General features: G+C 64.7%; 61 protein-coding genes, 1 pseudogene and 1 riboswitch (1 of these 63 cut by a window edge). Of the genes and pseudogenes, 22 read left to right on the plus strand and 40 right to left on the minus strand.

All coding sequences use genetic code 11. The features are described 5' to 3' along the window. Both ileS and ABIC03_RS23745 read right to left on the minus strand, forming a co-directional pair. Positions 1-2,638, minus strand: the 5' portion of a protein-coding gene (gene ileS / locus ABIC03_RS23740; protein ID WP_354061522.1) for an isoleucine--tRNA ligase. 362 nt of this gene lie to the left of the window's left edge; 2,638 of the gene's 3,000 nt are visible here — the first part of the coding sequence; its start codon is at positions 2,636-2,638; the stop codon falls past the left edge of the window. 201 nt (positions 2,639-2,839) lie between these two features. Next, positions 2,840-3,811, minus strand: a complete 972-nt coding sequence (locus ABIC03_RS23745; protein WP_275172428.1) for a bifunctional riboflavin kinase/FAD synthetase — start codon at positions 3,809-3,811, stop codon at positions 2,840-2,842. Between the two features lie 230 nt (positions 3,812-4,041). Between ABIC03_RS23745 and ABIC03_RS23750 the strand changes: the two genes are divergently transcribed. Next, complete coding sequence (locus ABIC03_RS23750) at positions 4,042-4,437, plus strand: response regulator (protein WP_354061525.1); 396 nt, start codon at positions 4,042-4,044, stop codon at positions 4,435-4,437. Positions 4,438-4,649: 212 nt separating this feature from the next. Here the strand turns inward: ABIC03_RS23750 and ABIC03_RS23755 are convergent, their stop codons facing one another. From ABIC03_RS23755 to uvrC, 9 genes are all read right to left on the minus strand, one after another. Next, positions 4,650-5,504: a TIGR01459 family HAD-type hydrolase gene (locus tag ABIC03_RS23755; protein ID WP_354061527.1), complete on the minus strand. Its 855-nt coding sequence runs from the start codon at positions 5,502-5,504 to the stop codon at positions 4,650-4,652. A 15-nt stretch (positions 5,505-5,519) separates the two neighbouring features. Further along, complete coding sequence (locus ABIC03_RS23760; RefSeq protein WP_354061529.1) at positions 5,520-6,998, minus strand: EAL domain-containing protein; 1,479 nt, start codon at positions 6,996-6,998, stop codon at positions 5,520-5,522. 142 nt (positions 6,999-7,140) lie between these two features. Beyond that, positions 7,141-8,271 carry a YihY/virulence factor BrkB family protein gene (locus ABIC03_RS23765; protein WP_354061531.1) on the minus strand — a complete coding sequence of 377 codons (1,131 nt, stop codon included), beginning with the start codon at positions 8,269-8,271 and terminating at the stop codon, positions 7,141-7,143. Between the two features lies 1 nt (position 8,272). Next, complete coding sequence (locus ABIC03_RS23770) at positions 8,273-8,872, minus strand: phage holin family protein (RefSeq protein WP_354061533.1); 600 nt, start codon at positions 8,870-8,872, stop codon at positions 8,273-8,275. Positions 8,873-8,963: 91 nt separating this feature from the next. After that, positions 8,964-9,923: a 50S ribosomal protein L3 N(5)-glutamine methyltransferase gene (prmB, locus tag ABIC03_RS23775; RefSeq protein ID WP_354061535.1), complete on the minus strand. Its 960-nt coding sequence runs from the start codon at positions 9,921-9,923 to the stop codon at positions 8,964-8,966. Further along, positions 9,923-10,399 carry a molybdenum cofactor biosynthesis protein MoaE gene (locus ABIC03_RS23780; RefSeq protein ID WP_354061537.1) on the minus strand — a complete coding sequence of 159 codons (477 nt, stop codon included), beginning with the start codon at positions 10,397-10,399 and terminating at the stop codon, positions 9,923-9,925. Before ABIC03_RS23780 ends, prmB begins: the two co-directional genes overlap by 1 nt. Before the next feature lie 3 nt (positions 10,400-10,402). Further along, complete coding sequence (gene moaD, locus ABIC03_RS23785) at positions 10,403-10,654, minus strand: molybdopterin converting factor subunit 1 (protein WP_354061539.1); 252 nt, start codon at positions 10,652-10,654, stop codon at positions 10,403-10,405. Next, entirely contained in the window at positions 10,651-11,268 is a 618-nt protein-coding gene (gene pgsA, locus ABIC03_RS23790; protein WP_007596859.1) for a CDP-diacylglycerol--glycerol-3-phosphate 3-phosphatidyltransferase, read from the minus strand. Before pgsA ends, moaD begins: the two co-directional genes overlap by 4 nt. 98 nt (positions 11,269-11,366) lie before the next feature. After that, positions 11,367-13,436, minus strand: a complete 2,070-nt coding sequence (gene uvrC, locus ABIC03_RS23795) for an excinuclease ABC subunit UvrC (protein WP_354061541.1) — start codon at positions 13,434-13,436, stop codon at positions 11,367-11,369. 250 nt (positions 13,437-13,686) lie between these two features. Here uvrC and ABIC03_RS23800 point away from each other — a divergent pair, with 250 nt between their 5' ends. Beyond that, the gene (locus ABIC03_RS23800) at positions 13,687-14,310 is read left to right on the plus strand and encodes an outer membrane protein (protein ID WP_275172436.1); all 624 of its coding nucleotides are present in this window, start codon (positions 13,687-13,689) and stop codon (positions 14,308-14,310) included. Between the two features lie 86 nt (positions 14,311-14,396). Here the strand turns inward: ABIC03_RS23800 and ABIC03_RS23805 are convergent, their stop codons facing one another. The 4 genes from ABIC03_RS23805 to ABIC03_RS23820 all read right to left on the minus strand — a co-directional run bounded on the left by ABIC03_RS23805 (position 14,397) and on the right by ABIC03_RS23820 (position 17,052). After that, positions 14,397-14,612, minus strand: coding sequence for a cold-shock protein (locus tag ABIC03_RS23805; RefSeq protein WP_092029496.1), 216 nt, complete (start codon positions 14,610-14,612; stop codon positions 14,397-14,399). 249 nt (positions 14,613-14,861) lie between these two features. Then, a complete protein-coding gene (locus ABIC03_RS23810; protein WP_354061544.1) occupies positions 14,862-15,722 on the minus strand; it encodes a 23S rRNA (adenine(2030)-N(6))-methyltransferase RlmJ in 861 nt (286 codons plus the stop codon). A 52-nt stretch (positions 15,723-15,774) separates the two neighbouring features. Continuing rightward, entirely contained in the window at positions 15,775-16,467 is a 693-nt protein-coding gene (locus tag ABIC03_RS23815) for a ribonuclease T2 family protein (protein WP_247284454.1), read from the minus strand. 120 nt (positions 16,468-16,587) lie between these two features. Continuing rightward, entirely contained in the window at positions 16,588-17,052 is a 465-nt protein-coding gene (locus ABIC03_RS23820; RefSeq protein ID WP_027565385.1) for a hypothetical protein, read from the minus strand. Positions 17,053-17,234: 182 nt separating this feature from the next. On the opposite strand from ABIC03_RS23820, the gene ABIC03_RS23825 reads away from it, so the two are divergent. After that, positions 17,235-17,528 carry a hypothetical protein gene (locus tag ABIC03_RS23825; protein ID WP_354061547.1) on the plus strand — a complete coding sequence of 98 codons (294 nt, stop codon included), beginning with the start codon at positions 17,235-17,237 and terminating at the stop codon, positions 17,526-17,528. A 44-nt stretch (positions 17,529-17,572) separates the two neighbouring features. Continuing rightward, positions 17,573-18,103 (plus strand): DUF3617 domain-containing protein, encoded by a 531-nt coding sequence (locus ABIC03_RS23830; protein WP_354061549.1) that lies wholly within the window; start codon positions 17,573-17,575, stop codon positions 18,101-18,103. Positions 18,104-18,271: 168 nt separating this feature from the next. On the opposite strand, the gene ABIC03_RS23835 is transcribed toward ABIC03_RS23830, so the two are convergent. The 3 genes from ABIC03_RS23835 to ABIC03_RS23845 are packed head-to-tail and all read right to left on the minus strand — an operon-like array spanning position 18,272 to position 20,945. Next, positions 18,272-19,660 carry an ATP-binding protein gene (locus ABIC03_RS23835; RefSeq protein ID WP_275172441.1) on the minus strand — a complete coding sequence of 463 codons (1,389 nt, stop codon included), beginning with the start codon at positions 19,658-19,660 and terminating at the stop codon, positions 18,272-18,274. Between the two features lie 17 nt (positions 19,661-19,677). Further along, on the minus strand, positions 19,678-20,409 hold the full coding sequence (locus ABIC03_RS23840; protein WP_275172442.1) for a response regulator: 732 nt from the start codon (positions 20,407-20,409) through the stop codon (positions 19,678-19,680). Further along, positions 20,406-20,945: a MarR family winged helix-turn-helix transcriptional regulator gene (locus ABIC03_RS23845; RefSeq protein ID WP_007596846.1), complete on the minus strand. Its 540-nt coding sequence runs from the start codon at positions 20,943-20,945 to the stop codon at positions 20,406-20,408. The genes ABIC03_RS23840 and ABIC03_RS23845 overlap by 4 nt, the downstream gene beginning before the upstream one ends. A gap of 341 nt (positions 20,946-21,286) precedes the next feature. Here ABIC03_RS23845 and ABIC03_RS23850 point away from each other — a divergent pair, with 341 nt between their 5' ends. The 5 genes from ABIC03_RS23850 (at position 21,287) to ABIC03_RS23870 (ending at position 25,453) form a co-directional block, all read left to right on the plus strand. Next, positions 21,287-22,369, plus strand: coding sequence for a branched-chain amino acid aminotransferase (locus tag ABIC03_RS23850; RefSeq protein WP_354061552.1), 1,083 nt, complete (start codon positions 21,287-21,289; stop codon positions 22,367-22,369). 108 nt (positions 22,370-22,477) lie between these two features. Next, positions 22,478-23,002 (plus strand): YegJ family protein, encoded by a 525-nt coding sequence (locus tag ABIC03_RS23855; RefSeq protein ID WP_275172444.1) that lies wholly within the window; start codon positions 22,478-22,480, stop codon positions 23,000-23,002. A 50-nt stretch (positions 23,003-23,052) separates the two neighbouring features. After that, positions 23,053-24,573 carry a histidine--tRNA ligase gene (gene hisS, locus ABIC03_RS23860; RefSeq protein ID WP_354061554.1) on the plus strand — a complete coding sequence of 507 codons (1,521 nt, stop codon included), beginning with the start codon at positions 23,053-23,055 and terminating at the stop codon, positions 24,571-24,573. 55 nt (positions 24,574-24,628) lie between these two features. Then, positions 24,629-24,877, plus strand: coding sequence for a tautomerase family protein (locus tag ABIC03_RS23865; protein WP_354062018.1), 249 nt, complete (start codon positions 24,629-24,631; stop codon positions 24,875-24,877). Positions 24,878-25,057: 180 nt separating this feature from the next. Beyond that, entirely contained in the window at positions 25,058-25,453 is a 396-nt protein-coding gene (locus ABIC03_RS23870; protein ID WP_354061556.1) for a thioesterase family protein, read from the plus strand. Between the two features lie 13 nt (positions 25,454-25,466). On the opposite strand, the gene proC is transcribed toward ABIC03_RS23870, so the two are convergent. Together proC and ABIC03_RS23880 are read right to left on the minus strand one after the other, a co-directional pair. Beyond that, the gene (gene proC, locus ABIC03_RS23875) at positions 25,467-26,294 is read right to left on the minus strand and encodes a pyrroline-5-carboxylate reductase (RefSeq protein ID WP_354061558.1); all 828 of its coding nucleotides are present in this window, start codon (positions 26,292-26,294) and stop codon (positions 25,467-25,469) included. A 183-nt stretch (positions 26,295-26,477) separates the two neighbouring features. Beyond that, the gene (locus ABIC03_RS23880) at positions 26,478-26,978 is read right to left on the minus strand and encodes a type III secretion system chaperone family protein (protein ID WP_018453509.1); all 501 of its coding nucleotides are present in this window, start codon (positions 26,976-26,978) and stop codon (positions 26,478-26,480) included. A 408-nt stretch (positions 26,979-27,386) separates the two neighbouring features. Beyond that, a riboswitch (FMN riboswitch) is annotated at positions 27,387-27,544 on the plus strand. A gap of 75 nt (positions 27,545-27,619) precedes the next feature. Here ABIC03_RS23880 and ABIC03_RS23885 point away from each other — a divergent pair. Continuing rightward, the gene (locus ABIC03_RS23885) at positions 27,620-28,198 is read left to right on the plus strand and encodes a 6,7-dimethyl-8-ribityllumazine synthase (protein WP_275172448.1); all 579 of its coding nucleotides are present in this window, start codon (positions 27,620-27,622) and stop codon (positions 28,196-28,198) included. A gap of 82 nt (positions 28,199-28,280) precedes the next feature. Here the strand turns inward: ABIC03_RS23885 and ABIC03_RS23890 are convergent, their stop codons facing one another. The 8 genes from ABIC03_RS23890 to ABIC03_RS23925 form a co-directional block, all read right to left on the minus strand. Continuing rightward, the gene (locus ABIC03_RS23890; RefSeq protein ID WP_354061561.1) at positions 28,281-29,315 is read right to left on the minus strand and encodes a D-alanine--D-alanine ligase family protein; all 1,035 of its coding nucleotides are present in this window, start codon (positions 29,313-29,315) and stop codon (positions 28,281-28,283) included. Then, entirely contained in the window at positions 29,312-30,340 is a 1,029-nt protein-coding gene (locus ABIC03_RS23895; RefSeq protein ID WP_354061563.1) for a putative zinc-binding metallopeptidase, read from the minus strand. Before ABIC03_RS23895 ends, ABIC03_RS23890 begins: the two co-directional genes overlap by 4 nt. Before the next feature lie 136 nt (positions 30,341-30,476). Beyond that, positions 30,477-31,430, minus strand: a complete 954-nt coding sequence (locus tag ABIC03_RS23900; RefSeq protein ID WP_007596822.1) for a ribose-phosphate pyrophosphokinase — start codon at positions 31,428-31,430, stop codon at positions 30,477-30,479. A 193-nt stretch (positions 31,431-31,623) separates the two neighbouring features. Next, positions 31,624-32,238, minus strand: a complete 615-nt coding sequence (locus ABIC03_RS23905) for a hypothetical protein (protein WP_275172451.1) — start codon at positions 32,236-32,238, stop codon at positions 31,624-31,626. Between the two features lie 113 nt (positions 32,239-32,351). Beyond that, a complete protein-coding gene (gene pgeF, locus ABIC03_RS23910) occupies positions 32,352-33,119 on the minus strand; it encodes a peptidoglycan editing factor PgeF (protein WP_354061566.1) in 768 nt (255 codons plus the stop codon). Beyond that, on the minus strand, positions 33,116-34,234 hold the full coding sequence (locus ABIC03_RS23915) for a class I SAM-dependent methyltransferase (RefSeq protein WP_354061568.1): 1,119 nt from the start codon (positions 34,232-34,234) through the stop codon (positions 33,116-33,118). The genes pgeF and ABIC03_RS23915 overlap by 4 nt, the downstream gene beginning before the upstream one ends. 21 nt (positions 34,235-34,255) lie before the next feature. Next, positions 34,256-35,101: a prolipoprotein diacylglyceryl transferase gene (lgt, locus tag ABIC03_RS23920; RefSeq protein ID WP_275172454.1), complete on the minus strand. Its 846-nt coding sequence runs from the start codon at positions 35,099-35,101 to the stop codon at positions 34,256-34,258. A gap of 14 nt (positions 35,102-35,115) precedes the next feature. Beyond that, positions 35,116-35,847: a dienelactone hydrolase family protein gene (locus ABIC03_RS23925; RefSeq protein ID WP_275172455.1), complete on the minus strand. Its 732-nt coding sequence runs from the start codon at positions 35,845-35,847 to the stop codon at positions 35,116-35,118. 168 nt (positions 35,848-36,015) lie between these two features. Here ABIC03_RS23925 and ABIC03_RS23930 point away from each other — a divergent pair, with 168 nt between their 5' ends. The 4 genes from ABIC03_RS23930 to ychF all read left to right on the plus strand — a co-directional run bounded on the left by ABIC03_RS23930 (position 36,016) and on the right by ychF (position 39,148). Beyond that, on the plus strand, positions 36,016-36,267 hold the full coding sequence (locus ABIC03_RS23930; RefSeq protein ID WP_007596812.1) for an accessory factor UbiK family protein: 252 nt from the start codon (positions 36,016-36,018) through the stop codon (positions 36,265-36,267). 284 nt (positions 36,268-36,551) lie between these two features. Continuing rightward, positions 36,552-37,271 carry a 50S ribosomal protein L25/general stress protein Ctc gene (locus ABIC03_RS23935; RefSeq protein ID WP_275172456.1) on the plus strand — a complete coding sequence of 240 codons (720 nt, stop codon included), beginning with the start codon at positions 36,552-36,554 and terminating at the stop codon, positions 37,269-37,271. Positions 37,272-37,329: 58 nt separating this feature from the next. Beyond that, a complete protein-coding gene (gene pth, locus ABIC03_RS23940; RefSeq protein ID WP_354061572.1) occupies positions 37,330-37,935 on the plus strand; it encodes an aminoacyl-tRNA hydrolase in 606 nt (201 codons plus the stop codon). Positions 37,936-38,050: 115 nt separating this feature from the next. Continuing rightward, the gene (gene ychF / locus ABIC03_RS23945; RefSeq protein WP_007614830.1) at positions 38,051-39,148 is read left to right on the plus strand and encodes a redox-regulated ATPase YchF; all 1,098 of its coding nucleotides are present in this window, start codon (positions 38,051-38,053) and stop codon (positions 39,146-39,148) included. A 120-nt stretch (positions 39,149-39,268) separates the two neighbouring features. Here ychF and ABIC03_RS23950 read toward each other — a convergent pair whose 3' ends face one another. Beyond that, positions 39,269-39,565, minus strand: coding sequence for a DUF4282 domain-containing protein (locus ABIC03_RS23950; RefSeq protein WP_275172458.1), 297 nt, complete (start codon positions 39,563-39,565; stop codon positions 39,269-39,271). Positions 39,566-39,743: 178 nt separating this feature from the next. Between ABIC03_RS23950 and ABIC03_RS23955 the strand changes: the two genes are divergently transcribed. The 3 genes from ABIC03_RS23955 to ABIC03_RS23965 all read left to right on the plus strand — a co-directional run bounded on the left by ABIC03_RS23955 (position 39,744) and on the right by ABIC03_RS23965 (position 41,023). Continuing rightward, positions 39,744-40,196, plus strand: a complete 453-nt coding sequence (locus tag ABIC03_RS23955; RefSeq protein WP_354061575.1) for a MaoC family dehydratase — start codon at positions 39,744-39,746, stop codon at positions 40,194-40,196. Next, entirely contained in the window at positions 40,196-40,678 is a 483-nt protein-coding gene (locus ABIC03_RS23960) for a MaoC family dehydratase (RefSeq protein ID WP_354061577.1), read from the plus strand. Before ABIC03_RS23955 ends, ABIC03_RS23960 begins: the two co-directional genes overlap by 1 nt. A 198-nt stretch (positions 40,679-40,876) precedes the next feature. After that, positions 40,877-41,023 (plus strand): hypothetical protein, encoded by a 147-nt coding sequence (locus ABIC03_RS23965; RefSeq protein WP_354061579.1) that lies wholly within the window; start codon positions 40,877-40,879, stop codon positions 41,021-41,023. 41 nt (positions 41,024-41,064) lie between these two features. Here the strand turns inward: ABIC03_RS23965 and ABIC03_RS23970 are convergent, their stop codons facing one another. The 5 genes from ABIC03_RS23970 to ABIC03_RS23990 all read right to left on the minus strand — a co-directional run bounded on the left by ABIC03_RS23970 (position 41,065) and on the right by ABIC03_RS23990 (position 44,393). Further along, positions 41,065-41,202 carry a hypothetical protein gene (locus tag ABIC03_RS23970; protein ID WP_007614812.1) on the minus strand — a complete coding sequence of 46 codons (138 nt, stop codon included), beginning with the start codon at positions 41,200-41,202 and terminating at the stop codon, positions 41,065-41,067. 280 nt (positions 41,203-41,482) lie between these two features. Further along, positions 41,483-41,905 carry a hypothetical protein gene (locus ABIC03_RS23975; protein ID WP_275172461.1) on the minus strand — a complete coding sequence of 141 codons (423 nt, stop codon included), beginning with the start codon at positions 41,903-41,905 and terminating at the stop codon, positions 41,483-41,485. A 244-nt stretch (positions 41,906-42,149) separates the two neighbouring features. After that, on the minus strand, positions 42,150-43,067 hold the full coding sequence (locus ABIC03_RS23980; protein ID WP_354061581.1) for a hypothetical protein: 918 nt from the start codon (positions 43,065-43,067) through the stop codon (positions 42,150-42,152). Positions 43,068-43,281: 214 nt separating this feature from the next. Next, positions 43,282-43,722, minus strand: a complete 441-nt coding sequence (locus ABIC03_RS23985; protein WP_018453530.1) for a nuclear transport factor 2 family protein — start codon at positions 43,720-43,722, stop codon at positions 43,282-43,284. A gap of 218 nt (positions 43,723-43,940) precedes the next feature. Further along, on the minus strand, positions 43,941-44,393 hold the full coding sequence (locus tag ABIC03_RS23990) for a nuclear transport factor 2 family protein (RefSeq protein WP_354061583.1): 453 nt from the start codon (positions 44,391-44,393) through the stop codon (positions 43,941-43,943). A gap of 264 nt (positions 44,394-44,657) precedes the next feature. On the opposite strand from ABIC03_RS23990, the gene ABIC03_RS23995 reads away from it, so the two are divergent. From ABIC03_RS23995 to ABIC03_RS24005, 3 genes are all read left to right on the plus strand, one after another. Next, a complete protein-coding gene (locus ABIC03_RS23995) occupies positions 44,658-44,900 on the plus strand; it encodes a hypothetical protein (RefSeq protein WP_354061585.1) in 243 nt (80 codons plus the stop codon). A 111-nt stretch (positions 44,901-45,011) separates the two neighbouring features. Next, positions 45,012-45,398, plus strand: coding sequence for a hypothetical protein (locus tag ABIC03_RS24000; protein WP_354061587.1), 387 nt, complete (start codon positions 45,012-45,014; stop codon positions 45,396-45,398). Positions 45,399-45,405: 7 nt separating this feature from the next. Next, complete coding sequence (locus tag ABIC03_RS24005) at positions 45,406-45,771, plus strand: hypothetical protein (protein ID WP_354061589.1); 366 nt, start codon at positions 45,406-45,408, stop codon at positions 45,769-45,771. A gap of 63 nt (positions 45,772-45,834) precedes the next feature. Here the strand turns inward: ABIC03_RS24005 and uvrB are convergent, their stop codons facing one another. The 4 genes from uvrB to ABIC03_RS24025 all read right to left on the minus strand — a co-directional run bounded on the left by uvrB (position 45,835) and on the right by ABIC03_RS24025 (position 50,493). Then, positions 45,835-48,828 carry an excinuclease ABC subunit UvrB gene (uvrB, locus tag ABIC03_RS24010; RefSeq protein ID WP_354061591.1) on the minus strand — a complete coding sequence of 998 codons (2,994 nt, stop codon included), beginning with the start codon at positions 48,826-48,828 and terminating at the stop codon, positions 45,835-45,837. Between the two features lie 106 nt (positions 48,829-48,934). Next, on the minus strand, positions 48,935-49,165 hold the full coding sequence (locus tag ABIC03_RS24015; protein ID WP_354061593.1) for a hypothetical protein: 231 nt from the start codon (positions 49,163-49,165) through the stop codon (positions 48,935-48,937). A 58-nt stretch (positions 49,166-49,223) separates the two neighbouring features. Next, a complete protein-coding gene (locus ABIC03_RS24020) occupies positions 49,224-49,451 on the minus strand; it encodes a hypothetical protein (RefSeq protein WP_275172470.1) in 228 nt (75 codons plus the stop codon). A 124-nt stretch (positions 49,452-49,575) separates the two neighbouring features. After that, positions 49,576-50,493: a LysR substrate-binding domain-containing protein gene (locus ABIC03_RS24025; RefSeq protein ID WP_275172471.1), complete on the minus strand. Its 918-nt coding sequence runs from the start codon at positions 50,491-50,493 to the stop codon at positions 49,576-49,578. Between the two features lie 126 nt (positions 50,494-50,619). Between ABIC03_RS24025 and ABIC03_RS24030 the strand changes: the two are divergent. Further along, positions 50,620-51,400, plus strand: a pseudogene (locus tag ABIC03_RS24030) (TSUP family transporter). Continuing rightward, a complete protein-coding gene (locus ABIC03_RS24035; protein WP_354061596.1) occupies positions 51,397-51,630 on the plus strand; it encodes a hypothetical protein in 234 nt (77 codons plus the stop codon). The pseudogene ABIC03_RS24030 and the gene ABIC03_RS24035 overlap by 4 nt, the downstream one beginning before the upstream one ends. Positions 51,631-51,672: 42 nt before the next feature. Here the strand turns inward: ABIC03_RS24035 and ABIC03_RS24040 are convergent, their stop codons facing one another. Next, positions 51,673-52,284, minus strand: a complete 612-nt coding sequence (locus tag ABIC03_RS24040; RefSeq protein ID WP_275172474.1) for an SCO family protein — start codon at positions 52,282-52,284, stop codon at positions 51,673-51,675. Continuing rightward, positions 52,284-53,399 (minus strand): MBL fold metallo-hydrolase, encoded by a 1,116-nt coding sequence (locus ABIC03_RS24045; protein ID WP_275172525.1) that lies wholly within the window; start codon positions 53,397-53,399, stop codon positions 52,284-52,286. The genes ABIC03_RS24040 and ABIC03_RS24045 overlap by 1 nt, the downstream gene beginning before the upstream one ends. Positions 53,400-53,654 lie beyond the last annotated feature (255 nt).

Consider the following 53,654-nt stretch of genomic DNA (forward strand, 5'->3'; position numbering starts at 1 on the left):
GGCGGACGTTGCGGATCGCTTCCCATTTCGCGGCGAGCTTGTCGTCGCGCAGGCTTTCGAGGTTCTCCGGAAATAGCGTCAGGTGCACCGAGGGCTCGGCGTCGGGCCTGTACATGCGCCAGGCTTCCTCCGCGGTGAAGCTGAGGATCGGCGCCAGCCATTTCAGGATCGAGCTGCACAACAGGTCGATCGTGGTCAGCGCCGCCTTGCGCGTCAGAGAGGACGGCGGATCGCAATACAGCGTGTCCTTGCGGATGTCGAAATAGAACGCCGAGAGCTCGCTGTTCAGGAAGGCGGACAAGGTTGCGACCACGGTCTTGTAGTCGAACTCCTGATAGGCCTTGCGGACGACGGCAGCACGGACCGCGAGCTCGTGCAGCATCAGCCGTTCGAGCTCAGGCATGTCGGCGTGCGCGACTGCGTCGGCCGGCTTGTAGTGATCCAGCGTTCCAAGCATCCAGCGCACGGTGTTGCGCAGCTTGCGGTAAGTCTCGATGGTGTTCTTCAGGATCTCCGGGCCGATGCGCTGGTCGTCGGCATAGTCCGTGGCGCAGACCCACAGGCGCAGGATATCCGCGCCCGAATCCTTGATCACCTTCTGTGGCTCGACGGTGTTGCCGATCGACTTCGACATCTTGCGGCCGTTCTCGTCGAGCGTGAAGCCGTGGGTGAGCACGATGTCATAGGGCGCGCGGCCGCGCGTGCCGGCGCTCTCCAGCAGCGACGAGTGAAACCAGCCGCGATGCTGGTCGCTGCCTTCCAGGTACATCACGGTGTCGTTGCCGCCGTCGACCTTGCGGACGATGTTGCCGAGCTGCGGGAAGTTCTGGCGATCCTCGAGCACGAAAGCATGTGTGGAGCCGGAATCGAACCAGACGTCGCAGATGTCGTCGATCTTCTTCCAGTCTTCCTTCGCGCGTGATCCAAGGAAGCGCTCGCGGGCGCCTTCCATGTACCAGGCGTCGGCGCCTTCCTCCATGAGGGCCTCGGTGATGCGCTGATTGACGATCTCGTCCTGCAGGATCTCGGCTGAGCCGTCGCTCTTCTCGCGCACGAACACGGCGATCGGCACGCCCCAGGCGCGCTGGCGCGAGATCACCCAGTCCGGACGATTGGCGATCATGCCGTTGATGCGGTTCTCACCCGACGGTGGCACCCATTGCGTGACCGAGATCGCATGCAGCGCGCGGGCCCGCAATGTATCGCCCTTCTTGGCGTGGCCATCGTCGCTGATGTCCTTGTCCATCGCGATGAACCATTGCGGCGTGTTGCGGAAGATCACCGGCTTCTTCGAACGCCATGAATGCGGGTATTGGTGCTTGAGGCGGCCGCGCGCGAGCAGCTTGCCAGCCTCGATCAATGCCTTGATCACGGCCTCATTGGCATCGCCCTTTTCGCCCTTGTCGTTGAGCACGCGCTTGCCGGTGAAGCCGGGGGCCTGCGCCGTATAGGCGCCGTTCTCGTCGACAGTGTAGGGGATAGCCGTCGAGATGCCGCGCTCATCGAGCTCGCGGGTGTTGGCCATCCAAACGTCGAAGTCCTCGCGACCGTGGCTCGGCGCGGTGTGCACGAAGCCGGTGCCGGTATCGTCGGTGACATGCTCGCCGGCGAGCAGCGGCACGATGAACTCGTAACCGCCATCGAGGCCGCGCAAGGGGTGGGCGCACTCCACGGCGTCCAGCGTATCGCCGGGAATGTCGCGCACCTTCTCATAGGCCGTGACGCGCGCCTGCTTGAACACCTCTGCGGCGAGCGCATCGGCCAGGATCAGGAGATCGCCGGTCTTCGCCCAATTGTCCGCGGCCGCATCCGTCACCTTGTAGAGGCCGTAGGCGATCTTCGGTGAAAACGAGATCGCGCGGTTGCCGGGCAGTGTCCAGGGCGTGGTGGTCCAGATCACGACCGAAGCATTGGCGAGCGCACCATGTGCCGGGGACGTGACGGGAAACTTCACCCAAACCATGTCGGAGGTGTAGTCCTCGTACTCGACCTCGGCCTCGGCGAGCGCGGTCTTCTCGACCACGCTCCACATCACCGGCTTGGAGCCGCGATACAGCGTACCGTTGGCGGCGAACTTCATCAGCTCGCGGGCGATCTGTGCTTCGGCCGGATAGCTCATCGTCTGATAGGGATGATCCCAGTCGCCGATGATGCCGAGCCGCTTGAACTCCTCGCGCTGCACGTTGATCCAGTGCGTCGCATAGGCGCGGCATTCCTTGCGAAACGCCACCATCGCGGCGGAGTCGCGGAAGTCGGGCTTCTGCTTGCCCTTGGAGCGGTAATTCTCCTCCTCGATCTTCCATTCGATCGGCAGGCCGTGGCAGTCCCAGCCGGGCACATAGTTGGAGTCGAAGCCAAGCATCTGCTGGCTCTTGGTCACGACGTCCTTGAGGATCTTGTTCAGCGCGTGCCCGATATGGATGTTGCCATTGGCGTAGGGCGGGCCGTCATGCAGCACGAATTTGGCGCGGCCCTGGGCTTCCTGGCGCAGCCTGTCGTAAAGGCCGATGTCGTTCCAGTATTTCAGCAGCTCCGGCTCGCGCTGCGGCAGGCCGGCGCGCATCGGGAATTCGGTCTGCGGCAGGAACAGGGTTTTCGAATAGTCTTTAGCTTCGGATTTTTGGGACTTGTCGGACATGAGGCTGACTGGCTCGGAAGGGCGCGGGAACGGATGGCGATGCGGAATCGCGGGTGAAACGACAACATCCCGGTCTTGCGCCGAGCCGAAGGCTCAGGCGGAAGCCGGGCCGCTAATCCCTATGATGCGCCGCGCAAACATGGCTCTCCATAGCAGGGGGGCGGAGGAAGCGCAAAAGGTTCGGCGCGCCGATTTCCGACCTCAATCGATGGCGCCAAGCCTCGGAAACGCGTTCGGGGCGGCGTCGAGCATGGCCCGGGCGCGGGCAGAATCGTCGTCCATCTGGCGGATCAGGGCCTCCAGGCTGTCGAATTTCAGCTCCTCGCGAATGAAGCCGATAAAGGCGCAGTCGAGCGTCTGTCCGTAAAGATCGCCCTTGAAGTCGAACAGGAAGATTTCCAGCAGCGGTGCGCCGTTATCGAAGGTCGGGCGGCGGCCGAAGCTTGCCACGCCGTCGAGCCGCTCCGCGCCGCGGCCGACTCGCACCGCATAGATGCCGTGCTTGAGGCCGCAATTGGCATCGAGGCGGATGTTGGCGGTGGGATATCCGAGGTCGCGGCCGCGCTTCTCGCCGTGGATGACCTCGCCGGTGATGAACCAGGGCGCGCCGAGCATGGCCGTGGCCTCGTCGAGTTGGCCTTCGGCGAGCGCGATCCGGATCGCGCTGGAAGAGACCGGCCGCTCGTCGATATCGACATGCGGCTGCACGTCGACCTCGATGCCGAGCCGGGGCGCCTCGTTGACCAGGAGGCTCGGCGAGCCGACCCGACCCTTGCCGAAATGGAAGTCGTAGCCGACGGCGATTCCACCGATGCCCAGGCGACCGATCAGGTCATGGTGAATGAAGTCTTGCGCGCTGGTCCCGGCGCGGGACTTGTCGAAGGTCATAACCACGGCGCCGGCAAGTCCGGTGCCGGCCAGAAGCCGCAGCTTGGCACGCTCGTCCGTCAGGCGGAATTGCGGGGTGTTGGGGCTGAAAAACCGGCGCGGATGCGGCTCGAAGGTCAATGCCAGAGCAGGGCGGCCATGTATCCTGCCCATTTCCAGGGCTGCGGCGATCACGGCGCGATGGCCGAGATGAACGCCGTCGAAATTGCCCATGGCGACCACGGCACCCCTTGCAATGGCGGAGTCCGGTGTGGTGTCGCGGATAACGGTAAAATGCGGAGCCATCAGGGGAATTCTCGAACCGGCGGGACCGGCCGGGACCGTGGCGCGACGGGCCGGATGAAGTCAAGCGGGAGGGGGCGGCCGCATCGAATGCGATTTCAGTCCACCGGGGGCGTTCCCAGTTAACGCGCTGTTTAACGCCTTGGTGCTAGTCCTTGGGCGTGGAACCGCGGGGCTCCGGCCCGGCAGGTCCGATCGTAAATATTTCCTGGGTTTGCGTTGGGGGAGTCGAGATGGCGGTTGATTTGTCGATGTCGGTTCTGGTGGTTGACGACTACAGCACCATGATCCGTATCATCAGGAACCTCCTGAAGCAGCTTGGCTTCGAGAATATCGATGATGCAACCGACGGTTCGGCAGCGCTGAACAAGATGCGCGGCAAGAAGTACGGGCTCGTGATTTCCGACTGGAACATGGAGCCGATGACGGGTTACGACCTGCTGCGCGAAGTGCGCGCGGATCCGAACCTCGCCACCACGCCCTTCATCATGATCACGGCCGAATCGAAGACCGAGAACGTGATCGCGGCCAAGAAGGCCGGCGTGAACAACTACATCGTCAAGCCGTTCAACGCGGCAACGCTGAAGACCAAGATCGAGGCGGTCTTCCCGGACATGGCAAGCGCGTAAGGCGCGCTTGGCCGGATAATAATCCATCATTGGGATCGTCATGCCCGGGCTTGTCCCGGGCATCCACGTTCGTGGAGCTGCAAAGAAGGCGTGGATGGCCGGGGCGTAGGCGAGCGGGAGCGACGCCGTCCTACGGCCGACTATGCCCGGCCATGACGGCGTCCGGGGGCTTCGCAATTGGTCTAGGTAGGCGGCGCTTCAAGCCGTAGCCATCACCACTTTAGTTCGCGCATCAGCGCCTTCGGCGGATGGCCGAACAATTCCAGCACCGAAGCCGGGTCGAGCTGGTCGAGACCCTCGAACTCCTCGGCATGGATGCCGCGGGTCACGAACAGGCAATCGATCCCGAACTCGCGCGCGCCGGTGAGGTCGGTCCGGACGGAATCGCCAATCGCGAGCACCTTTTTGCGGTCGATCTGGTGGCCCTGGCGTTCGCCGGCGAGCGCCATCGCGCGCTCGTAGATCGGCCGGTGCGGCTTGCCGTAGAAGATCACCTCGCCGCCGAGCTCGCGATAGAGCTCCGCGATCGCGCCGGCGCAATAGATCAGCCGGTCGCCGCGTTCCACCACGATGTCCGGGTTGGCACAAACCAGCGTCAGCTTGCGCTCGCGCGCCTTCAGCATCATGCCGCGATAGTCTTCCGCCGTTTCGGTCTCGTCGTCATAGAGGCCGGTGCAGACGATGTAATCTGCCTGCTCCAGCGGCGCGGTCACCGCATCGAGGCCGCGGTAGATCGAGTTGTCGCGCTCGGGGCCGAGCCAGAACATCTTGCGGCCGGGATGGTCGGCGACATAGAGCCGCGTCAGGTCGCCTGAAGACACGATCGCGTCGTAGGTCTCGTCGGCGACGCCGAGCTTGCGCAATTGCCGCTGCACCGAGTCTGCCGGGCGCGGCGCGTTGGTGATCAGGATGACCGTACCGCCGCGGCTACGATAGGTGTGCAGCGCCTCGCAGGCTTCGGGGAAGGATTCGAGGCCGTTATGGACCACGCCCCAGATGTCGCTGAGCACGACGTCCACGCCCGCCACGAGTTCACGCAGGCTTTCGGCGAAATGCAGCGTGGTCATGATGCGTGCGGCCGATCAGATCCGGCGCGCGAGTGCGGCGTTGCCGGTGACGCGCTGTGGCGCAGACGCAGTCGACGCTGCGTTTGAGCTGGGGGTGCCGGAGCCATTGGATGCCTGGGTGTCCTGTGCCTGGTTCGGCGCGGCGGTAGCAGATGACCCCTCCGGCCGCAATGGCCGGGGCGGCGCGAACAGGAACCCCTGGCCGAACCGCACGTCATAGTCGAGCAGGTCGATCACGGCGCGCTCGCCCTCGATCCGCTCGGCGATCAGGTCGATGCCGAAGCGGCCGAGCAGGTCGGAGAGGTCGGAAGGGTGGATGTCCGAGGCCGAAGCCTGCCTGGGGTCGAGCAGGAGCGAGGCCGGCACCTTGATGAAGCGCACGCCGCGATCGGCGAGCTCGCGCGGTTCGATACGCAAATCGGTGACATGGTCGATCGAGAAACGGAAGCCGCGCTGGGCGAGCGCGGCGAGATTCTCGGTCTCGGCCGGGCCGAGATTGCGGAAGGTCGATTGTTTGAATTCCAGCACCAGCGAGGGCGCCAGCGCCCGGTTGGCTTCGAGGAAATCGAGGTATTGCGCGAAGGTCGTGGAATTGCCGAGCGTGGAAGCCGCGACGTTGCAGAACACGCCGACCTCCTTGTTGCGTACCATCAGGCGTCGCAGCACCTGCACGCAGCGCAGCATCACCATGTTGTCGATGCGCCCGATCAGGCCGGAGGCCTCCGCGATGCTGATGAACTCCTCGGCCGCGACCAGCTGGTCGCGCTCGTCGCGCAGGCGCGTCACGGCCTCGTAGAAGCGGACCTTGCGCTGCGGCAGCGTCACCATTGGCTGGAGGAAGATGTCGATGCGGTTCTCGTCGATCGCGTTGCGGAGCGTCGCCAGCAATTGGGTCTGGTTGCGGCCGTTTGCGGTCTGAACCGGATTGGCGGTCTGGGTCTGGATCGCCGGTGGTGCCGGCCGCAACGGCGGCGGCGCGGGAACCGGGGGAGGAGCAGCCGGCCGCTCCTCCTCGAATGGAGCCATCAGGTCGAGCGGCGCCTCCGGCTCCTGCCTTGCGACCGGAGCGGGGGCCGGCACCGGCGCGTTGCCGGCCATCAGATCCTCATGGGCCGACACGGTGGTGGCGAGCTGCCTGACCAACCCGCCGAGCTCGTTGATCTCGCCGACCACCGACTGAATGCGGTCGGAGTTGGTCGAATTGGAGGAGGCGATGCGTGCTTCGACCGTGGCAAGCCGGCGGCCGAACTCGGCGACCTGGCGGGCGAGGTCGGCGGTGCCGCGCGAAAGATCGGTGATCTGGCCGCCGACGTCGCTGCGGTCGCGCAGTCGCATCGACACTGCATTGTAGAGGATCAGGAAGGTCAGCACCGTCAGTGCCACGATCGCGGATTCGGTTCCGCTGATGCCGGCGACTGCGTAGAGCACGAGCCCGAGCGAGGCGGCGACCAGAACCATGCAGATGGCGATGAAGATCGTCGAAATACGAATCATGCCGCGCGTTACGCCTCAAGAGCTGACTGCCTGACCGGGAAAACACGGGTGGCGTATCGAACCCGTCACGCCGCATGCTCCCCCAAGCGGCATGAGCTTAACATCATTGTTGATTCGAGGGGATAGCGGCCCGATCTCGGAGTCAGGATGGCGCCGCAGCGCCGACCGTGTCGGCCGAGACCGCCTGGCGGGTGCCAAGCGGCTTGGGCGCCCCGGTGGTCGTGTCGCGCAGGGTCTGCCGTTCGATCTCCGAATTCAGCTCGGCCCCGAACATGACGACGATGGCCGACATCCACATCCACATCATCAAGCCGATCGCAGCGCCGAGCGAGCCGTAGGTCGCATTGTAATTGGCGAATTCCGAGAGATACCAGGACAGCAGCGCCGAGCCGGCGATCCAGAGGATCGCGGCCGCCACCGCTCCGACGCTCAGCCATTGCCAGCGTGGGGCGTCGCGGCTGGGCGCGAAGCGGTAGAGGACGGCCAGCGCGGCAAGGAGAATGACCAACAGCACCGGCCATCGCGCCAGCGCCACGATCGTCTTGCTCTCGGGCGCCATGCCGAGGTGATTGAGCGCGAGCGGGAAGGCAACGACGGCGCCCACCATCAGCAGCAGGGCAACGATGCCACCGACTGTGAAAGCCAGTGAGACTGAGTTCAGCCGGATGAAGCTGCGCTTTTCACGCTCTTCATAGGCGACGTTGATGGCGTCGAAGATGGCCTTGACGCCGGCATTGGCGCTCCAGATGGCGAGCACGAGGCCAAACAGGAAAGTGAAACCAAGGGTCGCGCCGCCGTTCGACACGACGCGCGCCACCTGGTCCTCGACGATCTGGAACGCGCCTTCGGGCAGCATCATCGCGAGCGATTGCAGGTTGGAACTGATCGTCGAGGGGTCGGCGAAGAGGCCATAGAACGAAACCAGAGCCGTGATGGCGGGAAAGATCGCGAGCAGCCCGAAAAAGACGACGCCGCCGGCGGTCGCGAGCAGGCGATCGTCGTCGACGCGCTGATAGGTGCGCCAGAAGACGTCCTTCCAGCCCGCCCAAGGGATCGCGAACGGGCTTTTCGCGCGGCGGCCGCGGCCGGGCTGCGAGGCTGCACCCACCGGGCTCGTTTCCGGCGAATTCGCCTCGCCTTTGCGGTGGTCGTGCGGAGGTCCCGCCCGGACCATGCCGGAATCCTGGAAATACCGTTCCGCGGTGAGCACGAACACGGTCGTGGCTGCCACCAACAGCCAGCTGTCAAATTGTTCGGCGCGCCGTATAGGCATTTCAGGTCTCCGCTCCGTGGCCGTGACGCCGCCGGCGCGCGGCCGTGAGGCCGACCAGCCCAACGGCTGCGAGCATCAGCCCAAGTTGCACGGGGCGGTTGGACCGAGCCGGCCACGTGCTGCCGCCATGTCCTGGTTCATGTCCTCGTTCGCCCGGCGCGAGCGGCGCCAGGGGAATTGTCGTCGCGACCTCTTTCACCGCCTGTTTCACCGTTCCGCGCGGGATGCGCGGGGTGGCGATCGCCACGCGCAGGCGGCTGGCGAGCGGCACGATTGGCTTGGTCTTGCGCTTCATCTGGGCCATGGCCACGCCGGCGCAGGCGGCGGCCAGGATCAGGAGCACGCCGCCAACGGCGCCGAACCCCCAGAATTGCCCGTAATGGATTGCAACCCAGCGGTACAGCGCGATCAGGCCGACGAAGAAGGCTGCGACGACGAACAAGCCCGCAACCGCGAGCAGTCCGGCCGCAGTCGCGTACGAGGTCATGCGCCCTGTGGCCTGATTGCTCCGGTCACGGGCATAGGATTGGGCGGCGCGCTTGAGATGGTTGAGCTTGAGCGCGACGCCAGCGCGCAGCAATTCGCCCGATGGCGCAAGCATGTGGTTATCCTCCGAGTGCGAGAAAATTCGTCGGGGGATGAACGTGGCGGTATTTGACTTGTTCCGAACGAGGTCGGACCGCCGTGATGGATCAACCGAGATCGGCTGCCGCGATCCAGAACACTTCGCCCTCGGAGTCCTCGGTGTCGAGCCAGAGCAGCGGCAGTTCGGGAAAGGCCTCGTCGACGAGTTCGCGGCCCCGGCCGATCTCGCAGATCAGCCCACCATCCGGCGTCAGGTGGTCAGGCGCGTCGCGCAGGATCCGGCGCACCACGTCGAGACCGTCGGCGCCGCCGTCAAAGGCGAGCTTCGGCTCGGCCCGGCACTCCGGCGGCAACGCAGCCATGCCTTCAGCGTCGACATAAGGCGGGTTGGTGATGATCAGGTCGTATTTGATGTCACCGAGCGGGGCGAACAGGTCGCCGCGATGCAGGTTGATCCGGTCGTCGAGCCCGTATTCGCCGACATTCCGTCTGGCGACGTCGATCGCGCCCTTCGAAATATCGACGGCGTCGATCGTGGCGTTCGGAAAATGCTGCGCGGCGAGGATCGCGAGGCATCCCGATCCCGCGCAGAGATCGAGCACCCGCTCGACCGCGGTGGGGTCGTCGATCAGCGAGCCGGCTTCGCCGTCGCCGCCGAAATGCGACTCCAAGAGCTCACCGATGAAGGAACGCGGAACGATGACGCGCTCATCGACATAGAACGGCAGGCCGCGCATGTAGATCTTGTTGACGAGATAAGCGGCCGGTTTGCGCGTGGTGACGCGCCGATGGACGAGATCGATGATCGTCCTGCCCTCGGCGGCCGTGACGCGCGCGTTGGCAAAAATCTCGAACTGCTCGGGGTGCAGATGCAGGGCTTCACAGACCAGGAAGGCCGCTTCCGCGACCGGATCGGGCGTGCCATGGGCAAAGGCGAGCTTGGCCTCATTGAAGCGGCTCACCGCATAGCGGACGAAATCGATCAGCGTGAGAAGCTCGCCGCGGCCCACTTTCGCGAGCTTTGGCGCGGCGCGGCCGCGCACGGTCTTTTTGGATGTTGCTGCCATCAGGATCGGGTCCAGCGTGCGGCGGCATCATCGTCGCGGGCCTGGGCCTCGACCCAGCCGGTGCCGGAGGCGCTCTCTTCCTTCTTCCAGAACGGCGCGTTGGTCTTGAGATAATCCATCAGGAACTCGGCTGCCTGGAACGCTGCCTGGCGGTGCTGCGAGGCGGTCAGCACCAGCACGATGTTCTGACCGGGCATGAACCGGCCGACGCGATGGATCACCGTGACGCCGTTGAGAGGCCAGCGCGAGGTGGCCTCGTCGGCATGGCGCCTGATCTCTTCCTCGGCCATGCCAGGATAATGCTCGAGCGAGAGCGCGGCGATCTTCGCGCTGTCCTCGTCGCTGCGGCAGATGCCGGAAAAGCTCACGACCGCACCGATGTCGGTGCGGCTCCCGGTCAGCACCGCGATCTCGCGCGCGATGTCGAAATCGTCCTGCTGGATACGGATGGTGACGGGGCAGGTGGTGCCGGGCATGGTCTAGCCGCCGGTCATCGGCGGGAAGAACGCGATCTCGCGAGCGCCCGCGATCGTGGCGTCCGACTTGACGTGGGCATGGTCGATCGCGGTACGGATCACCTTCGGCTTCTCGAACGCGTGGGCGTAGGCTTCGCTTTGGCCGGACAGCCAGGCGATCAGCTCTTCCACGGTGCGCACGGTCGCGGGCGGCTCGATCGTCTCCTCGGCCTTGCCGACGCGTTCGCGCACCCAGGCGAAGTACTTCACTTTCATCCCTCATCCTCCTTGATGAGGTGATGGATGCCGGCGCCGAAATAGTCGTAGCCGGTGTACATTGTGAGAATCGCCGAGGCCCAGAGCAGCGCCAGTCCGATCATCGAGACCATGGGCACCACCTCATCGCCGGCCGGACCAGCCAGCAGGAAGCCGATGGCGATGAGCTGAACCGTCGTCTTCCACTTCGCAAGCTTGGTTACGGGCACGCTGACGCGCAGCGCGGCAAGATATTCGCGCAGGCCCGAGACCAGGATCTCGCGGCACAGGATGACGATGGCGGCCCACAGCGACCAGCCGTGAATGATGCCGTCGGCGGCCAGCATCAGCAGGCACGAGGCGACCAGAAGCTTGTCGGCGATCGGATCGAGCATGCGGCCGAACGCCGATTGCTGATTCCAGATCCGCGCGTAATAGCCGTCGAGGTAGTCGGTGACCGCAGCCGCGATGAAAATGGCGACCGCGACCCAGCGCAGCCACAGCGGGCCGTCCATGATCGACTGTGCATAGATGCACCCGACCACGACCGGGATCGCGGCGATCCGGCCGTAGGTCAGGATGTTCGGGAGGGACATCGCGCGGCTGGTCGTCCCTCGTGTCGTGGCGATGTTCATCCGTCCTACCAATACCGCTGCAGCCTGAAGGTCAACCGTTCCGCTCCCCAAATGGGGTGCGGGATGCGACGACCATATGACCGCGGCCCCCCTTTATTTCACCCCGGCTGGGGATGGAAATACTCGAAAATCCTGCGAGCGCTCTCGGCGCTCACCCCCGGAACCTTGCCGAGATCGGTGATCGAGGCCCGTTCGATCTCCTTCAGGGTTCCGAAATGGTGCAGCAAGGCACGTTTGCGTGACGGACCGATGCCCGGAATCTCCTGCAAGCCGGCCTCGCGGATGTCCTTCTTGCGCAGCTTGCGGTGCGAACCGATGACGAAGCGGTGCGCCTCGTCCCGCAGCCGCTGGATGAAATAGAGCACGGGGTCGCGCGGCTCCAGCTTGATCGCCTCGCGCTCCGGCATGAACAGGGTCTCGCGGCCGGCATCCCGGTCCGGCCCCTTGGCCACGGACATCAGCGCCACCTGGGTCAGGCCGAGGTTTGCAAAGATTTCCCGGACCGCGTTGAGCTGGCCGCGGCCGCCGTCGATGATCACGAGATCGGGCCATTGCGGGAAGTCGTCGTCCTTGGTTTTGGCCGCGCCCTCTTCGGGCGGGTTGATCAGGCGCTTGAAGCGGCGCTCCAGCACTTCGCGCATCATGGCGAAGTCGTCGCCCGGCGTGATCCCTTCCGACTTGATGTTGAACTTGCGGTACTGGTTTTTCACAAAACCGTCCGGGCCGGCAACGATCATGGCGCCGACTGCGTTGGTGCCCTGGATGTGGCTGTTGTCGTAGACTTCAATCCGCTTCGGCGCATGTGGCAGGCTCAGGGTCGTGGCCATGGCGTCCAGCAGCCGGCTCTGCGTCGCGGTGTCCGCGAGCTTGCGGCCCAGGGCCTCGCGCGCGTTGGTGAGCGCGTGGGTGACGAGCTCCTTCTTCTCGCCGCGCTTCGGCATGGAAACCTCGACCTTGCGGCCGGCCTTGATCGACAGCGCGTTGGCGAGCAGCTCGCTCTCCTCGATCTCGTGCGAGAGCAGGATATTCCTCGGCGGCGGCTTGTCGTCGTAGAACTGGGCGAGGAAGGAGCCGAGCACCTCTTCCGGCGTATAGGTCTTCTCCGCGCGCGGGAAATAGGCGCGGTTGCCCCAGTTCTGCCCGGTGCGGAAGAAGAACACCTCGACGCAGGAGAAGCCGCCCTCCTGGTGGATGGCGAACACGTCGGCTTCTTCCACCGTGCGCGGATTGATCCCCTGCTGCGACTGGATCGCGGACAACGCAGCGAGGCGGTCGCGGTAGAGCGCGGCGCTCTCGAATTCGAGCTCGCCGGAGGCCTTCTCCATCTCGCTAGCAAGCTCCTGTTTCACCGCATGACTCTTGCCGGACAGGAAGTCGCTCGCCTCGCGCACCAGGGTCGTGTAGCCGGGGAAATCGATCTCGCGGGTGCAGGGACCGGCGCAACGGCGGATCTGGTAGAGCAGACAGGGCCGCGAACGGCTCTCGAAGAAGGAATCCGTGCAGGAGCGGATCAGAAACGCGCGCTGAAGTGCGGTGATGGTGCGGTTGACGGCGCCCGCGGAGGCGAACGGGCCGAAATAGCGACCGGGCCGCATCTGCGCGCCGCGATGCTTCAGGATCTGCGGCGCCCAATGATCGCCCGTAATCAGGATGTAGGGAAACGACTTGTCGTCGCGCAGCTGCACGTTGAAGCGCGGCCGAAGCTGCTTGATGAGGTTGGCCTCCAGCAGCAGCGCCTCGGTCTCGGTGTGGGTCGAGATGATTTCCACCGTAACCGTGGCGGCGATCATGCGCAGGATGCGCGCCGGCTGCGGCGCACTCTGGCGCGCATAGTTCGACAGGCGCTTTTTGACGTTCTTGGCCTTGCCGACATAGAGCACGTCGGCACTGGCGTTGAGCATGCGATAGACGCCGGGCGAGGTGGGGGCGAGGCGGACCGCGCGTTCGATCGCCTCGTGGCCGGTCGCCAGTGGCTCTTCGCCGACCGTGCCGCTCTCTTCCAGGATGTCCGGCAGCCGTGCGTCGTCCTCGTCGTCGCCGCTTGCGGTGGCGGGATCGAGGTCCGGCGGCGCCGCTTCCGTTTCCTGGGGCGGGACATCGGGCGCGTTGCCGCGCACGGGTTTGCGTACGCGTGCGTCGTCCGGATTGTCGGTGGAATCGTGAACCATGGTGCGAATTTAGGCGCTGCGGGTGCCGATTTGAAGTTCCGGCCGTGCGGCACGCACAGGATGGCGGCGCAGTTCCCGGTAACGCTTACTTAAGCCTGTTAACAGCGCGGTAACCCGACTTAACAGGCCTTTAACTTAAAACTCTCGATAAATCTTACGCGAAAAAGTCGTGGTTCCGTCACCATGCGGTTTTGCCTCGCGCGGCGGCGCGGGCATCGCACCGGTTGGGACAGTTGCGTTGGAGTGTGTGATGAAGGGGCTCGTTGTGGGCGCAGCCGCGTTGGCTGCAGTCGGCTGGACGGCTTCGGCAGAGGCCGCCGATCTCAATTACGGGCAGCGTGCGCCCTACACGGTCAATCAGCCGCTCAACGCCTATAGCTGGGCCGGTCCGTATCTCGGTGCCAATCTCGGCTACGAATGGGGCTCGGTGAACAACAATCCCGCAAAACCGTCGGGCTTCGTCGGCGGCGTTCAGGCCGGCTACAATTTCCAGAACGGTCCTTGGGTGTTCGGCGTCGAGGGCGACATCCAGGCCGCCGGTGCCGACGACACTTTCGCGCCGTGGAAGTTCTCCAATCCGTGGTTCGGCACCCTGCGCGGCCGCGCCGGCTACGCCTTCAGCAACGTGCTGTTCTACGGCACGGCGGGCCTCGCATTCGGCGAGCTGCGTGCACAGACGTTCGGCTGGACGGAGTCGCACACCAGCGCCGGTTGGACCATTGGTGCTGGTGCGGAAGTCGGCTTCGCGCCGAACTGGAGCGCCAAGCTCGAATATCTCTACATCGATCTGTCGACGAGTCAGTTCGCGATTACAGGCGTGTCAAACGGCTATAGCGCCAGCGTTGTGCGCGCAGGCGTGAACTATCACTTCTGATACCCAAAGAAGAAAATACCGGACTACAGCCTCCCGGCCGCTCGCGGCCGGGATTTTTTTTCGCCGGTGTTTTCGCGTCGGACTCGCTAGGACAAGATGACCAAATCGACCGCCTTCGGCCCCTTGCCCTTCTTGTCCGGCTCGACTTCGAAAGTAATACGCTGTCCTTCGGCAAGGTCCTTCAGTCCGGCCCGCTCCACAGCAGTAATATGCACGAAGACGTCGCGGCCCCCGTCGTCCGGTTTGATGAATCCGTAGCCGCGCTCACCGTTGAAAAACTTGACCGTTCCCGTCATGGCCATCGGGAAACTCCCCCTCATTGCTCCTCCGTCGTGACGCAGACGCACGTCACGACATGACCGGGCCTTACGAAGCCCGGGAGCTGGCCATCCTTGGGCAGACCATTCGGTCCGACTGGATCTTTCTTAGGCCTTCACTCCGCCGCAACCATTCGCGGAAGCGGAACGTAAAGCCAGTCACTGAAACAGCATAATACGGTTCTCTGCAGATTGACCACCGCTCCTGCATATTTTTCCCAAGATGCCGGAGTGTTACGGCCTCGGCACCTCTAATCGGAATCTGGCAGCGCCACCCTGGCCGAGCGGCATTTCCAGCTCCGGCAGGATCGTCTTGAGCTCGCCGTGCAATGTGTAAGGGGGATTGACGATCAAGAGCCCGGTGGAGCTGAGGGCTGCGCCGTCGGCTTGCGGCGCTACGCTGAATTCAAGCCGCAGGCATTTTCCCGGCGGCTTTGCGGCGGCTGCGAGCCGCGCCACTGATTGCACCAGCGTGTCGGTGGCGCGTCGGCTCTTGGCGGGATACCAGATTACATAGATACCGGTCGGCCATTTCGCGAAGGCCGCCGAGAAGGCCTCGCCGAGCTTGTCGAACTCGTCCTTGGCCTCGAACGGCGGGTCGATCAGGACGATCCCGCGCCGTTCCTGTGGCGGCACGAAAGCCGGCAGCGCCATCCAGCCGTCGAGGTCGACCACGCGGGCCTGCTCGTCGTGGCGGAGCACGCCGATCAGCGCTTTCCGCGCCTTCGGCTCGAGTTCGCAGGCGACGAGGCGGTCCTGCGGCCGCATCAGGGCGCGCGCGATCAGCGGCGAGCCCGGATAGGCCTTGAGCTCGCCCTTCGGATTGAAGGCGCGGACGATGTCGAGATAGGGCTTGGTCAGCGCCATGGCGTCGTTCGACAGCCGCGCCTGCATCAGCCGCGCGATGCCCGTCAGCCATTCGCCGCCGCGGCGCGCCTCGTCGCTTTCGAGATCGTAGAGGCCGGCGCCGGCATGGGTGTCGATGACGCGGAACGCTCCCGGCTTGTCCTGGAGGTAGGTGATGATCCGCGCCAGCACGATGTGCTTGATGACGTCAGCGAAGCTTCCGGCGTGAAAGGCGTGGCGGTAATTCATGCAAGAGCACTACGCCACGTGACGGCTTGAGCAAAGAGGCACGATGCCTGGGCTACCCGCCCCTGATCGGCGGCATTGCCACCTGGTCGCGGCGGCAGGCGCGGCGGTCGATCTCCTCGCAGGCGCGGAATTGAAGGTCCTTGCTGAGGCAGATGCGGACTTCCGATAGCCGCGTCCGGTTGCAGGTGATCGAGACGGCGGCATTGCTGAGGCCCGGGTTGGCCTTGATGAAGGCCTCTTCCACCTCCGCCGGCGCCACGGTCTTGGCCTGCGACAAATCGAGATATTCGGCCGGAATCTTGATCGCGGCGCGCGCCTTCCGGATCGTCTCGAAATAACTGCGGTCGGCCAGCCCCGAGCAGGTGCCGTGCTTGTCCCACTCGTTGAAGATCAGCCCCGGCGCCGGCATCAGATCGAGCATGGAGGAGACGATGCTGCGGTTCAGCCGCGGCGACGGCCGCTGGCAATATTCCGGAAAACCGTTCTCATATTGCGGCCACAGACCGTGGACCACGAAAGCGTAGGGCCGTCCGCTGCACTGGATCTGCGAACGGCCGCCGCGCTCCGCCGCCTCTTCGCAGAAGGAGGGCGACCACGACAGCGACAGCACATAAAAATCGAATTCGCCGGGCGTGTTCTGCCGCTTGTCCTGGGCCTTGGCGCCACCGGCCAATGCAGCCAACCCGGCTGCAAGCGTCAGTGAGATCATCAGGCGGGAAAAGGAATGCAATCTGGAATGAAACATGGCGACGCCCCTCAACTAGACTGTGCAGATCAGCCTAGCAGGCGACAGGAACATTTCAAGAACAAAATTCGGGCGACCGTCGTTCGGCCGCCGGACCGGTCCGGATCAGAACTTTTTCAGTTATTGCTTGGCGGCGCGGCAGGCCGGGTTGTAGGCCCAGTTGCGGTCGAGCCCGACCACGCACCATTCGACGCCCTGACCGTAGCCGGCGAAGCCGCCATCCTCGACGATCGAGAAATGCACCTTGCGCATCTTGCCGTCCGTGAGCATGGCCTCGCCGGTGCAATAGCGGCGCGGGATGTTGTCGGATGCCCAGGGCCGGAACGCGGTCTCGTGAACCGCGGCGAAGCCGGTGATCTTCAACGAGGAATTCCAGAACGAGCTTTCTTTCTCCCAGAACTGGCTGGCGATCGTCGGCAGCGCCCTGTCGCATTCGGAGACGTTGCCGTCATAGCGCGGCCCGCTCAGCCAGAAATTCAGCTCCAGCGGATTGGCGGCCCTGGCCTCGCCGAGCGACAGCGCCCCGAACAGGAGGCCGAGCACGGCGGCGAAGCGGAGCGATTTCAGGAAGGTCGAGGCGCGCATGGATGATCCAGACAGCATGATCTGCGAGGGTCGGACGGTGCCGCGAAGGCCGGGAGAGGTCAAGTGCAGCGCGGCAACACTTGCCGACGAGTTGACCGCAATGCTGCACTAGAGGGGCCTTCCGTTCTTTCCACCGCCGCGCTAGCACCGTAAACTGCCGCCAACCAATCGGAGTGACGGGAATGCGAATCATTGCGGCCGCGGGCCTTCTTGCCCTGGGTATGATGGCGAGCCAGTCGGCGCGCGCCGATCTGCTTCCGGTGCCTCCGTTCAAGGGCAACGACACCGGCGGCATCATCGCCTATTCGATGGCAACCCAGACCGATGCGCGGCAGGTCGCGGTCGATCACTGCGCGCGCTACGGCAAGGTCGCCAAATTCCTGGCGGTGCAGGCCTATGAGGGCGGCTACATCTCGTTCTCCTGCCGCTGGGTGCCCTATGGCGCCGCCGACCAGCCGATCCGCACGCTCTACTGAGGCGCTTTCGCAACGCCGCTATCTCGCAGCCGGGAGCTTCCCACATGACGCGCAAGCTCGCTTTGCTCGGCTCCGCACTTTGCCTCGTCCTGTCGGCAGGCAGCGCTCGCGCTGAAGACCTGCCGGTGCGCAAGGCGGGCCTGTGGGAATTGAAAATGGTCAGGACCAGCACGCCGGTGCCCGAGATGACCATGCAGCACTGCACCGACGAGACCGTCGACAAGGAGATGAACAACAACGTCTCCCCGATGGCCAAGCAGATCTGCGCCAAGCAGGACATCAAGAAAACCGCGACTGGCTATGTCAGCGATTCCGAGTGCAACGTCGCCGGCATCAGCACGACCTCGCATGCTGAGATATCAGGCGATTTCAATTCGGCCTATACGGTGAAGACGTCGTCGCACGCGCAAGGCGGCGCCGCCGGCGCGGCAGGCCGCGACACGACCATGCAGCTTGAAGCGAAATGGCTGGGGGCCTGCAAGCCGGACCAGAAGCCCGGCGATATCGTGATGCCCGGCGGCTTCAAGATGAACGTGCGCGACATGGACAAGCTGAAGGCGCTGTTGCCGAAGTAGGTGCCGCGCGGCCGGTGCGCTCCCTCGCCCCGTTCTTACGGGAGAGGGATGGGGTGAGGGGCCTCTCTCCACACGTGCGATTGTTGAGGGACCTCTACCCCCTCACCCGAATTCGATCAGCGATCGAATTCGACCTCTCCCCGCAAGCGGGGCGAGGTGAAGAGGCGCCTACACCGGTATCCGCACGCTCGCCCTTAATCCCCCCATCGGGCTGTCGCCAAGCGTGATGTCGCCGCCGTGCGAACGGGCGATGTCGCGGGCGATCGCGAGGCCAAGACCCGTGCCGCCTTCGTCCTGATTGCGGGCGTTGTCGAGCCGCAGGAACGGCTTGAACACTTCTTCGCGCAAGTGCGCGGGAATGCCCGGTCCGTCGTCGTCGACCGTGACGGTCAAATAACGGTGATCGCGCTGGCCGGTAATGGCGATGCTCTTGCCGTAGCGGGCGGCGTTGGTGACGAGGTTGGCGAGGCAGCGCTTGAACGAGGCCGGCTTCACCGTGACCACGGGCAGTCCGTTGAACGCGACGGTCGCCGTGTGGCCGTGGCGCTCGGCGTCGCTGCGCAGCTCCTCGAGCGCCTGGGCCATGTCGGTCGGCTGCGACTGCTCGCCGGAATCGCCGCGGGCAAACGCGAGGTAGTCCTCGAGCATCATCGACATCTCGTCGACGTCCTTGCGCATGCCCTCCATTTCGGGACTGTCGCCGATCAGCGCCAGCTCGAGCTTGAACCGCGTCAGGATCGTGCGCAGATCGTGGCTGACGCCGGCGAGCATCGCGGTGCGCTGCTCCATCGTCCGCTCGATGCGCGACTTCATTTCGAGGAAGGCGACCGACGCGCGCCGTACCTCGCGTGCGCCGCGCGGCCTGAAGTTCGGTGCCTCGCGGCCTTTGCCAAAACTTTCGGCGGCATCGGCAAGTCGCAGGATCGGCTTGATCTGGTTGCGCAGGAATAGCACCGCGACGATCAGCAGGATCGAGGACGTGCCGACCATCCAGAACAGGAAAATCTCCGAGTTCGAGGCATAGGCGGCGCTGCGTTGCGCGAACACGCGCATCACGGCGTCGTCGAGCTGGATCCGGATCTCGACAAGGTTGGAGCGGCCGACCGTGTCGATCCAGAAGGAGCGCCCGATCTGGCGGCCGAGCTGCACCGACAGCGTCTGGTCGAGCAGCGAGAAGAACGGCTTTGGTCCCGGCGGCGGCATGTCGCCGGCCGGGAGGAAATCGACGACGAGGCCGAGGCGCTGCTGTGCGATGCGGCGGATCTGGTCGCGATCCCGGTCTTGCGGATAGCCCTTGTAGACGTCGATCAGCGCGGCGATGTCCTGTACCACCGCGGCCGACAGGCGCCGTGTCACCGTGTTCCAGTGCCGCTCCATGAACACGAAGGCGACGACCGATTGCAGGATCACCATCGGCACGATCATGATCAGCAGCGCACGCGCATAAAGGCCGGTCGGCATCCAGCCTTTGAACGCGTTGCCCATCCAGCCATTGGCGGCGGAGACGCGGCCGGCGGCGCTCTTCAAAAGCGTCAGGCCGGTATCGATCGTGCTCATCGGTGGCGCTTCACTTTTTATGGCGAGGCTACCAGCCGGTAGCCGATGCCGCGCACGGCCTGGAGGAACAGCGGATTGGCGGGATCGGTCTCGATCTTGCGCCGCAGGCGGTTGATCTGCACGTCGACGGCGCGCTCGTTAACGCTGCCATTGCCGGTCAGCGCGCTGCGCGGCACGGTCTCGCCCGGTGTCTCCGATAGAATCCGCAGCATCTCGCGCTCGCGGTCGGTCAGGTGAATGACGTCTTCGCCCTGGCGCAGTTCGCCACGGTCGAGGTGATAGATGTACGGGCCAAACGCGATCTTCTCTACTGCAGCGGCCTGCGGCGGCGGCGCGGCGCGCTTGAGGATGTTGTTGATGCGCAGCGCAAGCTCGCGCGGCTCGAACGGCTTTGCGACGTAGTCGTCGGCACCGATCTGCAGGCCCTCGATGCGCGCTTCGGCTTCGTGCCGCGCCGTCAGCATCACGATCGGCACCGAGGACGAGGTCCGGATGAAACGGGCGAGATCGAAGCCGGTCTCGCCGGGCATCATGACATCGAGGATCAAGAGGTCGAAGTGCAGGCCCATCAGCTTCGCGCGAGCGTCGCTGGCGCTGGCCGCGGTCGAGACGCGATAGCCTTCGCCGGCAAGGAAGCGCGAGAGCAGGTCGCGGATGCGGCGGTCGTCGTCGACCAGCAGGAGATGCGGAGCATCGTCGGCGGGGCGTGCCGGCGGGCGTGCGAGCGTGGCAGCGAGCGGCACGGTCACTCCTTGTCCTGATTGACGGTGGCAAAGATCGTCTCGAGCACCTTATCCGGATCGTCGCGGTCGATCATCGCGCGCAGGAAGCGCTTGACGGTCTCGGCATCCTGCGGCGCCATCTCGGCGAGTGCCTTGGTGATGCGCGTGGTCTGGAGACCGGCGAGCTTCTGCACCAGCGCCTCGCCCTTCGGCGTCGCAAACAGCAGGCGTTGGCGGCGATCATTGTCGCCGGTCTTCTGCACGATATAGCCCTCGTCCAGGAGCTGCTTGAGCACCCGGCCGAGCGATTGCTTGGTGATGCGCAGGACGTCGAGGAGGTCGGCGACCTTGAGGCCGGGATAGCGATAGACGAAGTGCATGACGCGGTGATGGGCCCGGCCGAAGCCGAATGCCTCCAGCTCCTGGTCGGGATCGCCGACGAAATCGCGATAGGCGAAGAACAGCAGTTCGATGATATCCCAGCGCAAATTGCCTCCGTCGTCTGCGGCCGGCCGCGGCCCGGCAGCGTCTTGAGAAGGAGTCGCGAAATTTATGTCAGGCATCTTGACGTATCTTGGTTTGAATGTTACAAAACGATCGGCCCGTACGAAATTTTAGATCGTCTCGCATCGGGTGGGCATTCGAAGCAAGGCGGCCGCACAGGGGCCAGACAGGCGGCGACGGCCGGAGCAGATCTACGGTGCGATTGTCGAACGGCATTTCGGCAAAACATACTGGACTTCCGTCTTCCGCAAAAGCATGTCCTCGGTGACATGCTGGCCACGGAAACCGGCCGTAACAAGGCTGGCGGCGGTCCGGCCAGAAACCAATCGAGCCAGCCGGGCCCAAATCAGGGCAGGCGGGTGCCAGAACGGCGCCGCCACCGGCAGCGGGAGGCAAGGACATGAGCATGAAATTCGACATCCAGCCCGCATCCAATCCGATCCCCGAGAAGGATCGGGTCGCCAAGCTGGTGGACCCCGGTTTCGGGCGGGTCTTCACCGACCATATGGCGGTGGTCCGCTACAACCAGGCCAAGGGCGGCTGGTACGAGGCGCGTGTCGAGGCCCGCGCCAATTTCCAGCTCGATCCGGCCGGCGCCGTCCTGCACTACGCTCAGGAAATTTTTGAAGGCCTCAAGGCCTACAAGCGCGACGACGGCGGCGTGAACCTGTTCCGCCCCGATGCCAATGCGCGGCGCTTCAAGGACTCGGCCGACCGCATGGCGATGGCGCAGCTTCCCGAAGACGTCTTCATCGAGGCGGTCGAGCAAGTCGTGCGCATCGACCGCGCCTGGATGCCGGGCGGCGAGGGCAGCCTTTACCTGCGCCCGTTCATGATCGCGAGCGAGACCTTCCTCGGCGTCAAGCCGTCGTCCGAATACATCTTCGCGGTGATCGCCTCGCCGGTCGGCTCCTACTTCAAGGGCGGCCCCGCGCCGGTGTCGATCTGGGTCTCGGAGAATTACACGCGCGCTGCGGTCGGCGGCACCGGCGCCGTCAAATGCGGCGGCAACTATGCCGCAAGCCTGCGCGCCCAGGCTGAAGCCATCCAGCACGGCTGCGATCAGGTCGTCTTCCTCGATGCGATCGAGCGCCGCTATGTCGAGGAGCTCGGCGGCATGAACGTGTTCTTCGTGTTCGACGACGGCTCGCTCTCGACGCCGCCGCTCGGCACCATCCTGCCCGGCATCACCCGCGATTCCATCATCGCGCTGGCCAAGGACGCCGGCAAGACCGTGCGCGAGGAGCCGTACTCGCTCGACCAATGGCGCAAGGATGCGGCAAGCGGCAAGCTGAAGGAGGCGTTTGCCTGCGGCACCGCCGCCGTGATCTCGCCCATCGGCACGGTGCGCTCGGTGAGCGGCGATTTCGAGATCAGCGGCGGCGCGGCTGGCCCGGTCGCCATGGGCCTGCGCAAGCAGCTCGTCGACATCCAGTACGGCCGCACCAACGATCCGCACAACTGGATCCGCAATCTGTCTTGATTTTTGCCCCCTTTCTCTCTCCGCTCGCGGGGAGAGAGAGGCGCAATGAACGCGACACGATGATCGTACGACAAAGTCCGAGACCTCGAATACCTGGACATCGCGATCATGACATCCACTCTTCCCCAGTCCCTGAAATGGGTGGTTCTTGCCGCGGTCACCGGCATCACCGTATTCGGCATTCTGACCATCGGCCCCAAGCCGGACGTCTCTGCTGAGGGCCGTTCGCCCGTCGTCGACGTGCGCACCACCGATCCGGAGATGAACACCGCGATCGCGCGCGCCCGCGGCACGCTGCCGACCTTCTGGGCCTCCTATGAGGCGCCGAAGCCGTCGGAAACGGGGCATGCCCTGAAGGTGCACTTTTCGACCCGCAAAGGCGGTGAGCATATCTGGATGGCCGACGTGAAGAAGCTACCCAATGGGGCCTATTCCGGCCTCTTCGCCAACGAGCCACGCGATCTGCCCGGCAAGCGGGCAGGCGACAAGGTCGAATTCACTGAAGCTGACATCTCGGACTGGATGTTCATGCGCAACGACAAGATCGTCGGCGGCGAAACCATCAAGCCGACGCTGAAGTCGCTGCCGAAAGCGGACGCGGATGCGCTCCGGGCACGGATGGAGCAGCCGTAAGGAACTAACCGGCAGTTGCCGCTTCGCGCGTCGGCTGGTAAATGCCGCGCATGGCCGAAAAACCCAAAAAACCGCAGAAACTGAAGGCGCGCTTGCCGCGCGGGCTCGAGGATCGCGATCCCGCCGCGATCCGGGCGACGCGCGAGATGGTGGAGAAGATCCGCGCCGTCTACGAGCTCTACGGGTTCGAGCCGGTGGAAACGCCGGCGATGGAATACACCGACGCGCTCGGCAAGTTCCTGCCCGATCAGGATCGTCCGAACGAGGGCGTGTTCTCGTTCCAGGACGACGACGAGCAGTGGATCTCGCTGCGCTACGATCTGACCGCGCCGCTCGCGCGGTACGTCGGCGAGCGCTACGGGACCGACGGCCTTGTCCTGCCGTATCGCAGCTATCGCGTCGGCTACGTCTTCCGCAACGAAAAGCCCGGCCCCGGCCGCTTCCGCCAGTTCATGCAGTTCGATGCCGACACGGTTGGCTCGGCAACGCCGGCGGCCGACGCAGAGATCTGCATGATGGCGGCCGACACGATGGAGGCGCTGGGCATCGCGCGCGGCTCGTATGTGGTGAAGGTGAACAACCGCAAGGTGCTCGACGGCGTTCTGGAAGCAATCGGGCTCGGTGGCGAAGAGAACGCGGGCCGCAGGCTGACCGTGCTGCGCGCGATCGACAAGCTCGACAAGTTTCCCGCCGAGGAAGTGCGCAAACTGCTCGGTCCCGGTAGATGGGATGGCGGCGAAGAAGGCAAGGGCGACTTCACGAAGGGCGCCAATTTGAGCGCGTCGGAAGCTGACGTCGTCCTCGCCATCACCAAACTGCGCGACGATTGGAAAGAGGCGATCGCCGCGGCGGAAACCTATCTCGCCAAGAGCGAAGTCGGTCAGGCCGGCGTGAGCGAGTTGGAAGAGATTGCCAAGCTGGTCACCGCGTCGGGTTACGGCGCAGACCGCATCAAGATCGATCCGTCCGTCGTGCGCGGCCTCGAATATTACACCGGTCCCGTCTACGAGGTCGAATTGCTGCTCGACACCAAGGACGAAAAAGGCCGTCCGGTCCGGTTCGGCTCGGTCGGCGGCGGTGGACGCTATGACGGCCTGGTCTCGCGCTTCCGCGGCGAGCCGGTGCCAGCGACCGGGTTCTCGATCGGCGTGTCGCGGCTTCAGGCGGCGCTGACGCTGCTCGGCAAGCTCGACACGAAGCCCGGGTTCGGCCCCGTCGTCGTCACCGTGTTCGATCGCGATCGCGTCGCCGACTACCAGAAGATGGTGGCGTCGTTGCGCAGCGCCGGCATCCGCGCCGAGCTCTATCTCGGCAATCCCAAGAACATGGGCAACCAGCTCAAATATGCGGATCGCCGCAAAGCGCCGTGCGTCATCATCCAGGGCTCGGATGAAAAAGCGCGTGGCGAGGTGCAGATCAAGGATCTGATCGAGGGCGCCAAGGCGGCGGCCGCGATCGCTTCCAACCAGGAATGGCGCGAGAGCCGCCCGGCGCAGTTCTCGTGCAGCGAGGCCGACCTCGTCGCCAAAGTGCGCGAGGTGTTGGCGCGCCATGACGTGAGCTGGGGCTAGCCATTCGCTGACGCCGGCATGCCCGGGCTTGTCCCGGGCATCCACCTCCTGTTTGATGACGCCCGTCAATGGCCGGTGTTCGGCCCCAAGGGAGAGAAAAATGCCTGAGATCACTGTCAGCATGGCCGAAGGCCGCACCGACGAGCAAAAGGCCGGCATGATGCGCGACATCACCCAGGCACTGGTGAAGAACCTCGGCGTCGATGCCGACGCCGTCGTCATCCAGATCAACGAAGCCCCGCTCCGCCACAAGATGAAGGGCGGCAAGACGTTCGTGGAGCGCGCGGCGGCTGCGAAGAAGTAGCGGCGGCTGAAGCTGCAAATTGTAACTGTCGTCCTGGCGAAAGCCAGGACCCATTACCCCAAGCGGCAGTTGTTGCAGCAGGTCGTGGTTTAGACCGCGCATAACAATTTTCAGCCGGGGTAATGGGTCCTGGATCGGCGCTCGCGTTGCTCGCTTGTCCAGGACGACGAGGGAGGCTCCATGGACGCACGCGACTTCATCAAGGTCGGCATGAGCGCCGAGCGCACGCTGGTGGTGCCGGTGGAGCGCACGGTCGGGCATTTCGTGCCCGGCATGCCGATGGTCTATGCGACGCCGATGATGATTCTGGAAATGGAGATGACGTCGGGCGATGCGATTCGTGCCGCGCTTCAGCCCGGCTGGGTCACCGTCGGCACCGAGGTCGATATCCGCCATCTTGCAGCAGCCCTCGTCGGCGCGACGGTGCGGACCAGCGCAAAGGTTTTCGCAGTCGAACGCCGCGTCATCCGCTTCGAGGTCGAGGCCTTCGAGGGCTCGCGCAAGCTCGGCGAAGGCCGCCACGCACGCGGGCTCGTCAATGTCGCGATGTTCAACAAGCGGCTGGGGGCGACATAGCCCCGCGCTCTAGCTACTTCGCCAATTCCTTCGACCGCTGCGTCGCCGCCGCGATCGCGCGGATCATCAGATCGCGCAGGCCGGGCTCGCCCATCAGCACGCCGAGTGCCGCGGCCGTGGTGCCGCCGGGCGAGGTGACGTTCTGGCGCAGCGTGCCGGAGGCAAGCTCCGACTGGTGGAGAAGTTCACCCGAGCCGGCGACGGTTTCGCGCGCGAGTTTTGTCGCTAGCGCTTCGGGCAATCCGGCCTCGACGCCGGCGCGTGCGAGCTCTTCGGCAAGCAGAAACACATAGGCCGGGCCCGAGCCGGACACCGCGGTCACCGCGTCCATCAGGCTCTCATCTTCGACCCATTCGACCGAGCCGGTGGCGCGTAGCAGCGCATCGGCGACCGCGCGTTGCTGTGCGCTGACATTGTTCGCGGCGACAGCCACCGTGATGCCGCGACCGATCGCGGCCGGTGTGTTCGGCATCGCGCGCACCACCGCGCCGCCGCAGATCTCTTGAAGCGAGGCGATCGTGGTTCCCGCCATGATCGACACCACGAAGGTCTTGTCCGAGACGAATGGCTTCAGCTTGGCGCCGGCCTCGCGGAACATTTGCGGCTTCACCGCGATGACGAGCGTCTCAACCTGGCCCGCCGTCGTCACATCAGGATTGAGCGCAACCCCCTTGCCGGCAAGCGCGGTGATCTCGGCCGAGACGTGCGGATCAATCACCGCGACGCGGTGCGGATCGAGCCCTCCCGAAAGCCATCCGGTCAGCATCGCGCCGCCCATCTTGCCCGCGCCGGCGAGCAGGATGGTGCCGGTGATGTTCTCGAGAGTGCTGTTGCTCGTCATAGCCGTTGCCACCGCCGTCGTCCCGGCGAAGGCCGGGACCCATTACCACGGCTGGTTCTAGTGGAAGGATGGCAGGGCAACAAGCATCGCGAGCTACACAAAGACCTCGCGGTATGGGTCCTGGCTTTCGCTAGGACGACGATGGAGAAAGCTGGGCTCGCTCGCCGCCTCGGGAGAGTGCGCTTACGCCTCGCCCACCGTGTCGAACATTGCCGCGTCCATGGCTTCCGTCGTGGACTTGCCCGCCCACACCACGAACTGGAACGCCGGGAAATAGCGTTCGCAGGCGTGGATGGCGCCGGCGAGCATGGCTTCGCATTGGCCGGTGGAGGCAATGAGCCCGCCCGGCAGCACCAGGGCCTGCCGGTGCATGATCATGCCGGTGGTGGTCCACAGGTCGAAGTGCCCGACCCAAAGCTGCTCGTTGACGGCGGCCACGAGCCGCTGCACCTCCGGTCGCCGCGCAACCGGAATCTTCATGTCGAACGCGCAGGCCAGATGCAGCGCCTCGATCTCGCCCATCCAGGTGAAGGAGATCTGGTAGTCGGTCCATTGTCCCTTGGAGACAATCGTGAGTTCGTCTTCGCCGGAGCGTTCGAACGGCCAGTTGTTGCTGGCAGCGATATCCTCGACCACCGCGAGCGGATGGTTCTTGGAATCGATAGTGCCTTCGAGCAGGGACATGCCGTCTCGACCTCTTGCCTTTTTGTTGTCTTTGATACGCACGCGGTTGGTCCGGCGCGCGCTCCCTTAATATTGCTAAGGCGATCCGTTCGGATCAGCGCGGGCTTGTCGCGGATCAACTGATGTGATTTGCGGAATCTGCGCAACTGGCTGCCGAGTCCGTCCACAAGTCAGGACTCGTTCGTCCACAGCTCATCTCCGCCACAATTATTAACGCGGGTGAGGCTGAACCGGACGGAGAAGAACAAACCGGAATCGGATTCGCCGTTAGCCAGCCAATCCTTAATTCCGCCGTGGCGACTGGACCGCCATGGCGGCATGGGACCATGCGGTTTTCCAATGCGGAACCCGCTTGCCGCGGCCTCCAACCGGCGTCATATTTCGGTCAGGCCGTTCATTCCGGACGGCCGATGTTCTCAGGGCGGGGTGAAAGTCCCCACCGGCGGTAAGGGCCGTAAGGCCTAAGCCCGCGAGCGCCTTCCTCAAAGCCTTGCTGAGGGGAAGGGTCAGCAGATTCGGTGCAACTCCGAAGCCGACGGTTAAAGTCCGGATGAAAGAGAACGGTCGGTGGCAGACGCATCGCAGGATGCGGCTGTTGTCGTTCCGTGTGCCCTGATTCTGGTCCTTAACTGAGGAAAGCCATGAATCAGATGTTGCAAGACCCCCAAGCCGAAACTTCCAAGGCCGAAATTTCCCAACCAACCCAAACGCCACCGCCGGTTCCGCAGGATCCGGCGCCCGAGCACCCGCGCTTCGCGAAACCGCAGCGGGTGGCCTTCGTGCAGGCCTGCTGGCACCGCGACGTGGTCGAGGAGGCCCGTATCGCCTTCGTGAGGGAGGCGGAAGCGCGCCACCTCAATCATGTCGACGTATTCGAGGTGCCGGGCTCGTTCGAGATCCCGCTGCATGCGCAGATCCTCGCCAAGACACGGCGCTACACCGCGATCGTCGCGGCCGGCCTCGTCGTCGACGGCGGCATCTATCGCCATGAGTTCGTCGCCGACACCGTGATCAAGGCGTTGATGGACGTGCAGCTGCGCACCGAGGTGCCCGTGTTCTCCGCGGTTCTGACGCCCCAGCAATTCCACGAAACCGAGGTGCACTACGATTTCTTCCGCAAGCATTTTGCGATCAAGGGCGTCGAGGTGGCGGCCGCCTGTGCGGAGACATTGCTCGGGCTCGAACGCCTGCGCGGCCAGGTCGCCGCGGGAATCGCGTAACGCCGCGCGACGACCATTCCTCATCCCTAGTGGCGCGAAGCGCGTCTCGACGGATGAGGAGCGATCGCCGCCGTGTTCGTCATCAGCCGAGCGAGACCCCCGCCTTGGCGCGGCTGATTCCGAGGGCCAGGATGCGCTGCAGGAGGGCCGGATATTTGAGTCCGGCATGTTGAGCCGCCGTGGCGAACTCCTGGCTCTTCGCGATCTCGGGATTGGGATTGGCTTCGATGAAATACGGCGTGCCGTCGGCGGTGAGACGAAAATCGATGCGCGCGTAGCCGTCGAGGCCAAGCGCCCGATAGATGCGTTTCGCGGCCCGCTGGATCCTGGCGGTCACTTCCGGCGCCAGATCCTTCGCTGGCCCGTCGACGATGCCGACCTTCTCCTGATAATCGGTGTCGTGCTTGGCCTTCTCGGTGGCGATGTGCCGTGAAGAGCGGCCGCCCATGCTGCCGAATTTCAACTCCCAGATCGGCAGAACGCGTAAGCGGTTGTTGCCGAGCACGCCGACGTAAAGCTCTCGCCCCTCGATGAACTGCTCGGCGATGGCGGCGGATTCGACCCGCTCGTGGATAAAGGCGACCCGCTCCGCCAGCTTTTCGTCGGTGTCGACGATCGAGGCTTGCGAGATGCCGAACGAGCCATCCATGTTCAGGCTCTTGACGATCAGCGGCAGCGCAAGACGCGTCGGGCGTTTCACCTTGCGGCGCATCGGGAAGACGGCAAAGGCCGGCGCGGCGATCCGGCGGTGATGCACCAGCGTCTTGGACAAATCCTTGCCGCGGGCCAGGGTCAGGCCGCGCGGATTGCACCCGGTATAAGGGACCTTCATCAGCTCGAGATAGCTCGCGATGTGCTGGTCGAAGGCGACGTTGTTGTGGAATTCCTCCAGCAGCGTGAAAACCACGTGCGGCTTGAACTCCTCGATCGCCTCGCGCACCGGCTTGATTTCCTCCTGCGCACCGAGCGGTCGAACCTCGTGGCCGGCTGCGCGCAAGGTGCTCACCACGTCGTATTCGGTTTTCCACGCATTGATCTCCTGTGCGGAGTATCCGTCGGAGGAGTCCGGGGGCAGGAAGTCCGGATGCATGAGGACCAGGATGCGGAGGCGTCTCATAGCGCGATCCATTTTCGCTGAGACGGGCCAAACATCGTGTGCATCGTCTTGGCGGTCACGAGGACGATGAAGTCGAGAACGAGCTTCTGTTCAGGACCGACGGCGCGCAGGTCGAGCTCGCGACAGCGGGAGATCATCTCGTCAAGCACGGCATCGAGTGTAAGCTGATTCTCGCCCGTCCATCGCGCCACCAGCTGCCTGATATGGGCGCGGTGTCGCCGGATCAGGGCCGAAGCCGGCTTCGACCGGTGATGCCGTGGATCGGCTGAAAACAGCCGGGAGAGATCGCGGTCGTAGGTCTTGGGGGGCGTGAAGGCGTAGAACGCCTGCTTCTTCTTGTAGTGCTCTTCGAGCGTCTGGCTGAGCCGACCCAGCGTATCGACACGCTCCCGCGTCGTGATCGGCGGCCGCTTTCCCGCGATCTCGCCCATCAGCTCGTCGACATATTCGAGCTTCTTCAATGCCGGCCAGCCGGCATATCGCGTCCGCCAGTTCGAGCGCGGCCGCAGCCACACCGCAAAGGTCTCGGCGAAATCCTCGTCCGGATGGCTCTGCGCGTACCAGAGCCGCAGATGCTGGACATAGCGCCGGCTCGCCGGATTGGGCCGGTAATAGCGCGGATAATGTTTCGACGACGGGCCGAACAGTTGCTGCCAGCGCCGGCGGCGCTGTAGCTGGTAGCCGTGCTGTATGGCGTGGCCCGCTTCGTGACGGAGGATGGCCATGCATTCGCGCCAGGTTCCACCCTCGACGTCGAACATCATCTTCTTCTCGAGCTTCATCAGGCGGGGATGAGCGAGATAGAACGGAATGGCGATGCCGGGAACGCCGCCCGGACTGAACCATTCGCTCGACATCCATGTGTGCGGCCGCAGCCGGATATCCCGTTCTTCCAGCTCCTCGTAGAGCGTGCTGACGCAGTCCTCGAGCCAGGTGCCCTCGACCGTAACCCTCAGGCTGGAGAGGCGTTGCTTGAGCAACTCGTCATCCGACAGCTTCTCCCAGGCAAATTTCCGGCGTGGCATCGGGCATCCAGAGGGCAGAGATGACTCGGGATCGGATGATGTCATGGGCGGTCGTTGGCAACAACCCGGGGGCTGCCTTGTAAGGGACGCAGACGCTCGCACTTCCTCTCCCCGCAAGCGGGGCGAGGTAAGAAACTCAGTCGAACAGGCTCGACACCGATTCTTCCGCCGCGGTGCGCGCGATCGCGTCGGAGATCAGGCTGGCGATCGGCAGCGTGCGGATGTTCGGCGCCTTGCTCACCGCCTCCGTCGGCAGGATCGAGTCGGTGATCACCAGCTCCTTCAGCCTGGAGTTCGTGATCCGGGCGGCCGCGCCGCCGGAGAGCACGCCGTGGGTGATGTAGGCGTAGACGTCCTTGGCGCCCTTGGCGATCAGCGCGTCGGCGGCGTTCACCAGCGTGCCGCCGGAGTCCACGATGTCGTCGATCAGGATGCAGGTGTAGCCGGCGACGTCGCCGATCACGTTCATGACCTCGGATTCACCCGCCCTCTCGCGGCGCTTGTCGACGATCGCGAGCGGGGTGTTGATGCGCTTGGCGAGGCCGCGCGCGCGCGCCACGCCGCCGACGTCGGGCGAGATCACCATCGTCCTGGAGAGGTCGAACTTGTCCTTGATGTCGCGCACCATCAGCGGCGCCGCGTAGAGGTTGTCGGTCGGGATGTCGAAGAAGCCCTGGATCTGGCCGGCATGCAGGTCGAGCGTCATGACACGGTCGACGCCGGCCTGCGTGATCAGATTGGCGACGAGTTTTGCCGAGATCGGCGTGCGCGAACCCGATTTGCGGTCCTGCCGGGCGTAGCCGAAATAGGGCAGCACCGCGGTGATGCGGCGCGCCGAGGAGCGGCGCAGTGCGTCGGTGATGATCAGCAATTCCATCAAATGGTCGTTCGCCGGGAACGAGGTCGACTGGATGACGAAGGCATCCGAGCCGCGCACGTTCTCCTGGATCTCGACGAAGATCTCCATGTCGGCGAAGCGCCGTACCACCGCCTTGGTCAGCGGCAGGTCGAGACCCTGCGCGATGGCCTGCGCGAGAGCCGGATTGGAGTTGCCGGCGACGAGCTTGATGGAGCCGTTCTTGGCCGACATGGACGCTTCCTCCCGCGCTTTGCTGGACACGATGTTCAACATCAAACAATACCCACTCGAAGCACGGTTACGACGGGCGAGGAAATATCAGGCCGGGGGCTGCGATGGCAACCCGGGAGGCTACGTTTTCCCTGCGAAATCCTGAGTCCGGCCAACGGTTTGGCTGGAAGTTGGGGCCGTGGTTTCGCGGGGGTTATCGCTCGGCATAGCCCAGCGCCGAGGCCGGCATCTCGGCCACCGGAGCCTCCGGCATCACGCTCGCCACGGCCGGCCCGCGCAAGCCGGGAGCCGAGCCCGGCGCATCCGGCGTTCCGTTGATCATGTTGGAAAGTCCGCTGAATCCGGCTTGGGCGATCTTCCGCAGCACGAGGTCGTCGGCCGCGCTCCAAGGATCGCGGCCGCCCTTGGCCGCAGTCGGTTCCTCGCCGGAAAGGCGCAGCGCCCGCTGCTGGTTGGCGTCGTAGACGTCCCAGACCCAGGCGATCACGGTCTTGCCGCGCACGATCTGGGCGGAGAGGTAGCTGCGCACGCGGTAGGCAGCCGTCCCCTCGCGCGAGACCACGGACAGGCTGCGCAGCTTGGATTCGCTGTCGAGCACGCCGACCATGCGGTCGAACACTTGCGGCGGCGGCCCGTCGATCGATTCGAACGCGACTGTCGCCCCGGAGCCGGCGCTCGGCGCCATCGCATAGGAGTTCGCGGCACCACCGCCACCGGCACAGCCGCCGAGGGCTGTCGCAGCCGTCAGCAGCATGACCGCCAGCACGCGCGAACCCGCGCGGCGCAAGATGAATGACGCGTCCCTCATTATGGAGGGCAGCGATATCGTTAAAACGCATTAACGTCTAGGGCGGGGGCGCCGCAGGCCACTGTCATCGCGCGCAGGCATAGCCCCGGAATGACACGGGGTTGCCGTTGTGTTCACGCTTCGAGCGCGATCGCGTGAACGTGGCGGCCGTAATCCGGCTCCTTGCGATGTACCGAGCGGCGGTAGCTGAAGAAGCGTTCGTCGGCGTAGGTGTCCAGACCGAGATCGTCGATCATCAGGATGCCCGCGGCTTCCAGACGCTTGCGGATGAAGCCGGCGAGATCGAACATCGCGTGTCCTTCGCGCACCGACGGGATGAAGAACATGGCGTTGTCCGCATCCGCCTCGATGAAGCGCGTCACGAACTCGTTGCCGACTTCATAACTGTCCTGGCGGATCAGCGGGCCGACCGCGGCGATGATGCCGCTGCGCGAGGCGCCGAGTTTTTCCATCGCCGAAATGGTCTGCTCCAGCACGCCGGTGAGCGCGCCCTTCCAGCCGGCATGCGCACCCCCGATCACGCCCGCGTCGGGATCGACGAACAGCACCGGCCCGCAATCGGCGGTGGAGACGCCGAGCGCGATGCCGGGCACCTTCGTCACCAGCGCATCGCCCTTCGGCCGCGGCCCGCTCGGCCACGGAGCGTCGGCCACGAGCACGTCGGGCGAATGGATCTGGTGCAAGCTGAGAAAGCGTTCCGGTGCGACGCCGACATGCTCGGCCATGCGGCGGCGGTTCTCCGCGACAAGGGCCTGATCGTCGTTGGAGCCGAGCCCGCCGTTCAGCGCGGAATAGATGCCGCCCGAGACGCCGCCTTCGCGGGTGAAGAAGGCATGGCGCAGGCCCGGCACCGCCGACAGCAGCGAGGAGGCAAGCGTCATGAACCGTCTCCGGCGCGTTCGAGATCGCTGAGGCCCGCAAGGCCCGTCAGCCGCGGCTCGGAGATGCCGAGCACCTTGAACATCGAGCCCATGCCGCTGCGGCCGGTTTCGGTCAGGCGCTTTAGCGCGATCGAAATGTCGGTGGCGACGTCGGGCGCCGCCTTCTGCATCAAGGCGGCTGCACGGGTCTCGATGCCGACGCGTTTGAGGAAATCGCCCTGCGTCACCGGCCCGTGCACGCGGGCGCCGACGTCCTCCGCCCCGCGCGCGAGCGCCTGGAAGTCGACATGGGCTGTGACGTCGGCCTGGCCCGGCGCCTTCAGGGGATCGGTGAAGGTGTGGCGCGCGATCGCCTGGAAGGTGTCGCCGGCATCGCTGCGCAGATGGCCGTAATCGATGATCAGCGCCGCGCCCTCCTGGTCGCGCACGCGGCTGGCGAGCTTCATAATCTCCGCATCGGGCCGCCATTCGAACACGGCCCCGACGGGCGCGGCGCGGACCAGAGGCGGCAGCAGCACCTCGAAGCGCGGCGTCGGCTCGGCCGCCGCGCCGAATTGAAGTTTTCCGTTGGAGTCGACCTCGATCACGCGCTCGTGCCAGCCGTTCTCGTGACGGACCATCTGATGGATCGGCAGCACGTCGAAATATTCGTTGGCGAGGATGATGCTCGGTCCCTCAGGCACGTCGTCGATGCTGTCGTGCCAGGCGATGTTGCGCACGCCCGACAGCGTCGCACTCTGCCGCTCGCGCAGGACCGGATTGACTTCGACCATGTGGATATGGAGTGCCTGATAGAGCGGCGGCAGCACGCGGAGCGCACGCAGCGCATCCGCCATCATGGTGCCGCGGCCGGGGCCGAGCTCGATCAGCCGCAGGAATTGCGGCGAGCCCATCTGCTTCCACACCGAGGCGGTCCACAGGCCCAGGAGCTCGCCGAACATCTGGCTGACCTCGGGCGCGGTGGTGAAGTCACCTTCTCGTCCCAACGGATCGCGCGAGACGTAATAGCCATAGCGCGGATGCATGAGGCACAGTTCCATGTACCGCCAGACCGGGATGGGGCCTGAGGATTTGATCAGCGCCTTGATCTCGTCGAGTAACGGCTGGTCGGTCACGGTCCATCTTCTCAAGAGGAATTAACGAATAGCCCCTGCGGGCTTCGGCGCATCGCGCCTCACTGCCAATACAATAAGTATGAGGCCGACAATAAGCATTGGGATCGACAACAGCATGCCCATGGTTAATCCGCCCCAGAGGAAGCCGAGCTGGACGTCCGGTTCGCGGAAATGCTCGCCGGCGATCCGGCTCAAACCATAGATCAGGATGAACGCCCCGAGGATCATGCCCGGCCGTTTCAGGGCACCGAAGCGGATCATGATTGCGAGGGCGGCAAACAGCAAAATGCCCTCCATGCCGGCCTCATAGAGCTGGCTCGGATGACGCGGCAGCTGGGTGGGATCGTTGGGGAAGATCATCGCCCAGGGCAGCTCCGGGTCGGCGGCGCGGCCCCACAATTCGCCATTGATGAAATTGGCGATGCGGCCGAGCAGCAGCCCGACCGGAGCGACGGCGGTTGTGATGTCGCCGAGCGACAGGATCGAGATGCCGTTGCGATAAGCAAACCACATCACCGCGACGACGCAGCCGAGGAAGCCGCCGTGAAAGGACATGCCGCCTTCCCACAGCCTGAAGATCGCGGCGGGATGGTCGATGAAGAAGGGCAGATTGTAGAACAGCACGTAGCCGGTGCGGCCGCCGAGGATGATGCCGAGCGTGACCCACAGAATGAAGTCGTCGATCTGCACCAGCGACATCGGCGCCGGGCCGCCCCACAGCCGCTCTTTCTTCAGGAGCGAGCGCGCATAGAGCCAGCCGAACACGATGCCGCAGATATAGGCCAGCGCATACCAGCGGATCGCGAACGGACCGATCTCGATCGCGATCGGCTTGAAGGCGGGAAAGTCGATGAGCAGAAAGGGCATCGCGCCTTCTATGTCTAGACGAGATTGCGGCGATAGAGCGCCAGCAGACGCTCCCAATGCCGCTCGGCGGCGTCGCGGTCGTAGACCGGACGCTTGGGGAAGGCAAAGCCGTGATGGGTGCCGGGATAGATCTCGACTTCGGCTTTGGCGCCGCTCATGCCCTGCTTCACCTTCTCGATGATCTCGGCGGGCGCGTAGATGTCGGTCTCGGCGCAGGCGAAGTAGAGTTCGGCCTTGGTCTTGGCTGCCGCGAGATGCGGGCTGTCGTCCTGGTCGGTTGCGAGCTGCGTGCCGTAGACCGAGGCGGCGGCCTTGACGCGATCGGGGAAGTGCGTGGCGGCGTTGACGGCGTAGCGGCCGCTCATGCAGTAGCCGACGGTACCGATCAGTTTGGTGTTCGCGGCCGCCTGGCCCTCGGCATAGGTGAGCAGCGCCCGTGTGTCGTCCATGATCATGGGGATCGTGAGCGATCCCATCAGCGCGAACATGCGCTTGCGTTCCGGAGCGTTCGGATCTGCCGGCAGCGCCCCGAGCTCCATCACGCCGGAGCGGTAATAGAGGTTCGGCAGCATCACGTAATAGCCCGATGTCGCGAGCCGGCGCGCCATGTCGCGCAGCTCTTCGCGGATCGCCGGCGCGTCCATGTAGAACAGGACGACCGGAAACGGCCCGCCGCGTTCGGGATGGCTGATGAAGGTTGCGGTGTGACCGTCCTTGGTGGGGATCGCGATCTGCTGGTCGATCATATCGAGCGCCTTTGTGATTCTTCTTATGCAGGGACGTTGAATACGATTGCAAGGAAACCGGGGCATGACAAGGATACCGCCGATCGGCCCTTGAACCGGCTCCATCGGATTGCCATTGTCTCCCCGCGCGTTCGCGCAGAGTTCATCGAAAGCCGCCAGGAGACCGACATGACCCAGACCAACAACCGGTTTTTCGACGAGATCGGCCGCCTGATGAACGATGCCGCCGGTGCCGCGCAGGGCGTCAAGCGCGAGTTCGACACGGTGATGCGCACCCAGGCCGAAAAATTCCTGCGCGACATGGACCTGGTCAAGCGCGAGGAGTTCGAGGCGGTCAAGGACATGGCGCGCCTGGCGCGTGAGGAGAACGAGGCTCTGAAGGCGCGCATCGCGGCGCTGGAGGCCAAGCTCGGCGGGTAGGGGGAATCGTAGCCCGGATGGAGCCAACGGGTCGGCGCGAAGCGCCGCCCGATGACAGGCTTCGCGGCAATCCGGGGTGTTCCAGCGGCGTAGGTCCCGGATTACGCTGCGCTCCATCCGGGCTACCGATACCTTCCGGCCGCCCATTCTCCTTGTCATTTCCGCGTCTTCCGGGTAAAAGCCCGCCATGTCCGCAGCCCCCGCACCCCTGGAGGCTTGCTGCGGCGTATGCCATGGGCCGCGTTGCGGCCCATTAACTTTTGCAAAAACAAGGACTTAACGTTATGGCGACCGTCAAGGAATTGAAGGCGACCGCACGTCCGAAGAGCGGCAAGGGGGCCGCCCGGGCTGAGCGTCGCGCCGGGAGAGTGCCCGGAGTGATCTATGGCAACAACCAGCCCCCGCTGACGATCTCGATCGAAGATCGTGAACTGCGCACGCGCATCCTCGCCGGCCGGTTCCTGACCACGCTGGTCGACATCGACCTCGAGGGCAACAAGCACCGCGTGATTCCGCGCGACTACCACCTCGATCCGGTCAAGGATTTCCCGATCCACGTCGACTTCATGCGGCTCGGCGAAGGCGCCACCATCCGCATCAGCGTTCCCTTGCACGTGGTGAAGGCTGAAGGCTCGCCCGGCGTGAAGCGCGGCGGCGCCGTGAACATCGTCGCGCACGCGATCGAACTCGAGTGCGGCGTGGAGAACATCCCGCAGTTCATCGAGGCCGACGTCGGTTCGCTCGAAATCGGCCACTCGCTGCATCTCTCCGACATCAAGCTGCCGGCTGGCGTGAAGGCGCTGACCTCCGAGGACGCGACCCTCGTCACCATCGTGCCGCCGTCCGGCTACGCCGAAGAGCAGAAGGCCGCGGCTGCTGCTCCTGCTGCGGGTGCTGCTGCTCCGGCGGCTGGTGCTGCTCCGGCTGCGGGTGCTGCTGCTCCGGCAGCGGCTGCCAAGGCCCCGGCTGCCAAGGCGCCCGCCGGCGGCGACAAGAAGAAGTAATCTCTCAAAGCTGGCGCGCGGTCCCTGACCGCGCGCCGAGCGAGGGGCGCGCCGCGTCATGCGACTGTTTGTTGGGCTCGGCAATCCCGGCCCGAAATTCGCACGTAACCGGCACAATGTCGGCTTCATGGCCGTCGATGAGATCGCACGGCGTCATGGTTTCGCGCCCTGGCGCCGCAGGTTTCAGGGCGAGACCTCGGAAGGCACGCTCGGCACCGAGCGCGTGATCCTGCTCAAGCCGATGACCTACATGAACGAGTCCGGCCGCAGCGTTCAGGAAGCGGCAAGCTTCTTCAAGATCGCGCCGGGCGACGTCACCGTATTCCATGACGAACTCGAACTGCCGCCGGGCAAGGTGCGGGTGAAGGTCGGCGGCGGTATCGCCGGCCACAACGGCCTGCGCTCGATCTCCGCCCATATCGGCAACGAGTATCGCCGGGTGCGGCTCGGTATCGGTCATCCCGGCGTCAAGGAATTAGTGCACGGCCACGTGCTGTCGGACTTCGCCAAAGCCGACAACGACTGGGTGGCGACGCTCTGCGACGCAGTGGCCGAGCACGCGGCACCGGTTGCCAAAGGCACGGATGCGACTTTCGCCAACAGGGTGCACCTCGCCATGCAGGCGAAGGGATTTTTGACCAAGGACGACAACGGCAAGGAATAGCTGGCTCTCCGTCATGCCCGGGCTTGTCCCGGGCATCCACGTTCTTGGTGCCGCAAGTCAAAGACGTGGATGGCCGGGTCAAGCCCGGCCATGACGAACATGAATAGAGGACATTATGGGATTTAAATGCGGGATCGTCGGATTGCCCAATGTCGGCAAATCGACTTTGTTCAACGCGCTGACCGAGACGGCCGCGGCGCAGGCGGCCAATTATCCGTTCTGCACGATCGAGCCGAATGTCGGCGAAGTCGCGGTGCCGGATCCGCGGCTCGACAAGCTCGCAGCGATCGCCAAGTCGGGCCAGATCATCCCGACGCGGCTGACCTTCGTGGACATCGCCGGCCTCGTCCGCGGCGCGTCCAAGGGTGAAGGTCTCGGCAACCAGTTCCTCGCCAACATCCGCGAGGTCGACGCCATCGCGCATGTCGTGCGCTGCTTCGAGGATTCCGACATCACCCATGTCGAGGGCAAGATCGCCCCGCTCGCCGACATCGAGACCATCGAGACCGAACTGATGCTCGCCGATCTCGACAGCCTCGAAAAGCGCGTCGACAATTTGTCCAAGAAGGCCAAGGGCAACGACAAGGACGCCAAGGAGCAGCTCGATCTCGTCAACCGTACGCTGGTGCTGCTGCGCGAGGGCAAGCCAGCGCGCCTCGTCGAACGCAAGGCGGAGGAGGAGCGCGCCTTCGGGATGCTCGGCCTGCTGTCCTCCAAGCCCGTGCTCTATGTCTGCAACGTCGAGGAAGGCTCGGCCGCGACTGGCAATTCGTTCTCGAAGGCGGTGCAGGACCAGGCTGCCAAGGAGGGCGCCATTGCCGTCGTCATCTCGGCGAAAATCGAATCCGAGATCGCCACCATCTCACGTGACGAACGCGCCGACTTCCTGGAGACGCTGGGTCTCGAAGAGGCCGGCCTCGATCGCCTGATCCGCGCCGGCTACACGCTGCTCGACCTCATCACCTATTTCACGGTGGGCCCGAAGGAAGCGCGCGCCTGGACCATCTATCGCGGCACCAAGGCGCCGGGCGCGGCCGGTGTGATCCACACCGACTTCGAGAAGGGTTTCATCCGCGCCGAGACCATCGCGTATGAGGACTACGTCGCGCTCGGCGGCGAAGCCGGCGCCCGCGATGCTGGCAAGCTCCGCCTCGAAGGCAAGGAATACGTCGTCGCCGACGGCGACGTGATGCATTTCAGGTTCAATACGTAAGATCTGGATAGGTTCGTAGGGTGGGTTAGCGCAGCGTAACCCACCATGCTTCCTCGTTTGCAGAACGAAGTTGGTGGGTTATGCCTTCGGCTAACCCAGCCTACGGCGCCGGTGCTTGCCTCACTTCATCCCGCCGCCCTGATCCCTGATCGCGCCGAGATGCTCGTTGATGCGGAAGATGATCAGGATCAGCTCGGCGAGAATGCGCGAGAACACGATTCCGACGACGACGCTCGCAATCGACGACAGCAGCATCAGGAAGCCGCCGAACGGGCTGATCGCCATCATCGCGAGGCCGGAGAAGATGCCGGAGAGGCCGAACAGGCAGATCAGCGCGATCACCAGCCAATAGAAGGTCTTGATGATCGTCGGCGTGATGAAGCGGTCCCATTGAAACAGGTCGCTGAATGAAAACATTGCTCTCCCCAGGGCAATTCAGGTGTTGCCGGTCCTTGCAAATGGATCGAGACCCCTGACCGATCCGACTCAAGACCAACGCCGGCGCGCCGAATGTAGCACGAGCCATGCGGGCCAGCGGGTTGAGATTGCCGCAAAGTGCGGCCACAATCTGTCATTCCCTCAAACCTTTCCCAAGATGACCCTGACCTTCGAAGATTTCCCGCCCGGCCGGTTCGGAACATTCGGCCCGCGCCATGTCACGCGCGACGAGATCCTGGCCTTTGCCGCCGAGTTCGATCCGCAGCCGATGCACCTCGACGAGGACGCCGCCGGCAAGAGCATGCTGCGCGGCCTGTCCGGCTCGGGCTGGCATCTCTGTTCGCTGATGATGCGGATGATGGCCGACGGTTTCATTACCCGCGCCGCGTCGCTGGGATCTCCAGGCGTCGATGAAGTGCGCTGGCTGTCGCCGTTGAGACCCGGCGACGACCTCATGCTCGACGTCGATGTCGTGGAGGCCCGTAGCTCGAAGAGCCGCCCGGAGCTTGGAATCGTCAAGTTCAAATGCACCGTGCGTAACGCCGGGGGTGATGCGCTGTGCGAGATGACCTCGCCGATCCTGATCAAGCGGCGCGAGGAGGCGGTCTGATGCCGTTTTTCGAGGAGATCGAGATCGGGCATCGCCGCGAGATCGGCGCCTATACGTTCACGGCCGAGTCGATCAAGACATTCGCCGCAAAGTTCGATCCGCAGCGTTTTCACCTCGACGAGGAGGAGGGCAAGAACTCGCTGTTTGGCGGGCTCGCGGCCTCGGGCTGGCATGTCGGCTCGGCCTGCATGAGCCTGCTTGTCGCCGACGGCCAGCGTCTGGCGCGGGAAGCCGCTTCGCGCGGCGAGGAGGTCGCGGTGTGGGGCCCGTCGCCGGGCTTTCGCAACCTGCGCTGGATCAGGCCGGTGCTCGCCGGCGACGTCGTCACCTACGTCAACGTCGTCATCGACAAGCGCAGCTCCGCCTCGCGACCCGGCTGGGGCATCCTGACCGCCCGCACCACCGGCACCAACCAGCGCGGCGAGGACGTCTACGCCATCACCGCCAGTGCCTTCGTGCCGATGCGTGCGAACGGCGGTTAGATTCGTTCCAGGATGAACGGCAAAAACAGGGTGCGAGTGTTGCCTCCGCGCTATGGACGCGATTCCGGGTGGCTGCCATAAGCCTGCGCAACATGGTTTTCCCGCGAAGCAGTTGGCGGAACCATCGAGTTGCTAACCAATTATGAACCTGTCGCTGTCTATTTGAACGAACTGGGCAGAGTACAGGGGACGAGGACCATGGCAGACCGCGGCGCACTCAAGCTGGTCGGATTCATCTTTGCTACCGCGACGCTGGCCGTGATGCTGGTGGCGGGCATGGTGGTGAAGGGCTATGCCGATGGTGCTTACACCCTGGAAGCTTCGATCGTGGAAGCGGCCCGGTAAGATTTCGTTAACTCCGCGGGGCCGCAACGCGGCCTCCGCCTTCAGCGGCTATAGACGAACGCCAATATCGCGATCGCAACCGCCAGCAATCCGACAAAACGCAGCATGATCGTGCCGAACTGGTTCGGCGCGGGCCGCAGCGGTATCGGGTCGGTGGTGTCGGGCCGAATGCTTTCCATGAAATGTCCCCAGGCCCGGCCGCGATGGCAAGGGCGCCTGGCGTTAGTCGCCGCGGGGATGCGGGAAGTTCAAAACCCTCCGCTGTCATGCCCCCCGAAAGCGGGGCATCCAGTACGCCGGTGGCTCTCGGTCTAGCCTCGCTGCCTCTGGAATACTGGATCACCCGCTTTCGCGGGTGATGACACTTTTCATGGGGCGCATGCGCACTCATCACACACACGAATCAAAACCGCCGCACCCCTTTCGGAACGCGGCGGCTGGTGATGCGGGATGCAGCGATCAGCTGTTGCGCAGGCCGTCGGCGGCGCGCTTCCACTGCGAGACGTTGTCGGCGATCATGCGGGTCGACTTCATCGCGGCCTGGCTGAGCTGGGCGTAGCCGGAGATCTCTCGCTGGACGCGCTGGCCTTCGGCGTGGAGCAGATCGCGCAGGCTCTCGAGCTCGGAGATCAAATTCTCGATCTCGGCAAGCGAGGTGCCGGCGACGCGCTGGATCAGCGAGTTGACGTTGGTGACGGTGGCCTCCGCGCTCGGATCGAGCGGCGGTGCGTCCGTGGTCGTCGACGCCGGACGGCGCAGATAGGCGATGTCATTGCGGACGAAGTCACGGATGCCGGCTTCGACTTCCGTCACGGCGGCGAGGTTGGTGTCGATGGTCTCGGTCTCGGTACCTTCGGTCTTTTCCGGACGCATGGCGTTCATCGTTGTTCCCCTGTTCGCGTTGAGCGCAGCGCGAGTATCCCCCGCACGACGACGTCAGTCTGGGACTAGGGCGTCGGATTTTGGCCGCAACTTGGCCGAGGTGCGGCAAGGGCGGTCCATTCGGGGGCTTTGCCGTGGCGTATGGTTACGAGAGTCCGAACGCGGTTGCCGCGCCGAAGTGAATGCGCGGCCCGGTCCGTGCTCGACTCCCTCGTCCCGCAAGCGGGGCGAGGCGAAAACACGCTCACCAGCTCTTCTTGAAGCCCGCCGTCAGGCTCTTGTTGATCGCCCCTTGCGAGGTTTCGCCGACCGAACCGGAGACGGTGACGTTGTCGAACAGCTTTTGTTCGGCGCCGACCTTGCGCAGCCATTTATCGTCAGTGGTCGACAGCGACTGGCCCGCGGTGATGCTGGTGCCGGTGTCGGTGAGCGTGACCTTGGCCGACTGCTCGGTCTCGTAATTGCGCGTGATGTGACCGCCGACGCCGGGGAGCGCCGTGGTGCCCTGCTGGTTGACGCTGTAGCCGTTCTGGAGCGTCAGTGACGTGTCGCCCGACAGCGGCACCGACTTGGTCAGCGAGGCCCCGAGCTTGCTCTGCTCGGCGCCGGGATCGACGCGGGCCTCCACCGCGGTCTTGTCCCAGATCGCGCCCGCGCCCGGCGCGGTCGCGGCCGCCCAGGCGCTGCCGGACGATTGAGGCACGCTGCCGCCATTGGTGGCCTTCTGCGCCAGGAGCTCGGACATCGTTCGGGGTTCGCTCGTCACCGTCATGTCGGCGCCGATGCGGGCGTCCCAGAATGAGGATACCGACTGCTTCACAGTCACCCCCGAGGAGCCGTTGGCGTTGGCGTTCGTTGCCCAGTTCAGCCCGTCCTTGGCGGCCGCCTGGGCGCGCTTCTTGGCGGCGATGATGTCGTTGAGCGTGCCGGCGTCGATCGCGAGCTGGCCCCAGTCGAGCTTGTCGATGTCGATGCCGCGGAGCACGTCGGGGTCGTTGACATCAGGGGCCTCCGCCGTCTCGGCCTCGTCGTCGGGCGCTGCGGGCGGGCCAGGGGAGAAGGGCGGAATGATCTGCGCCGAAACCGTCAGCACCGATCCCAAGATGAAAGCGGCGGCCAGCATCGGCAGCCTGGTCCAGCCAAACCCTGTCGCGAATTCCATCGTCCTGCCCGTCAGCCCAGTTCCTGCCCAGGATGCGGAACCATCGTTGCGAAATTGTGGCGGTTCCATCAAACGCGAACCAACGGGCCGCGCGAAAGGCGCGCGCCCGATGACGAGCTCCTCCACGATTGCATCCGGCGGGGCTGGAGGCCAGGACGCGTCGCGGGGAGCATCAGCCGTCGGTCCCGAAGTCCGGGGCCCGTTGGTGTTCCGTTCAGCCGACGCTGGTCATCTTCGGCAGATGAATGGCGCGGCCGAGTGCCTGCTCGACCAGATCAAACGTGTCGATCAGCACGCGCATGCTGGTGAGCTTGCCCGCCCTGAACTGGGCGAACTGCGCTACCCGCAAGCTGATCGGCTTGCTGGAATCCAGCGCGGTGAGCGAATAGCGCAGCATCGAGGCGGCGGAATCCACGCCGAGCATGATGCTCTCGCGGTCGAAGCGGCGGACCTGGAAATTGTCGGCGAACTGGCGGATGACGTCGAGCACGGCGTCCTTGCCCTGGCGCGCGCCGAGGAACGGAAACATGTCGATCGGGCCGTAGAGCGCCCACTCGACGTCCTCGTCGATCAGGGCCTCGATGTCCTCGAAATGCCGGTCGTTGATCGCGCGATGCAACGCACGCGAGAAACGCCAGAGGCTGTGCTCTGTCATCTTGGGCAGTCCTGAAGCTGGCTTGCGAAAAAAAACGAAAAACAACCCCAAGCGCACAGGATAAGGTGCCGCGGGGTCGCTCAACTCATTTGTATACGAACAAAATACGCCAATTCGGCCAAAACGCAATTCACGTTTTTGCAATGCACAATTGATCCCCGCGTGTGAGATTTACAATAGGACCCCGTAGTTTCCCGGTCCGGGCTGATTGGAGAGAGCTAGCCCCCGTCCACCCGCTCGCCCACGATCAGCGGGCCGATCTCGCGTTCCAGCACCTGCTGCACCAAATCGTAGGAATCGATGATCTCGCGGATCTGCGCCACCTGGCCGTTGCGGAAAGTGTAGAACACGGCCATGTCGACCTGAACGATGCGGTCGTTGCTGCGCTTCCTGAAGAACACACGCAGATAGGCCGCGACCGCGTCGCCCTCGGCGACGATCTGCGGCGCCTCGTAGCGGATCTCGGCGTATCGCTCCTGCACGGTGCGCCAGAACTCGCCAAGTTCCTTCTTGCCGTGGCAGGGGCCCATGTGCGGCAGCACGTCGATCGGCGCGTGGGTAAGGAAGTCGACGTCGTCGGTGCAGCAGGCGAGCGCAGCCTGGAGGTCGCTGCGCGCGATGGCATCGAGCAGATGCAGCACGCGCTGGCGATTGAGCTTCTCGACCGTCATTCCGCCCGTCCTCATTGGCCGTGTGGAGTTGCGCAAGGCTAACGCGCGGCCTCGGACACCGGCAATCCGCAAAACCACAGGGGATATTGCAGACGATATGACGCGCCAGCGCAATGCCAGGTTCATGGCTGCACTTAAGGGTTGAGTGACCGCGCACCTACACGAATTCGCGCGCGGCTGGCCTGGGCGCAGGAAGCGAACGCGGGAACCGGGACGGGCTCGTGCCTGTTGAGACTGCGACACTGCATCCGGAGACATCGATCCATGAAATCCCTCGCCGCCATCGCCGCTGCACTTCTCATGCTTGGCGCGACCTCCGCCGCCAATGCGAAGGGCTGCATCAAGGGCGCCGTCGTCGGCGGCGTCGCCGGCCACTATGCCGGCCATCACGGCGTCCTCGGCGCAGCCGCCGGCTGCCTCTACGGCCGCCACCATGCCAAGGAGCAGCGAGAGCAGGAGAGACAGCGGCAACAGCAGAGCCAGGTGAACGGGCAGGGCAAGCTGTAACCCTTCCGGGCGCGCGCCTTGTTCCCGCAGAGGAAATGGGCGTGACGCATCTCACATCAGGCCTCCCTGATGGCGGCTAGATTCATCCGCATGTCATCAGGGAGACGTGCCATGGCCGCCATCGCGAGAGTCAGAAAGTCCAGCCTGCACAATGCGGTCGAAGGCCTCGCGCTGACCGCGACGCTGCAGAGCTTCCCGACCTTCGCCGCCGCCGCCTTCCTGCTCAAGCTGGTCGGCAATCACGACCTGGTTGGCGATCCCGGCGTCGCCATCTTCGTCGCCATCGCCTCGCTCGCCCATGCGCTGCTCGCGGTGACCTTCGGGCCGAGCTTCCCGCATCTGTTCAAGACCGTCTACGAACCAAAGTTCTTCGAGGCCCATCTGTCGCTCGCCGACAAGATCACGGCCTGGCGCACCCAGCCGGTCGCCTCGCTGCAACTGATGACCATCGTGCTGCTGCTGTCGGTGATGGCGGTAGTGACGGCGAGCGTGGGGTAATCGCATCATGTCCTTCATCACCGCGTCGAAATCCGGGCCGCTCAACTGGCTCGAAGGCTTTGCGCTCACCACAATCCTTCAGGGCTTCCCGATCTTCGCCGCGGCGTCGCTGATGGTGAAGCTGCTGGGACATGACCGCGGTGGCAATCATGTCCTCACCATCGCGATGGCGTCGATCTTCTACAGCTGTCTCGCTATCTGGGCGGGATCGACATTCCCGAGATTCGCAAAGAACGCCTACGAACCGCTGTTCTTCGACGCCAGCCTGTCCTTCTCCGACAAGATCGCCTGCTGGCGCGCCAAGCCGGCGACCTCGATGCAGCTGGTGGCCTCAGTGCTGCTGCTGTCGCTGCTGGCGGCAAGCGTGGTGTGAGTTCGCGTTCTGATCCTTCTGGGACGCCGCCATGAATAACCATGGGCGGCGCTGCTGCGCCCCCTACCTCTTCTTCCACCCACCTCTATGCCCCGGCGCCCCTCCGCTCGACCGCGGCGATGGCCCAAACTCCGGACCTGACTGCCGCGAGTCCGTCGGCTGGATGATGCGGCTCTCGCCGCCGAACGGCTTTGTCGGCAGCGCGCGGTCCCCCCGATACGGCAACGACTCCGGGCCGTGCATCTCGTCGAGATGCGGCTTGTGCACCTTCGAGCCACTGCCGCCGCCGCTCGCCTTCAGCGCGGAGCTCACGGTCTTTTTCTTCATGGCGCTGACCGGCAAATTCGCCGCATCGCCGTATTTCTTCGCGCCCGCATAGGCGCCGGCCTTGCCCTGCACGGTGCGCTGCTTGACGGTGGGATCGTCGACCACCGCGAGCTCGGTGGCGCGCAGGCGCTTGACCTCGTCGCGCAGCCGCGCGGCTTCCTCGAAGTTCAGATCGGCGGCGGCCTCGCGCATTCTTGTTTCGAGATCGCCGAGTACGGCTTCGAAATTGTGGCCGATCGAGATGACGTCGTCGGTCATGTCGTGGCCGCCGATCTCGACCAGCACATGATCGCGCTCGTAGACGCTGTTCATGATGTCGCCGATCGACTTCTTGATGCTCTCCGGCGTGATGCCGTGCGCCGTGTTGTACTCGACCTGCTTCTCGCGGCGCCGGTCGGTTTCGGCGATGGCGCGCTCCATCGATCCCGTCATCTGGTCGGCATAGAGGATCACCTTGCCGTCGACGTTGCGCGCCGCGCGGCCGATGGTCTGGATCAGCGAGGTCTCGCTGCGCAAAAATCCTTCCTTGTCGGCATCGAGGATCGCGACCAGCGCGCATTCGGGAATGTCGAGGCCTTCGCGCAGCAAGTTGATGCCGACCAGCGCGTCGAACGCGCCGAGGCGCAGATCGCGGATGATCTCGATGCGTTCGATGGTGTCGATATCGCTGTGCATGTAGCGGACGCGAATGCCCTGCTCATGCAGATATTCGGTGAGGTCCTCAGCCATGCGCTTGGTCAGCACCGTGATCAGCGAGCGGTAGCCGGCCTGGGCGGTGGCGCGGACTTCGCCGACGAGATCGTCGACCTGGGTGCGGGCCGGGCGAATGTTCACGGGAGGGTCAATAAGTCCGGTCGGTCGGATCACCTGCTCGACGAACACGCCGCCGCTCTCGTTGATCTCCCAGGCGCTGGGCGTCGCCGAGACTGCGACCGTCTGCGGTCGCATCATGTCCCATTCCTCGAAGCGCAGCGGGCGGTTGTCCATGCAGGAGGGCAGGCGGAAACCATATTCGGCGAGCGTCGCCTTGCGGCGGAAGTCGCCACGGAACATGCCGCCGATCTGGGGAACGGTGACGTGGCTTTCGTCGGCGAACACCAGCGCGTTGTCGGGCACGTATTCGAACAGCGTCGGCGGCGGCTCGCCGGGCAGGCGCCCCGTGAGATAGCGCGAATAGTTTTCGATGCCGGCGCAGCTTCCGGTCGCCTCCATCATCTCGAGGTCGAAGGTGGTGCGTTGCTCCAGCCGCTGCGCTTCCAGCAGGCGGCCCTGGTCGTGGAGCTGGTCGAGCCGCATCTTCAATTCGGCTTTGATCGACTTGATTGCCTGCACCAGCGTCGGGCGCGGCGTCACATAGTGCGAGTTGGCGTACATCTTGATGAATTCGAGCTCGTCCTGCTTGTGGCCGGTGAGCGGATCGAACTCCTCGATGGTCTCGATGGTGTTGCCGAACAGGTTCACGCGCCAGGCGCGGTCTTCATAGTGCGCCGGGAAGATGTCGATGACATCGCCGCGCACGCGAAATGTGCCGCGGGTAAAATCGGCCTGGGTGCGCTTGTATTGCAGGGCGACGAGATCGGCGATCAGCTGGCGCTGGTCGATGCGCTCGCCCTTCTTCAGCGCGAACGTCATCGCGGTGTAGGTTTCGACCGAGCCGATACCGTAGATGCAGGACACCGAGGCCACGATGATGACGTCGTCGCGTTCGAGCAGCGCGCGCGTCGCCGAGTGGCGCATGCGGTCGATCTGCTCGTTGATCGAGGAGTCCTTTTCGATGTAGGTGTCCGTGCGAGGAACATATGCTTCCGGCTGGTAGTAGTCGTAATAGCTGACGAAATATTCGACCGCGTTGTCCGGGAAGAAACTCTTGAACTCGCCATAGAGCTGGGCGGCGAGCGTCTTGTTCGGCGCCAGGATGATGGCGGGGCGCTGCGTCGCCTCGATCACCTTGGCCATGGTGTAGGTCTTGCCGGAGCCGGTGACGCCGAGCAGCACCTGCGAGCGGTCATTGCGATTGATGCCTTCGACCAGCTCGGCGATCGCGGTCGGCTGGTCGCCGCGCGGCTCGTAGTGCGACTTGATCTCGAAGCGCACGCCGCCTTCGGACTTTTCCGGCCGCGGCGGCCGATGCGGGGTCCACACCCTGGTGGAGCCGTCGTCCTTGCGGAACTCCGGCCGGCCCTCGCGGATCAGCGATTCCAGCGCGTCAGCGGTCGCCTTGACGCCGAGCGCCTCCATCTTGCTGCGCGGCGGACGCGCCAGGGCTTCGGCATCGTCCTCTTCCGTGGGAAGTCCGAGCTGACGCGCCAGTTCCGGATCGAGCGTCGGGATCGTGGCCGCGGTTCCGTAATTGGCCTGCGGTGCCTCGTCGAAGCCCGCGTTGCGGGCCCCGGATGGCTGCGGATTGGGCCGCAGCGGCATCGGCCGCGTATTGTCCTGCGGAAACTCCTTCGGCGTCGAAGCGCGCGCGCGATGCGCGGCGGCTTCGCCCCCGGAGCGGCGGTCGCGCGAATTGTCCGGCGGCGGCTGCAGGCCGGTGCCCGATCCGAGCCCGGCATCGCCGCGATTGATCGCGGGATTGAGCAACTCGGCCAGCGCCGGCCCGATCGGCTGCACGTCCGGGCGTGACGCCTTGGAATTCGGCGCTTTGGAATTTGGTGCCTTGGCGTTCGGAGCCTTGGTCTTGGGGGATTTGCCGGATTTTTCGGGGGATGCAGGTTTCTTCGCCATGCTCCGAATATGGGGCGAGTCCGGCTCGCAATAAAGAGCGAATGCCCTTCCTAGGTCAGCATGCTGACAGCAGGTTGGCAGCAGGCCCGGATTGCCGGATCTGCGATCAGGCCGCCGGCAGCGGGCCCTCGTCGTCCCCGGCCGCCTGGCGCGGCTCGAGGATGTCGAGATGGATGCCGCCGCAATCGGTGCAGCGCATGGCCCAATATTCGCATCCGGCACGGCCGCCGATCACGCGGAGCACCGTGAGATCGCCGTCGCATTCCGGGCAGCTCGACATCACATTGCGGGTGTAAATCCTCGGCCGCGGCGTGTCTTCGAATTCGATGACTGACATGACCGGTTTCCCCCTTTGACCCTGCGCCGTTCCCTGGTTCGCCTGCAGTCCCGCTCGCTTATTCGTCGTCGCTGTCGTCGGCCCGCCGGCGGAAGCGATCGATGTGATGCTTGGCATGGGCAATCGCGGCATCGGGATCGGGCCAGGCGAAGCCGACTTCCATGGCCGGAAACAGCACGCCGTCGATGGCAACCGGGCTGAAATCGGCACGGCGGATACGGGCGTGCCACAGCCCCTTGCCAGCTTCGAAGGATTCGATGTCAAAGCCGTCGTAGATGGTCGTCATTGCAGTCCCCAAAATGTCTTGTTCGAGCGCCTTGTTGGAGGGTCAGGGGACCACGTTTGCCCATTTTGGGATGTGAAGCCGTTCACAAGCGGCGGGCTTTTTTGACTAAAAGGCTGTTGCAGCGTCAGTTCCGCGCGGCGGTGCGGCCGGTTCGCCTCACCGGACGGGCGGCAGGTTCCGACGCCGCGCGCATGATCCAGCGGCGGAACGCGGCAAAGTCGCGCTGCTCGGTCTGGAAGCTGCGATAGAGCAGGTACCAGCGCATGCCCTTGGGCACCGAGAGGTCGAATGGCGCTACCAATCGGCCGGCGGCGAGATCGTCGTCGATATAGGGCCGGATGCCCATGGCGACGCCGAGCCCGTCGGCGGCAGCCTGGAGCGCCTGGCCGTAGAACTGGAACTCCGGCCCGCGCGCGTTGATGCGCGCGAGGTTCGCGGCCTTGAGCCAGATCGGCCAGTCCTCGGGCGAATGCGCGACGCGGATCAGGCTCGGTCCCCTGAGATCGGCCGGGCGCTTCAGCGAGGAAGCGAGGCGGGGCACGCAAACCGGCGTGAGGTCGCCGGCGAACAGCGGCTCGGCCACCAGCCCCGGCCAGTCCCCGGTCCCGAGCTGGATGCCGCAGCTCCAGTCCTCGCCGAATGGCACTGACGCGCCGCCGGTGGTGAAGCGCACCTCGATGTCGGGCTCTTCGCTGCGAAACTCCGACAGGCGCGGGATCAGCCAGCGCATCGCAAAGGTGTGGCCGATGCCGATGGTGAGCACGCGGACGCTCGAGGGCGCCGTCACCTGGGCGGTGAGGCTTGCGAGCGCGTCGAAGATCGGCGTCAGCCCGCTTTGATAGGCGCGGCCCGCCTGCGTGAGCAGCAGCTTGTTGGCCTTGCGCTCGAACAGCGCGACGCCGAGCCGTTCTTCCAGGATGTGCACCATGCGGCTGACCGCGGCCGCCGACACGCTCAGCTCGAGGCCGGCCGCGGCAAAGCTGCCGGCCCGCGCGGCGGCCTCGAATGCCTTGATGCCGTTGAGAAACAGCAAGCGCCGCAAATGACTGACCCTCAGGAAAGCTGATGCCAGGCCAAGATAACTCAGTTTGCGTAGACGGGGCAAGCGGGGCACGTTCCCCTTCGCTTCTCGCCGCGAGCGGGGGGAAGGCCAACCGGAGATTTTTACGTGACTCCCATCATGATCGCTGCCCTTGGATTGCTGATGGTCGGCACCGCATTCCTGTCGGGGCTGTTCGGCATGGCGGGAGGGCTGATCCTGATCGGCGTGCTGCTGGCCCTGATGCCGCTGCCGACCGCGATGGTGTTGCATGCGATCACGCAGATGGCCTCGAACGGTTGGCGCGCCTTTCTCTGGCGCGCGCATATCCGCTGGCGGCCGGTCGCGAACTATATGGTCGGCGCGGCTATCGCGCTCGCGGCGTGGTCGCTCACCCGCTATGTGCCGGACAAGTCTGTCGCGCTGCTGCTGCTCGGCATCACCCCGTTCATGGCGCGGCTGCTGCCCGCGAACATCAAGCCGGATCCGGACCGTCTCTGGCAGGGCACCGTCTACGGCACGATCTGCATGGGTCTCATGCTGATGACCCGGCGTGTCGGGGCCGCTGCTCGACACCTTCTTCCTCGGCGGCGATTTCGGCCGGCGCGAGAAGGTGGCGACCAAGGCGATGTGCCAGCTCGTCAGCCATTTCACCAAGCTGATCTATTTCGGCGGCGTGATCGACCAGGCGGCGACGCTCGATCCCGTGCTCGCGGCCGTCGCGATCGCAGCGTCGATGCTCGGCACCACGCTGGCGCGGCGCATCCTCGAAGCCATGACCGACCAGCAATTCGTGGCCTGGTCGATGAAGCTGATCACCGCCATCGCCTGCTATTACATCGCCTATGGCAGCTGGCTGCTGGTCCGCACGCCCGTGCTGGCAGCCTTCGACAAGGGAGGTTTGCAATGAGCGAGACCGCCGACCCGCTGGTGCTGGACTTCGTCGAATGGGTTGCGCGCGAGCCGCGCGCCTATGCCGAGGTGATCGCGACCTGGAAGACCTCGTGCCCGCGCCTCACCATTTGGGAAGACGCCGCCGACCGCGGCTATGTCGCACGCGAGACGCTGCCCGGAATGGGACTGGTGATCGCGGTGACGGAGGACGGCGAGAAGTTGTTGCGCGCGCACGGGCGCCAATAGGCGGACGTCGGAGATCCGCGGTGAGGGCTGAACCGTGAGGGCCTAACGCTGCGGCATCACAAGCCGCGGCCGGATGATTTCGACCATGCGTTCGGCCGATGTGCCCGGCGGAAAAAATCCGAGATACTTTCCGTCGCGATCCATCAGGTAGATATAGGCGGTGTGGTCGACGGTGTAGTCGTCGGCATTCTTGCCGTTCGCCACCTTGGCAAAATAGACCTTGTAGGCATCCGCCGCTGTCCCGATTGCGTCAAGGCTGCCGGTCAGGCCGAGCAGCCGCGGGTGAAACAGCGGCACGTATTCGGCAAGATGCTCGGCTGTGTCGCGTTCGGGGTCGAGTGTGATGAAGACCGGCTGCACGGCGTCGGCATCAGGACCGAGCCGCTCGAGCGCCTGTCCGATCGCCATCAGGTCGGTCGGACACACATCAGGGCAGTAGGTGAAGCCGAAATAGACCAGCATCAGCATCCCTCGGAAATCGCGGTCGGTGCGTGGCTTTCCGGCATGATCGGTGAGCACGAAGGGGCCGCCGACCGGCTCCCTGTTCCACATCAGGATGTCCATCGTCTCCGCGGCCGAGCGTGCCGCCGCAGCACCCGCGCAGGCTGGCGCGAGCGCCAGCCCCAGGCTGAGCCAGCAGGCAAAGCGCAGCATCACAGCCCGAAGGTGAGGCGGCTGCCGGTCGTCGTCACCACCACCCTGTCGGACATCTGGGCGCTCGCCTCCTGCACGAAGTTGAGCCCGCTGCAATGCATGGGCACGACGACATCGGGGTTGAGCGCCTTGATCTCGCCGACGACCTGCATGAGATAGTCCTTCGGCGCCGGCCCGAGATGGAAGCCGCCGACGATGGCGTGCACCTTCTGGATGCCGGAGACCTCCTGCGCCTGCTTCACCGAATTGACGATGCCGAGATGGCCGCAGGACGAGATGACGACGAGGCCCAAATCCTTGACGTTGAAGCAGGTCGCGTGCTCGTGGATGTGTTCGTCTGCGACGATCTTGCCGTCCATCTCGGCCGGCAGATAGTGCCCTACGCTGCAGCCAAGACCGTCCTTGATGCCGAATTCGACCAGGGTGTTCGGCAGCACGCGCTCCGAACTGCGGCGGGTGATCTTGCCCGTCGTGAAAGCGTGGCCGGCGATTACCGTCGGCGTCTCGCACAGGACGGTCGTCACCTTCTGCGCCGCGAGCTGGCGGCGGTCCAGCGTTCCGAAATCAGAAAACTGGCCCTGTGTGGGGGTCGGGTTGACGCGGTGGCAGAAATTGTCCTCGCCGCCAGCATAGAGCCTCACCTCGGCGGGAAGCTTGTCACGGAATTTGTCGAGGAAGCCGCTGAGGCCACCGAAATGATCGTAATGGCCGTGGCTGACGATGAGCGCGTCGAGCTTGCTGGGGTCGACCCCGATCAGTGCCATGTTGTTGAGCAACACTTCCGGCGTATAGCCGTAATCCAGCATCAGTGTGCGCTGGTTGCCGCCGCCCTGCGACTCCAGCCACAGCGACAGGCCCCATTCATTATGCAGCGATTTGCGGAAGTCGGCCGATCGCGCCGCGGGCGCAACGGCGACGCCGTTGATCTTCTTGGGACGGAAGAACAGGTCGTAGCTGGAATCGACCAGCACCTGGATCGACAGCTTGTCGACCGTCGGCACCTCGATCGGCGCCGCGCTCGCGATCTCGACACAAGTGAAAGTGTTTGTTGCGGCCGCGCCGGCCAGTGCTGCCGCGCTCAGCAGGAAGTCACGTCGTGCAATACTGCTCATCAGAAACCCCTCGCCAATATCATGATCCTCGAAATGGCCTGAGCTTAGGTCCGATATGCGGCAGGCACAACGTGCGAGGCCGGGGGTGCTGCGGAGAATTTTACGTCATGCGGCGTGAGGCCGGTCCGATTGACAGGCGTGCGGGATGGTGAACTTCATGCAAGTGCATCGTCGGTGGTGCGGTCGAGCTATCTCCACATCGTCGTTGCGGGCGCTGGCGAGGCAATCCAGAATGCCGCCGCGGCGGCAGTCCTGGAT

Origin of the sequence: Bradyrhizobium sp. RT6a (assembly GCF_040547675.1) — a bacterium.
Lineage (GTDB): Bacteria > Pseudomonadota > Alphaproteobacteria > Rhizobiales > Xanthobacteraceae > Bradyrhizobium.

Bases quoted from the DNA above. Each gene is read 5' to 3' on its own strand.
- ABIC03_RS23745 (WP_275172428.1), bottom strand. From the start codon at position 3,811: ATGGCTCCGCATTTTACCGTTATCCGCGACACCACACCGGACTCCGCC.
- ABIC03_RS23750 (WP_354061525.1), top strand. From the start codon at position 4,042: ATGGCGGTTGATTTGTCGATGTCGGTTCTGGTGGTTGACGACTACAGC.
- ABIC03_RS23755 (WP_354061527.1), bottom strand. From the start codon at position 5,504: ATGACCACGCTGCATTTCGCCGAAAGCCTGCGTGAACTCGTGGCGGGC.
- ABIC03_RS23760 (WP_354061529.1), bottom strand. From the start codon at position 6,998: ATGATTCGTATTTCGACGATCTTCATCGCCATCTGCATGGTTCTGGTC.
- ABIC03_RS23765 (WP_354061531.1), bottom strand. From the start codon at position 8,271: ATGCCTATACGGCGCGCCGAACAATTTGACAGCTGGCTGTTGGTGGCA.
- ABIC03_RS23770 (WP_354061533.1), bottom strand. From the start codon at position 8,872: ATGCTTGCGCCATCGGGCGAATTGCTGCGCGCTGGCGTCGCGCTCAAG.
- prmB (WP_354061535.1), bottom strand. From the start codon at position 9,923: ATGGCAGCAACATCCAAAAAGACCGTGCGCGGCCGCGCCGCGCCAAAG.
- ABIC03_RS23780 (WP_354061537.1), bottom strand. From the start codon at position 10,399: ATGCCCGGCACCACCTGCCCCGTCACCATCCGTATCCAGCAGGACGAT.
- moaD (WP_354061539.1), bottom strand. From the start codon at position 10,654: ATGAAAGTGAAGTACTTCGCCTGGGTGCGCGAACGCGTCGGCAAGGCC.
- pgsA (WP_007596859.1), bottom strand. From the start codon at position 11,268: ATGAACATCGCCACGACACGAGGGACGACCAGCCGCGCGATGTCCCTC.
- uvrC (WP_354061541.1), bottom strand. From the start codon at position 13,436: ATGGTTCACGATTCCACCGACAATCCGGACGACGCACGCGTACGCAAA.
- ABIC03_RS23800 (WP_275172436.1), top strand. From the start codon at position 13,687: ATGAAGGGGCTCGTTGTGGGCGCAGCCGCGTTGGCTGCAGTCGGCTGG.
- ABIC03_RS23805 (WP_092029496.1), bottom strand. From the start codon at position 14,612: ATGGCCATGACGGGAACGGTCAAGTTTTTCAACGGTGAGCGCGGCTAC.
- ABIC03_RS23810 (WP_354061544.1), bottom strand. From the start codon at position 15,722: ATGAATTACCGCCACGCCTTTCACGCCGGAAGCTTCGCTGACGTCATC.
- ABIC03_RS23815 (WP_247284454.1), bottom strand. From the start codon at position 16,467: ATGTTTCATTCCAGATTGCATTCCTTTTCCCGCCTGATGATCTCACTG.
- ABIC03_RS23820 (WP_027565385.1), bottom strand. From the start codon at position 17,052: ATGCGCGCCTCGACCTTCCTGAAATCGCTCCGCTTCGCCGCCGTGCTC.
- ABIC03_RS23825 (WP_354061547.1), top strand. From the start codon at position 17,235: ATGCGAATCATTGCGGCCGCGGGCCTTCTTGCCCTGGGTATGATGGCG.
- ABIC03_RS23830 (WP_354061549.1), top strand. From the start codon at position 17,573: ATGACGCGCAAGCTCGCTTTGCTCGGCTCCGCACTTTGCCTCGTCCTG.
- ABIC03_RS23835 (WP_275172441.1), bottom strand. From the start codon at position 19,660: ATGAGCACGATCGATACCGGCCTGACGCTTTTGAAGAGCGCCGCCGGC.
- ABIC03_RS23845 (WP_007596846.1), bottom strand. From the start codon at position 20,945: ATGCCTGACATAAATTTCGCGACTCCTTCTCAAGACGCTGCCGGGCCG.
- ABIC03_RS23850 (WP_354061552.1), top strand. From the start codon at position 21,287: ATGAGCATGAAATTCGACATCCAGCCCGCATCCAATCCGATCCCCGAG.
- ABIC03_RS23855 (WP_275172444.1), top strand. From the start codon at position 22,478: ATGACATCCACTCTTCCCCAGTCCCTGAAATGGGTGGTTCTTGCCGCG.
- hisS (WP_354061554.1), top strand. From the start codon at position 23,053: ATGGCCGAAAAACCCAAAAAACCGCAGAAACTGAAGGCGCGCTTGCCG.
- ABIC03_RS23865 (WP_354062018.1), top strand. From the start codon at position 24,629: ATGACGCCCGTCAATGGCCGGTGTTCGGCCCCAAGGGAGAGAAAAATG.
- ABIC03_RS23870 (WP_354061556.1), top strand. From the start codon at position 25,058: ATGGACGCACGCGACTTCATCAAGGTCGGCATGAGCGCCGAGCGCACG.
- proC (WP_354061558.1), bottom strand. From the start codon at position 26,294: ATGACGAGCAACAGCACTCTCGAGAACATCACCGGCACCATCCTGCTC.
- ABIC03_RS23880 (WP_018453509.1), bottom strand. From the start codon at position 26,978: ATGTCCCTGCTCGAAGGCACTATCGATTCCAAGAACCATCCGCTCGCG.
- ABIC03_RS23885 (WP_275172448.1), top strand. From the start codon at position 27,620: ATGAATCAGATGTTGCAAGACCCCCAAGCCGAAACTTCCAAGGCCGAA.
- ABIC03_RS23890 (WP_354061561.1), bottom strand. From the start codon at position 29,315: ATGAGACGCCTCCGCATCCTGGTCCTCATGCATCCGGACTTCCTGCCC.
- ABIC03_RS23895 (WP_354061563.1), bottom strand. From the start codon at position 30,340: ATGCCACGCCGGAAATTTGCCTGGGAGAAGCTGTCGGATGACGAGTTG.
- ABIC03_RS23900 (WP_007596822.1), bottom strand. From the start codon at position 31,430: ATGTCGGCCAAGAACGGCTCCATCAAGCTCGTCGCCGGCAACTCCAAT.
- ABIC03_RS23905 (WP_275172451.1), bottom strand. From the start codon at position 32,238: ATGAGGGACGCGTCATTCATCTTGCGCCGCGCGGGTTCGCGCGTGCTG.
- pgeF (WP_354061566.1), bottom strand. From the start codon at position 33,119: ATGACGCTTGCCTCCTCGCTGCTGTCGGCGGTGCCGGGCCTGCGCCAT.
- lgt (WP_275172454.1), bottom strand. From the start codon at position 35,101: ATGCCCTTTCTGCTCATCGACTTTCCCGCCTTCAAGCCGATCGCGATC.
- ABIC03_RS23925 (WP_275172455.1), bottom strand. From the start codon at position 35,847: ATGATCGACCAGCAGATCGCGATCCCCACCAAGGACGGTCACACCGCA.
- ABIC03_RS23930 (WP_007596812.1), top strand. From the start codon at position 36,016: ATGACCCAGACCAACAACCGGTTTTTCGACGAGATCGGCCGCCTGATG.
- ABIC03_RS23935 (WP_275172456.1), top strand. From the start codon at position 36,552: ATGGCGACCGTCAAGGAATTGAAGGCGACCGCACGTCCGAAGAGCGGC.
- pth (WP_354061572.1), top strand. From the start codon at position 37,330: ATGCGACTGTTTGTTGGGCTCGGCAATCCCGGCCCGAAATTCGCACGT.
- ychF (WP_007614830.1), top strand. From the start codon at position 38,051: ATGGGATTTAAATGCGGGATCGTCGGATTGCCCAATGTCGGCAAATCG.
- ABIC03_RS23950 (WP_275172458.1), bottom strand. From the start codon at position 39,565: ATGTTTTCATTCAGCGACCTGTTTCAATGGGACCGCTTCATCACGCCG.
- ABIC03_RS23955 (WP_354061575.1), top strand. From the start codon at position 39,744: ATGACCCTGACCTTCGAAGATTTCCCGCCCGGCCGGTTCGGAACATTC.
- ABIC03_RS23960 (WP_354061577.1), top strand. From the start codon at position 40,196: ATGCCGTTTTTCGAGGAGATCGAGATCGGGCATCGCCGCGAGATCGGC.
- ABIC03_RS23965 (WP_354061579.1), top strand. From the start codon at position 40,877: ATGGCAGACCGCGGCGCACTCAAGCTGGTCGGATTCATCTTTGCTACC.
- ABIC03_RS23970 (WP_007614812.1), bottom strand. From the start codon at position 41,202: ATGGAAAGCATTCGGCCCGACACCACCGACCCGATACCGCTGCGGCCC.
- ABIC03_RS23975 (WP_275172461.1), bottom strand. From the start codon at position 41,905: ATGAACGCCATGCGTCCGGAAAAGACCGAAGGTACCGAGACCGAGACC.
- ABIC03_RS23980 (WP_354061581.1), bottom strand. From the start codon at position 43,067: ATGGAATTCGCGACAGGGTTTGGCTGGACCAGGCTGCCGATGCTGGCC.
- ABIC03_RS23985 (WP_018453530.1), bottom strand. From the start codon at position 43,722: ATGACAGAGCACAGCCTCTGGCGTTTCTCGCGTGCGTTGCATCGCGCG.
- ABIC03_RS23990 (WP_354061583.1), bottom strand. From the start codon at position 44,393: ATGACGGTCGAGAAGCTCAATCGCCAGCGCGTGCTGCATCTGCTCGAT.
- ABIC03_RS23995 (WP_354061585.1), top strand. From the start codon at position 44,658: ATGAAATCCCTCGCCGCCATCGCCGCTGCACTTCTCATGCTTGGCGCG.
- ABIC03_RS24000 (WP_354061587.1), top strand. From the start codon at position 45,012: ATGGCCGCCATCGCGAGAGTCAGAAAGTCCAGCCTGCACAATGCGGTC.
- ABIC03_RS24005 (WP_354061589.1), top strand. From the start codon at position 45,406: ATGTCCTTCATCACCGCGTCGAAATCCGGGCCGCTCAACTGGCTCGAA.
- uvrB (WP_354061591.1), bottom strand. From the start codon at position 48,828: ATGGCGAAGAAACCTGCATCCCCCGAAAAATCCGGCAAATCCCCCAAG.
- ABIC03_RS24015 (WP_354061593.1), bottom strand. From the start codon at position 49,165: ATGTCAGTCATCGAATTCGAAGACACGCCGCGGCCGAGGATTTACACC.
- ABIC03_RS24020 (WP_275172470.1), bottom strand. From the start codon at position 49,451: ATGACGACCATCTACGACGGCTTTGACATCGAATCCTTCGAAGCTGGC.
- ABIC03_RS24035 (WP_354061596.1), top strand. From the start codon at position 51,397: ATGAGCGAGACCGCCGACCCGCTGGTGCTGGACTTCGTCGAATGGGTT.
- ABIC03_RS24040 (WP_275172474.1), bottom strand. From the start codon at position 52,284: ATGCTGCGCTTTGCCTGCTGGCTCAGCCTGGGGCTGGCGCTCGCGCCA.